Origin of the sequence: Polynucleobacter brandtiae, assembly GCF_002797575.1 — a bacterium.
Lineage (GTDB): Bacteria > Pseudomonadota > Gammaproteobacteria > Burkholderiales > Burkholderiaceae > Polynucleobacter > Polynucleobacter brandtiae.
This window is the reverse complement of the sequence record NZ_PGTX01000002.1, coordinates 280,154-336,857: the sequence shown is the minus strand read 5'-3', so window position 1 is coordinate 336,857 and position 56,704 is coordinate 280,154. Positions and strand designations below refer to the sequence as shown.

The 56,704-nt window shown below is 45.5% G+C and carries 62 protein-coding genes, 4 tRNA genes, 2 rRNA genes and 1 pseudogene (2 of these 69 cut by a window edge); 61 read left to right on the top strand and 8 right to left on the bottom strand.

Going from position 1 to position 56,704, the window contains the following annotated elements:
* From B0G85_RS05835 to dsbD, 50 genes and pseudogenes are all read left to right on the top strand, one after another.
* Positions 1-334, top strand: a 23S ribosomal RNA gene (locus B0G85_RS05835); it begins 2,540 nt to the left of the window's first position.
* Between the two features lie 106 nt (positions 335-440).
* Positions 441-554, top strand: a 5S ribosomal RNA gene (gene rrf, locus B0G85_RS05830).
* A 105-nt stretch (positions 555-659) separates the two neighbouring features.
* Positions 660-744, top strand: a tRNA-Tyr gene (locus B0G85_RS05825).
* An 84-nt stretch (positions 745-828) separates the two neighbouring features.
* Positions 829-902, top strand: a tRNA-Gly gene (locus B0G85_RS05820).
* Positions 903-945: 43 nt separating this feature from the next.
* A tRNA-Thr gene (locus B0G85_RS05815) sits at positions 946-1,020 on the top strand.
* A 61-nt stretch (positions 1,021-1,081) separates the two neighbouring features.
* A complete protein-coding gene (tuf, locus tag B0G85_RS05810; protein WP_100379485.1) occupies positions 1,082-2,272 on the top strand; it encodes an elongation factor Tu in 1,191 nt (396 codons plus the stop codon).
* Positions 2,273-2,284: 12 nt separating this feature from the next.
* Positions 2,285-2,360 (top strand) — tRNA-Trp (locus B0G85_RS05805).
* A 20-nt stretch (positions 2,361-2,380) separates the two neighbouring features.
* Positions 2,381-2,758: a preprotein translocase subunit SecE gene (gene secE, locus B0G85_RS05800; protein WP_100379494.1), complete on the top strand. Its 378-nt coding sequence runs from the start codon at positions 2,381-2,383 to the stop codon at positions 2,756-2,758.
* A 7-nt stretch (positions 2,759-2,765) separates the two neighbouring features.
* Complete coding sequence (gene nusG, locus B0G85_RS05795; RefSeq protein ID WP_100379493.1) at positions 2,766-3,338, top strand: transcription termination/antitermination protein NusG; 573 nt, start codon at positions 2,766-2,768, stop codon at positions 3,336-3,338.
* A gap of 153 nt (positions 3,339-3,491) precedes the next feature.
* Positions 3,492-3,923 carry a 50S ribosomal protein L11 gene (gene rplK / locus B0G85_RS05790; RefSeq protein WP_100379492.1) on the top strand — a complete coding sequence of 144 codons (432 nt, stop codon included), beginning with the start codon at positions 3,492-3,494 and terminating at the stop codon, positions 3,921-3,923.
* A gap of 2 nt (positions 3,924-3,925) precedes the next feature.
* Positions 3,926-4,627 (top strand): 50S ribosomal protein L1, encoded by a 702-nt coding sequence (gene rplA / locus B0G85_RS05785; RefSeq protein WP_100379491.1) that lies wholly within the window; start codon positions 3,926-3,928, stop codon positions 4,625-4,627.
* A 243-nt stretch (positions 4,628-4,870) separates the two neighbouring features.
* Positions 4,871-5,392 (top strand): annotated as a pseudogene (gene rplJ, locus B0G85_RS05780) (50S ribosomal protein L10); the annotation flags it as partial.
* A gap of 158 nt (positions 5,393-5,550) precedes the next feature.
* On the top strand, positions 5,551-5,922 hold the full coding sequence (rplL, locus tag B0G85_RS05775; RefSeq protein ID WP_100379489.1) for a 50S ribosomal protein L7/L12: 372 nt from the start codon (positions 5,551-5,553) through the stop codon (positions 5,920-5,922).
* A gap of 227 nt (positions 5,923-6,149) precedes the next feature.
* Positions 6,150-10,250: a DNA-directed RNA polymerase subunit beta gene (gene rpoB / locus B0G85_RS05770; protein WP_100379488.1), complete on the top strand. Its 4,101-nt coding sequence runs from the start codon at positions 6,150-6,152 to the stop codon at positions 10,248-10,250.
* Position 10,251: 1 nt separating this feature from the next.
* Positions 10,252-14,514 carry a DNA-directed RNA polymerase subunit beta' gene (gene rpoC / locus B0G85_RS05765; protein ID WP_100379487.1) on the top strand — a complete coding sequence of 1,421 codons (4,263 nt, stop codon included), beginning with the start codon at positions 10,252-10,254 and terminating at the stop codon, positions 14,512-14,514.
* Between the two features lie 176 nt (positions 14,515-14,690).
* Complete coding sequence (rpsL, locus tag B0G85_RS05760) at positions 14,691-15,071, top strand: 30S ribosomal protein S12 (RefSeq protein ID WP_062307031.1); 381 nt, start codon at positions 14,691-14,693, stop codon at positions 15,069-15,071.
* Positions 15,072-15,238: 167 nt separating this feature from the next.
* A complete protein-coding gene (gene rpsG / locus B0G85_RS05755) occupies positions 15,239-15,709 on the top strand; it encodes a 30S ribosomal protein S7 (protein ID WP_015420229.1) in 471 nt (156 codons plus the stop codon).
* Positions 15,710-15,736: 27 nt separating this feature from the next.
* Positions 15,737-17,839, top strand: a complete 2,103-nt coding sequence (gene fusA / locus B0G85_RS05750) for an elongation factor G (RefSeq protein ID WP_100379486.1) — start codon at positions 15,737-15,739, stop codon at positions 17,837-17,839.
* A 50-nt stretch (positions 17,840-17,889) separates the two neighbouring features.
* A complete protein-coding gene (gene tuf / locus B0G85_RS05745; protein WP_100379485.1) occupies positions 17,890-19,080 on the top strand; it encodes an elongation factor Tu in 1,191 nt (396 codons plus the stop codon).
* 121 nt (positions 19,081-19,201) lie between these two features.
* Complete coding sequence (gene rpsJ / locus B0G85_RS05740; RefSeq protein WP_011901899.1) at positions 19,202-19,513, top strand: 30S ribosomal protein S10; 312 nt, start codon at positions 19,202-19,204, stop codon at positions 19,511-19,513.
* Positions 19,514-19,711: 198 nt separating this feature from the next.
* Positions 19,712-20,368: a 50S ribosomal protein L3 gene (rplC, locus tag B0G85_RS05735; RefSeq protein WP_100379582.1), complete on the top strand. Its 657-nt coding sequence runs from the start codon at positions 19,712-19,714 to the stop codon at positions 20,366-20,368.
* Positions 20,369-20,379: 11 nt separating this feature from the next.
* The gene (rplD, locus tag B0G85_RS05730) at positions 20,380-21,000 is read left to right on the top strand and encodes a 50S ribosomal protein L4 (RefSeq protein WP_100379484.1); all 621 of its coding nucleotides are present in this window, start codon (positions 20,380-20,382) and stop codon (positions 20,998-21,000) included.
* Complete coding sequence (rplW, locus tag B0G85_RS05725; protein ID WP_100379483.1) at positions 20,997-21,311, top strand: 50S ribosomal protein L23; 315 nt, start codon at positions 20,997-20,999, stop codon at positions 21,309-21,311. The genes rplD and rplW overlap by 4 nt, the downstream gene beginning before the upstream one ends.
* A 2-nt stretch (positions 21,312-21,313) precedes the next feature.
* Positions 21,314-22,144, top strand: a complete 831-nt coding sequence (rplB, locus tag B0G85_RS05720; protein WP_100379482.1) for a 50S ribosomal protein L2 — start codon at positions 21,314-21,316, stop codon at positions 22,142-22,144.
* A 19-nt stretch (positions 22,145-22,163) separates the two neighbouring features.
* A complete protein-coding gene (gene rpsS, locus B0G85_RS05715) occupies positions 22,164-22,442 on the top strand; it encodes a 30S ribosomal protein S19 (RefSeq protein WP_011901904.1) in 279 nt (92 codons plus the stop codon).
* A gap of 7 nt (positions 22,443-22,449) precedes the next feature.
* A complete protein-coding gene (gene rplV, locus B0G85_RS05710) occupies positions 22,450-22,782 on the top strand; it encodes a 50S ribosomal protein L22 (RefSeq protein WP_198508743.1) in 333 nt (110 codons plus the stop codon).
* Between the two features lie 8 nt (positions 22,783-22,790).
* The gene (gene rpsC, locus B0G85_RS05705) at positions 22,791-23,624 is read left to right on the top strand and encodes a 30S ribosomal protein S3 (RefSeq protein ID WP_100379480.1); all 834 of its coding nucleotides are present in this window, start codon (positions 22,791-22,793) and stop codon (positions 23,622-23,624) included.
* 2 nt (positions 23,625-23,626) lie between these two features.
* Entirely contained in the window at positions 23,627-24,040 is a 414-nt protein-coding gene (gene rplP / locus B0G85_RS05700; protein WP_100379479.1) for a 50S ribosomal protein L16, read from the top strand.
* A gap of 14 nt (positions 24,041-24,054) precedes the next feature.
* Positions 24,055-24,249: a 50S ribosomal protein L29 gene (gene rpmC, locus B0G85_RS05695; protein WP_100379478.1), complete on the top strand. Its 195-nt coding sequence runs from the start codon at positions 24,055-24,057 to the stop codon at positions 24,247-24,249.
* Positions 24,250-24,261: 12 nt separating this feature from the next.
* Entirely contained in the window at positions 24,262-24,531 is a 270-nt protein-coding gene (gene rpsQ, locus B0G85_RS05690) for a 30S ribosomal protein S17 (protein WP_100379477.1), read from the top strand.
* A gap of 187 nt (positions 24,532-24,718) precedes the next feature.
* Complete coding sequence (gene rplN, locus B0G85_RS05685) at positions 24,719-25,087, top strand: 50S ribosomal protein L14 (RefSeq protein WP_011901910.1); 369 nt, start codon at positions 24,719-24,721, stop codon at positions 25,085-25,087.
* 9 nt (positions 25,088-25,096) lie between these two features.
* Positions 25,097-25,405: a 50S ribosomal protein L24 gene (gene rplX, locus B0G85_RS05680; protein WP_100379476.1), complete on the top strand. Its 309-nt coding sequence runs from the start codon at positions 25,097-25,099 to the stop codon at positions 25,403-25,405.
* Between the two features lie 16 nt (positions 25,406-25,421).
* Positions 25,422-25,964: a 50S ribosomal protein L5 gene (gene rplE, locus B0G85_RS05675; RefSeq protein WP_100379475.1), complete on the top strand. Its 543-nt coding sequence runs from the start codon at positions 25,422-25,424 to the stop codon at positions 25,962-25,964.
* A 9-nt stretch (positions 25,965-25,973) separates the two neighbouring features.
* Positions 25,974-26,279 carry a 30S ribosomal protein S14 gene (rpsN, locus tag B0G85_RS05670; protein WP_100379474.1) on the top strand — a complete coding sequence of 102 codons (306 nt, stop codon included), beginning with the start codon at positions 25,974-25,976 and terminating at the stop codon, positions 26,277-26,279.
* A 24-nt stretch (positions 26,280-26,303) separates the two neighbouring features.
* Positions 26,304-26,699: a 30S ribosomal protein S8 gene (gene rpsH, locus B0G85_RS05665; RefSeq protein WP_100379473.1), complete on the top strand. Its 396-nt coding sequence runs from the start codon at positions 26,304-26,306 to the stop codon at positions 26,697-26,699.
* Between the two features lie 10 nt (positions 26,700-26,709).
* On the top strand, positions 26,710-27,243 hold the full coding sequence (gene rplF / locus B0G85_RS05660; protein ID WP_100379472.1) for a 50S ribosomal protein L6: 534 nt from the start codon (positions 26,710-26,712) through the stop codon (positions 27,241-27,243).
* Between the two features lie 11 nt (positions 27,244-27,254).
* On the top strand, positions 27,255-27,608 hold the full coding sequence (gene rplR / locus B0G85_RS05655) for a 50S ribosomal protein L18 (protein ID WP_100379471.1): 354 nt from the start codon (positions 27,255-27,257) through the stop codon (positions 27,606-27,608).
* Positions 27,609-27,626: 18 nt separating this feature from the next.
* Complete coding sequence (gene rpsE / locus B0G85_RS05650) at positions 27,627-28,145, top strand: 30S ribosomal protein S5 (protein ID WP_100379470.1); 519 nt, start codon at positions 27,627-27,629, stop codon at positions 28,143-28,145.
* 24 nt (positions 28,146-28,169) lie between these two features.
* A complete protein-coding gene (rpmD, locus tag B0G85_RS05645; protein ID WP_100379469.1) occupies positions 28,170-28,358 on the top strand; it encodes a 50S ribosomal protein L30 in 189 nt (62 codons plus the stop codon).
* A gap of 24 nt (positions 28,359-28,382) precedes the next feature.
* Complete coding sequence (rplO, locus tag B0G85_RS05640) at positions 28,383-28,823, top strand: 50S ribosomal protein L15 (protein ID WP_100379468.1); 441 nt, start codon at positions 28,383-28,385, stop codon at positions 28,821-28,823.
* 20 nt (positions 28,824-28,843) lie between these two features.
* Positions 28,844-30,181 carry a preprotein translocase subunit SecY gene (gene secY, locus B0G85_RS05635; RefSeq protein WP_100379467.1) on the top strand — a complete coding sequence of 446 codons (1,338 nt, stop codon included), beginning with the start codon at positions 28,844-28,846 and terminating at the stop codon, positions 30,179-30,181.
* A 4-nt stretch (positions 30,182-30,185) separates the two neighbouring features.
* Positions 30,186-30,404, top strand: a complete 219-nt coding sequence (infA, locus tag B0G85_RS05630; protein ID WP_088526684.1) for a translation initiation factor IF-1 — start codon at positions 30,186-30,188, stop codon at positions 30,402-30,404.
* Between the two features lie 33 nt (positions 30,405-30,437).
* On the top strand, positions 30,438-30,554 hold the full coding sequence (gene rpmJ, locus B0G85_RS05625) for a 50S ribosomal protein L36 (protein WP_012357167.1): 117 nt from the start codon (positions 30,438-30,440) through the stop codon (positions 30,552-30,554).
* 23 nt (positions 30,555-30,577) lie between these two features.
* On the top strand, positions 30,578-30,943 hold the full coding sequence (gene rpsM / locus B0G85_RS05620) for a 30S ribosomal protein S13 (protein ID WP_100379466.1): 366 nt from the start codon (positions 30,578-30,580) through the stop codon (positions 30,941-30,943).
* An 18-nt stretch (positions 30,944-30,961) separates the two neighbouring features.
* Positions 30,962-31,369: a 30S ribosomal protein S11 gene (gene rpsK, locus B0G85_RS05615; RefSeq protein WP_011901923.1), complete on the top strand. Its 408-nt coding sequence runs from the start codon at positions 30,962-30,964 to the stop codon at positions 31,367-31,369.
* Between the two features lie 117 nt (positions 31,370-31,486).
* Complete coding sequence (gene rpsD, locus B0G85_RS05610) at positions 31,487-32,110, top strand: 30S ribosomal protein S4 (RefSeq protein ID WP_100379465.1); 624 nt, start codon at positions 31,487-31,489, stop codon at positions 32,108-32,110.
* A gap of 22 nt (positions 32,111-32,132) precedes the next feature.
* On the top strand, positions 32,133-33,113 hold the full coding sequence (locus B0G85_RS05605; RefSeq protein WP_100379464.1) for a DNA-directed RNA polymerase subunit alpha: 981 nt from the start codon (positions 32,133-32,135) through the stop codon (positions 33,111-33,113).
* A gap of 16 nt (positions 33,114-33,129) precedes the next feature.
* Positions 33,130-33,522 (top strand): 50S ribosomal protein L17, encoded by a 393-nt coding sequence (rplQ, locus tag B0G85_RS05600; protein ID WP_100379463.1) that lies wholly within the window; start codon positions 33,130-33,132, stop codon positions 33,520-33,522.
* A gap of 68 nt (positions 33,523-33,590) precedes the next feature.
* Positions 33,591-33,923, top strand: coding sequence for a divalent-cation tolerance protein CutA (gene cutA, locus B0G85_RS05595; protein WP_100379462.1), 333 nt, complete (start codon positions 33,591-33,593; stop codon positions 33,921-33,923).
* Positions 33,924-33,928: 5 nt separating this feature from the next.
* The gene (dsbD, locus tag B0G85_RS05590) at positions 33,929-35,602 is read left to right on the top strand and encodes a protein-disulfide reductase DsbD (RefSeq protein WP_100379461.1); all 1,674 of its coding nucleotides are present in this window, start codon (positions 33,929-33,931) and stop codon (positions 35,600-35,602) included.
* A 66-nt stretch (positions 35,603-35,668) separates the two neighbouring features.
* Here the strand turns inward: dsbD and hemB are convergent, their stop codons facing one another.
* Entirely contained in the window at positions 35,669-36,688 is a 1,020-nt protein-coding gene (gene hemB / locus B0G85_RS05585) for a porphobilinogen synthase (RefSeq protein WP_198508732.1), read from the bottom strand.
* A complete protein-coding gene (yihA, locus tag B0G85_RS05580; RefSeq protein ID WP_100379459.1) occupies positions 36,672-37,337 on the bottom strand; it encodes a ribosome biogenesis GTP-binding protein YihA/YsxC in 666 nt (221 codons plus the stop codon). Before yihA ends, hemB begins: the two co-directional genes overlap by 17 nt.
* 189 nt (positions 37,338-37,526) lie before the next feature.
* Between yihA and B0G85_RS05575 the strand changes: the two genes are divergently transcribed.
* Positions 37,527-38,198, top strand: coding sequence for a c-type cytochrome (locus tag B0G85_RS05575; protein ID WP_500796511.1), 672 nt, complete (start codon positions 37,527-37,529; stop codon positions 38,196-38,198).
* Between the two features lie 70 nt (positions 38,199-38,268).
* Here B0G85_RS05575 and lysA read toward each other — a convergent pair whose 3' ends face one another.
* Both lysA and lptM read right to left on the bottom strand, forming a co-directional pair.
* Positions 38,269-39,567, bottom strand: a complete 1,299-nt coding sequence (gene lysA / locus B0G85_RS05570) for a diaminopimelate decarboxylase (RefSeq protein ID WP_100379457.1) — start codon at positions 39,565-39,567, stop codon at positions 38,269-38,271.
* The gene (gene lptM, locus B0G85_RS10450) at positions 39,567-39,755 is read right to left on the bottom strand and encodes an LPS translocon maturation chaperone LptM (protein WP_157799290.1); all 189 of its coding nucleotides are present in this window, start codon (positions 39,753-39,755) and stop codon (positions 39,567-39,569) included. The genes lysA and lptM overlap by 1 nt, the downstream gene beginning before the upstream one ends.
* A gap of 47 nt (positions 39,756-39,802) precedes the next feature.
* On the opposite strand from lptM, the gene cyaY reads away from it, so the two are divergent.
* Positions 39,803-40,186, top strand: a complete 384-nt coding sequence (cyaY, locus tag B0G85_RS05565; RefSeq protein ID WP_100379581.1) for an iron donor protein CyaY — start codon at positions 39,803-39,805, stop codon at positions 40,184-40,186.
* Positions 40,187-40,200: 14 nt separating this feature from the next.
* Here the strand turns inward: cyaY and aroB are convergent, their stop codons facing one another.
* From aroB to B0G85_RS05545, 4 genes are read right to left on the bottom strand one after another with little or no spacing between them, the layout of a single operon-like run.
* Entirely contained in the window at positions 40,201-41,289 is a 1,089-nt protein-coding gene (gene aroB / locus B0G85_RS05560) for a 3-dehydroquinate synthase (RefSeq protein ID WP_100379456.1), read from the bottom strand.
* 8 nt (positions 41,290-41,297) lie between these two features.
* Positions 41,298-41,822, bottom strand: a complete 525-nt coding sequence (locus B0G85_RS05555) for a shikimate kinase (RefSeq protein WP_286297220.1) — start codon at positions 41,820-41,822, stop codon at positions 41,298-41,300.
* A 12-nt stretch (positions 41,823-41,834) separates the two neighbouring features.
* Complete coding sequence (locus B0G85_RS05550) at positions 41,835-42,962, bottom strand: secretin GspD/PilQ domain-containing protein (protein WP_100379455.1); 1,128 nt, start codon at positions 42,960-42,962, stop codon at positions 41,835-41,837.
* Positions 42,959-43,639 carry a hypothetical protein gene (locus tag B0G85_RS05545; protein ID WP_100379454.1) on the bottom strand — a complete coding sequence of 227 codons (681 nt, stop codon included), beginning with the start codon at positions 43,637-43,639 and terminating at the stop codon, positions 42,959-42,961. Before B0G85_RS05545 ends, B0G85_RS05550 begins: the two co-directional genes overlap by 4 nt.
* Positions 43,640-43,776: 137 nt before the next feature.
* On the opposite strand from B0G85_RS05545, the gene B0G85_RS05540 reads away from it, so the two are divergent.
* From B0G85_RS05540 to B0G85_RS05500, 9 genes are all read left to right on the top strand, one after another.
* Entirely contained in the window at positions 43,777-46,104 is a 2,328-nt protein-coding gene (locus tag B0G85_RS05540; RefSeq protein ID WP_100379453.1) for a penicillin-binding protein 1A, read from the top strand.
* 12 nt (positions 46,105-46,116) lie between these two features.
* Positions 46,117-46,821, top strand: a complete 705-nt coding sequence (locus B0G85_RS05535; RefSeq protein WP_100379452.1) for a transposase — start codon at positions 46,117-46,119, stop codon at positions 46,819-46,821.
* 195 nt (positions 46,822-47,016) lie between these two features.
* A complete protein-coding gene (locus B0G85_RS05530; protein WP_100379451.1) occupies positions 47,017-51,762 on the top strand; it encodes a glutamate synthase-related protein in 4,746 nt (1,581 codons plus the stop codon).
* Between the two features lie 52 nt (positions 51,763-51,814).
* Positions 51,815-53,278 (top strand): glutamate synthase subunit beta, encoded by a 1,464-nt coding sequence (locus B0G85_RS05525; RefSeq protein ID WP_100379450.1) that lies wholly within the window; start codon positions 51,815-51,817, stop codon positions 53,276-53,278.
* Positions 53,279-53,288: 10 nt separating this feature from the next.
* Positions 53,289-54,143 (top strand): ABC transporter ATP-binding protein, encoded by an 855-nt coding sequence (locus B0G85_RS05520; protein WP_100379449.1) that lies wholly within the window; start codon positions 53,289-53,291, stop codon positions 54,141-54,143.
* Positions 54,140-54,937: a lipid asymmetry maintenance ABC transporter permease subunit MlaE gene (gene mlaE, locus B0G85_RS05515; protein ID WP_100379448.1), complete on the top strand. Its 798-nt coding sequence runs from the start codon at positions 54,140-54,142 to the stop codon at positions 54,935-54,937. Before B0G85_RS05520 ends, mlaE begins: the two co-directional genes overlap by 4 nt.
* Before the next feature lie 21 nt (positions 54,938-54,958).
* Positions 54,959-55,465, top strand: coding sequence for an outer membrane lipid asymmetry maintenance protein MlaD (gene mlaD, locus B0G85_RS05510; protein WP_100379447.1), 507 nt, complete (start codon positions 54,959-54,961; stop codon positions 55,463-55,465).
* The gene (locus B0G85_RS05505; RefSeq protein ID WP_232725958.1) at positions 55,462-56,211 is read left to right on the top strand and encodes an MlaA family lipoprotein; all 750 of its coding nucleotides are present in this window, start codon (positions 55,462-55,464) and stop codon (positions 56,209-56,211) included. The genes mlaD and B0G85_RS05505 overlap by 4 nt, the downstream gene beginning before the upstream one ends.
* A 73-nt stretch (positions 56,212-56,284) precedes the next feature.
* Positions 56,285-56,704, top strand: partial view of an MlaC/ttg2D family ABC transporter substrate-binding protein gene (locus tag B0G85_RS05500; RefSeq protein WP_100379446.1) — the 5' portion only. 228 nt of this gene lie beyond the right edge of the window; 420 of the gene's 648 nt are visible here — the first part of the coding sequence; its start codon is at positions 56,285-56,287; its stop codon lies off the right edge, out of view.

The following is a 56,704-nucleotide window of genomic DNA, read 5'->3' as shown; positions in this document are numbered from 1 at the left end:
GTACGTGAGCTGGGTTTAAAACGTCGTGAGACAGTTTGGTCCCTATCTGCCATGGGCGTTGGAGATTTGACGGGGGCTGCTCCTAGTACGAGAGGACCGGAGTGGACGTACCGCTGGTGTACCTGTTGTTTCGCCAGAAGCATCGCAGGGTAGCTATGTACGGAAGAGATAACCGCTGAAAGCATCTAAGCGGGAAACTTGCCTGAAGATGAGATCTCCCGTAGGTTTAACCTACATAAAGGGTCGTTGAAGACCACAACGTTGATAGGTCAGGTGTGGAAGCGCAGTAATGCGTTAAGCTAACTGATACTAATTGCCCGTTAGGCTTGATCCTATAACCAGCACTATTGTGTTGGATGTTTGCCAGATTCATTCTGCAACCCAAATTACATGCTTACTCAAATAGAACTGTTGATTTATCAACAGTTCGACCCTCTACGCCCGGTGACCATAGCAAGTTGGAACCACTCCTTCCCATCCCGAACAGGACAGTGAAACGACTTTACGCCGATGATAGTGCGGATTACCCGTGTGAAAGTAGGTAACTGCCGGGCACCAATGCGACGCCCAGACCCTCTTAGGTCTGGGCGTTTTTACTTGTGCAAAGCGTTTAGAGAGATTGACAGATGCTCCATTCGGAGTCAGAATATTAGGTTGACGGAGGGGTGTCCGAGCGGCTAAAGGAGGCAGACTGTAAATCTGTTGGCTATGCCTACGTAGGTTCGAATCCTACCCCCTCCACCACAGACTGTATTAACGGTCTGTTTGTATTGAGAGGTATTTGATTGATAATTGCTTCTGTAGTTGACGTGATTTGGTGAGATTACTGCGGGATTAGTTTAATGGTAAAACAGCAGATTTCCAATCTTCGGTCAAGAGTTCGATTCTCTTATCCCGCTCCAATCACTCCAACCACCGTTGTTTATTAGATATTTGTAAGTAACAGCTCATGTGGCTCAGTGGTAGAGCACTCCCTTGGTAAGGGAGAGGTCGGCAGTTCGATCCTGCCCATGAGCACCATGATTGAAATTAACTAGCATGTAACTTTTTGATTTACGAGTAAATTAAAGGCAGACAAAAAATGGCAAAAGAAAAGTTTCAGCGGACAAAACCGCACGTAAACGTTGGTACCATCGGTCACGTTGACCACGGTAAAACTACCTTAACAGCAGCGATTGCTACTGTGCTGTCAAAAGCATTCGGTGGCGAAGCAAAAGCATACGATCAGATCGATGCAGCTCCTGAAGAAAAGGCACGCGGTATTACGATTAATACTGCACACGTTGAGTATGAGACAGCGAATCGTCACTACGCTCACGTTGATTGCCCAGGACACGCTGACTATGTCAAGAACATGATTACCGGTGCTGCCCAGATGGACGGCGCTATTTTGGTTTGCTCTGCAGCCGATGGCCCAATGCCACAAACGCGTGAGCATATCCTCTTGGCCCGCCAAGTAGGCGTTCCATACATCATCGTGTTCTTAAACAAATGCGATATGGTTGATGATGCTGAGTTATTAGAATTAGTCGAAATGGAAGTGCGTGAGCTTCTTTCTAAATACGACTTCCCTGGTGATGACACTCCAATCATTCAAGGTTCTGCTAAGTTAGCACTTGAGGGCGATGAAGGCCCAATGGGTAAAGAAGCCATTATGAAATTGGCTGATGCATTGGACTCTTATATCCCAACTCCAGAGCGTGCTGTTGATGGTGCGTTCTTGATGCCTGTAGAAGATGTGTTCTCTATCTCCGGTCGCGGTACTGTAGTTACTGGCCGTATCGAGCGCGGTATTGTTAAGGTTGGTGAAGAGATCGAAGTCATCGGTATTAAGCCAACAATCAAAACAACCTGTACTGGTGTAGAGATGTTCCGTAAACTGCTCGATCAAGGTCAAGCAGGCGATAACGTCGGTATCTTGTTGCGCGGTACAAAGCGTGAAGAAGTAGAGCGCGGTCAAGTCTTGGCTAAGCCAGGCTCAATCACACCACATACTCACTTTACAGCTGAGGTTTATATCTTGGGTAAAGATGAAGGTGGACGTCATACGCCATTCTTTAACAACTACCGTCCTCAGTTTTACTTCCGTACTACGGACGTAACAGGTTCAATTGAGTTGCCAACAGACAAAGAAATGGTGATGCCTGGTGATAACGTAACCATTACTGTCAAACTCATCGCGCCAATCGCGATGGAAGAAGGCTTACGTTTTGCGATTCGTGAAGGTGGCCGTACAGTTGGCGCCGGAGTGGTTGCTAAGATTTTGGCTTGATTTATAGGATGAAGGGGTGTAGCTCAATTGGCAGAGCGTTGGTCTCCAAAACCAAAGGTTGGGGGTTCGATGCCCTCCGCCCCTGCCACGATTTGAACTGGAAGTGATATGTCTCAACAAACAGTAGGTAATTCTGAAGAAAAAAGTAGCTGGGTCTCCGGACTTGCTGCTTTAATTGTCGTTGCTGCGTTGGTGCTTTACTACACGCTAGCTGATCAATCTTTATTAATTCGTCTTCTGGTTTTATTTGGTGGCATAGCATTTGCAGTTTTAATTGTGGCTATTTCTCCAGATGGGCGACGTTTTATCGCCTACGCAAAAGATTCTTGGTACGAAGTAAAAAAGGTTGTTTGGCCTACTCGTAAAGAGGCAACCCAAATGACCCTAGTCGTATTTGGCTTTGTCTTGGTAATGTCCATATTTTTGTGGGTTGCAGACAAATTAATTGAATGGCTAGTTTTTTCAGTCTTTCTTGGCTGGAAGTGAGTAAATAATGATTGATGCTGAATTAGTCTCGAATCCACAAGCTACTAGCAATATGCGCTGGTATGTAATCCATGCTTATTCTGGAATGGAAAAAAGTGTGAAGCGCGGGCTCGAGGAACGCATTGCACGTTCTGGAATGCTTGATAAATTTGGCCGCATTTTAGTGCCATCAGAAGAAGTTGTCGAAATTAAAGCGGGTCAAAAGTCAGTTAGTGAGCGCCGTTTCTTTCCAGGATATGTATTGATTGAAATGGAAATGACTGATGAAAGTTGGCATTTAGTCAAAAACACTCCAAAAGTAACTGGATTTGTTGGTGGCGTTCGAAATCGTCCAAGCCCCATTTCCACTGCTGAAGTAACAAAAATTATGGATCAAATGCAGGCTGGTGTTGACAAGCCTAAGCCTAAGACTTTATTTGAAGTAGGCGAGATGGTTCGAGTTAAAGAGGGTCCGTTCTTAGACTTCAACGGAAATATTGAAGAAGTAAATTACGAAAAGTCTAGATTGCGCGTTTCTGTTACAATTTTTGGCCGTGGTACCCCAGTTGAGCTGGAGTTCGGGCAAGTGGAAAAAATGTAATAAAACAAAGGTTAAGGCTTTGTGTAGGTTAAAAAGCGGAATAAGTGGTTAGCAATAACCGAGGAGCGGAGCTAGAAAGCCAAAAAACTAGCGAAGCGTTTACTCAACGGCGGTCTCATTGATAACAATAAGGCGCGCTTTAAGGAGCAATTAATGGCAAAAAAGATTATTGGTTTTATTAAACTGCAGATACCTGCAGGCAAAGCAAACCCATCACCACCAGTCGGACCAGCTTTAGGTCAGCGTGGACTCAATATTATGGAATTTTGTAAGGCCTTCAACGCTCAAACACAGAGCATGGAGCCCGGTCTACCTATTCCAGTTGTGATTACTGCTTTCGCAGACAAGAGCTTCACATTCATCATGAAGACGCCTCCAGCGACAATCATGATTAAGAAGGCTGCGAAAATTGAAAAAGGTTCACCACGCCCCCATACCGATAAGGTAGGAACAATTACTCGTGCTCAAGCAGAAGAAATTGCTAAAGCAAAAATGCCCGATTTAACAGCTGCTGATATGGATGCTGCTGTAAGAACAATCGCTGGTAGCGCCCGATCAATGGGCATCACAGTGGAAGGCCTGTAATCATGACTAAGTTATCTAAGCGTTTAAAAGCAATCGAAGCTAAAGTAGATCGTAATAAATTCTATGCATTAGAAGATGCACTGAATTTAGTTAAAGAGTGTGCAACTGCAAAATTTGATGAGTCTATCGATGTAGCAGTACAGCTTGGTATCGATGCAAAAAAATCTGATCAAGTAGTGCGCGGAGCGGTTGTGCTTCCTGCTGGTACTGGTAGACATGTACGCGTAGCAGTTTTTGCCCAAGGTGAAAAAGCTGAACAAGCTAAAGCAGCTGGTGCAGAGATTGTTGGCATGGAAGAGTTAGCCGAGCAAATCAAAGGTGGAAAAATTGATTTTGATATTTTGATCGCCTCTCCAGACACCATGAAAATTGTTGGTACATTGGGTCAAGTATTAGGCCCCCGTGGCTTAATGCCGAATCCAAAAGTAGGAACAGTAACTCCGGACGTTGCTACTGCAGTAAAAAATGCAAAAGCAGGTCAAGTGCAATTCCGTGTCGATAAAGCCGGTATTGTGCACGCTAGTATTGGACGTCGTTCATTCGAGCCAGCTGCATTAAAGTCCAATTTACTTGCATTGCTTGAGGCTTTGAATAAAGCAAAACCTCCAGCATCAAAAGGTATTTATTTAAGAAAGGTTGCCGTAAGCAGCACCATGGGTGCGGGCGTACGAGTTGACCAGGCATCGATACAGGCAGCGCAGTAGTACTGTAATGCGCTTTTTGTAGCAAAAGAACTTTGGGTCGGCTTTTTATCGTAATAAAAAGCCGAACATCAAAGACCGTTGGTGGATGAGTTTGCTAGCCTAGAAACAAATTCTTAATCGTTACGAGAGTGATGGCCAGCGCAGATGGCGACCCTGAAAAGATTTCACAATTTTTTGTGACAAATGATCAGACGCTGGTGTGTAACCCCAACTGTTAACAGTTGGTTTTTAAGGAGTTAAACCGTGCCTTTGAATGTACAAGACAAAAAAGCGATTGTTGCTGATGTCGGCGCTCAATTGGCGGGAGCTCAAACAGTCGTGCTTGCTGAATACCGTGGTATTCCAGTTGAGCAGTTGACAAAGCTTCGTGCAAGCGCACGTGACCATGGTGTCTATCTTCGCGTTTTGAAGAACACATTGGCGCGCCGTGCTGCACAAGGCACACAGTTTGAGCCTCTTGCTGATTCGATGATTGGGCCCTTGATTTATAGCATCTCTGCTGATCCGATTGCTTCGGCGAAAGTATTGCAGAACTTTGCTAAAACTCAGGACAAGCTCGTCATTACAGCTGGCTTATACAACGGTAAATTGCTAGATGTAGCAGCCGTTAAGGCTTTAGCGGCAATTCCTAGTCGCGATGAGTTGTTATCTCAGTTATTGGGTGTGATGTTGGCACCAGTTTCTGCAATGGCTCGCGTATTAGGTGCAGTAGCAGCACAAAAGGCAACAGGAGCTCCCGCTCCAGTTGCCGAAGAAGCGCCAGCCACAGTAGTAGCAGCTCCAGCAGAAGTTACTGCTGAAGCCGCAGCGACAGAAGCTAGTGCAGAACCTGCAGCTGCTCCAGAAGCTGGAACAGAACCAAACGTTGAAACCCCTGCCGCTGAGTAAGCGACAGTTAACTATTAAAGTATTAGGAGCTAAAAATGGCGATTACTAAAGAAGAAATCATTGATGCAGTAGGCAGCATGTCCGTAATGGATTTGAACGACTTAGTTAAGGCGTTCGAAGAGAAGTTTGGCGTATCAGCAGCAGCTATGGCTGTTGCTGGCCCAGCTGGTGCTGGCGCTGCTGCAGCTGAAGAGCAAACAGAATTTACCGTGAACTTGCTTGAAGCCGGCGCAAACAAAGTGTCAGTAATTAAGGCTGTTCGCGAAATTACTGGTCTTGGTCTAAAAGAAGCAAAAGACTTGGTTGATGGTGCACCAAAGCCAATCAAAGAAGCTGTTGATAAAAAGACCGCTGAAGAAGCCAAGAAGAAGCTAGACGATGCAGGCGCGAAGTCAGAAATTAAGTAATAAAACAATCGCTAACGTTTCTGAAAAAGAAGCGTTAGCTCAGTTGGGTTTGACCATTAGTGGTCAAACCCGATTTCATGTGTGATTGAAATCGGGTTTGCCTTCTGATACGACTGCAGAATGCAAGTTTGGTCGGGCACTGAATCTATACGATTGAGTGTTGTCCGCCAGAGGTTGGTAGTGGCCAACCGCCAAATCTTTGTACAGTCGCTGAATTCGGAGATGAAATGAACTACAGCTTCACCGAACGCAAGCGAGTCCGTAAAAGCTTTGCTAAGCGAGTAAATAATCACCAGGTTCCGTACCTGATCGCAACACAGCTGGAATCCTACGCTAAATTTTTACAGGCTGATAAGCCGGCAATCTCTCGTCTCACTGAGGGACTTCAAGCTGCTTTTACATCAGCATTTCCTATTACGTCAAACAATGGCTACGCACGCATGGAATATGTGTCGTACCAATTGGCACAGCCACCATTTGATGTTAAAGAATGTCAGCAACGTGGCTATACCTATCACTCGGCTTTACGTGCAAAGGTTCGCTTGATCATTTACGATCGCGAAGCACCTACTAATGTTAAGGAAGTAAAAGAGAGTGAAGTTTACATGGGTGAGATTCCACTCATGACTGATAACGGATCGTTTGTCATTAACGGCACTGAGCGCGTCATTGTGTCTCAGTTGCATCGCTCTCCAGGCGTGTTCTTTGAACACGATAAAGGCAAGACGCATAGTTCCGGAAAGCTTCTGTTCTCAGCGCGCATTATTCCTTACCGTGGTTCATGGCTTGATTTTGAGTTTGACCCTAAGGACGTGTTGTATTTCCGCGTTGACCGTCGTCGTAAGATGCCAGTTACCATTTTGCTCAAAGCAATTGGCTTGAACAACGAGCAGATACTGGCAAACTTTTTTAACTTTGATCATTTTGCATTGACAGCCAATGGCGCTGCAATGGAATTTGTTCCAGAGCGTTTGCGTGGTCAGATGGCTAACTTTGATGTGCTTGATAAGAATGGCGTTGTTGTCATTCAAAAAGACAAGCGCATTAATGCAAAGCATATTCGCGAGCTCGAAGCAGCCAAAACCAAGAACATTATTGTTCCTGATGACTATTTAGTTGGTCGTGTAGTTGCGCGAAACACCATTGATCCAGATACAGGTGAAATCTTAGCTTATGCCAATGATGAAATCACGGAAGAGTTATTGGCTACATTGCGTGATGCAGGCATCAAGCAACTAGAGACTATCTATACCAATGATCTAGATTCTGGTGCTTATATCTCTCAAACACTGCGCACAGATGAAACCGCTGATCAGATGGCAGCTCGTATTGCCATCTATCGCATGATGCGTCCTGGCGAGCCTCCAACAGAAGATGCTGTTGAAGCTTTATTCCAGCGCTTGTTCTACAACGAAGATAGTTATGATTTGTCTCGCGTTGGTCGTATGAAAGTTAACAGCCGTCTCGGTCGTTCAGAGATGGAAGGCGCAATGGTTTTATCAGATGAAGATATCCTGGAAACCATTAAGTCACTCGTTGATTTACGTAACGGCAAAGGTGAGGTTGATGACATTGACCACTTAGGTAATCGTCGCGTACGTTGCGTAGGTGAGTTGGCAGAGAATCAATTTCGTGCAGGCTTATCACGCGTAGAGCGTGCTGTGAAAGAGCGTCTCGGCCAGGCCGAAACAGAAAACCTCATGCCGCATGATTTGATTAACAGCAAGCCAATCTCTTCGGCGATTCGTGAGTTCTTCGGTTCCTCACAGTTGTCTCAGTTTATGGACCAAACCAACCCATTGTCAGAGATCACGCACAAGCGTCGTATCTCAGCACTGGGACCTGGTGGTTTGACACGCGAGCGCGCAGGTTTTGAAGTGCGTGACGTGCACCCTACTCACTACGGTCGTGTTTGTCCAATCGAAACACCAGAGGGACCAAACATTGGTCTGATCAACTCACTCGCGCTATTTGCACGCTTAAACGAGCACGGTTTTTTAGAAACGCCGTATCGTAAAGTAGCGAACAGCAAAGTAAGTGATGAAGTGATGTATCTCTCCGCAATTGAAGAGGCTAAATATGTTATCGCGCAGGCGAATGCAACTATCGACAAGAGCGGCAAATTAGCTGACGAACTGGTTTCAGCTCGTCAAGCCGGTGAAACCATGATGGTCAGTCCAGAGCGCGTTGATTTTATTGACGTTGCTCCTAGTCAGATCGTTTCTGCTGCTGCTTCACTAGTTCCATTCTTAGAGCATGATGATGCGAACCGCGCTTTGATGGGTGCGAACATGCAACGCCAAGCAGTTCCTTGCTTACGTCCTGATAAGCCATTAGTGGGAACAGGTTTAGAGCGTATTGTGGCAGTGGATTCCGGCACAGTTGTATTGGCTAACCGTGGCGGTATTGTGGATTACGTTGATGCAAACCGTATCGTTATTCGTGTAAATGATGATGAAACTGCTGCTGGTGAAGTTGGTGTGGAGATTTATAACCTCATTAAGTACACCCGCTCAAATCAAAATACCAACATCAATCAGCGTCCGATCGTTCAGGTTGGCGATCGTGTAGCTCGTGGTGACGTGGTGGCTGACGGTGCATCGACAGACCTGGGTGAGTTAGCCTTGGGTCAAAACATGACCGTGGCATTTATGCCATGGAACGGTTACAACTTTGAAGATTCAATTTTGATCTCTGAGAAGGTGGTTGCTGATGATCGTTACACCTCGATTCATATTGAGGAATTGTCCGTTGTTGCTCGCGATACAAAGCTAGGCTCAGAAGAGATTACACGTGACATTTCAAATTTAGCAGAGTCACAACTCTCCCGTTTAGATGAAAGCGGTATCGTTTATATTGGTGCTGAAGTTCAGGCCGGCGACGTACTAGTCGGCAAGGTAACTCCGAAGGGCGAGACAACGCTGACGCCTGAAGAGAAGTTACTTCGTGCGATTTTCGGTGAGAAAGCATCTGATGTAAAAGATACATCCTTGCGCGTTCCTTCCGGAATGATCGGTACAGTTATTGACGTTCAAGTCTTCACCCGCGAAGGAATTGAGCGCGATGCACGTGCACAAGCCATTATTCAAGAAGAACTACAGCGCTATCGTTTGGACTTAAATGATCAGCTGCGTATAGTTGAAGGTGATGCCTTCATGCGTTTAGAAAAACTGTTGATTGGTAAAGTTGCCAACGGCGGACCTAAAAAGTTAGCTAAAGGCAGCAAAATCGATAAGGAATACCTTGCCGACTTGGATAAATACCATTGGTTCGATGTTCGTCCTGCAGAGGAAGATGTTGCCGCACAAGTTGAAGCGGTGAAATCTTCTATTGAAGCCAAGCGTAAGCAGTTTGACGATGCTTTTGAAGAAAAGCGTACTAAGTTAACTCAGGGTGATGATTTACAGCCTGGCGTAACCAAGATGGTCAAGGTCTACTTAGCAGTTAAACGTCGATTGCAGCCTGGTGACAAGATGGCCGGTCGTCATGGTAATAAAGGGGTGGTTTCTAAAATCGCTCCTGCTGAAGACATGCCATTTATGGCCGACGGACGACCTGTTGATATCGTCTTGAACCCATTGGGCGTACCTTCCCGTATGAACGTTGGACAGATCTTGGAAACCCACTTAGGTTGGGCTGCCCAAGGCATTGGAAAACGGATCGACGAGATGGTTCGTGAGCAGGCTAAACAAGTTGAACTCCGTAAGTTTTTAAAGCAGCTTTATAACGAAACAGGCCGCATTGAGGACTTAGACAACTTTACCGATGAGCAAGTAATGGTTTTGGCGGAGAACTTGCGCCAAGGATTGCCATTTGCAACGCCAGTATTTGATGGCGCTACTGAGGCGGAAATTAGCAGAATGCTTGAGTTGGCCTATCCAGAAGAAGTTGCAACTTCTTTGAAGATGACGCCATCCCGTCAGCAAATGATTCTGTGCGATGGCCGTACTGGCGATCAGTTTGAGCGTCCAGTAACTGTTGGCGTGATGCATGTCTTGAAGCTTCACCATTTAGTGGATGACAAGATGCATGCTCGCTCGACCGGACCTTACTCTTTAGTAACGCAACAGCCACTTGGCGGTAAAGCACAGTTTGGTGGTCAGCGCTTTGGTGAGATGGAAGTCTGGGCCCTCGAAGCATACGGCGCTTCATATGTCTTGCAGGAAATGCTGACAGTGAAGTCCGATGACGTCGCAGGCCGTACCAAGGTTTATGAAAACATCGTCAAGGGCGAGCACACTATTGATGCTGGCATGCCCGAATCCTTCAACGTGTTGGTAAAAGAAATCCGCTCGTTGGGTATTGACATTGACATGGAGCGCAACTGATATGAAAGCATTGCTCGATTTATTTAAGCAAACGCAGGGCGACGAACAATTTGACGTAATTAAAATTGGTCTTGCTTCTCCTGAGAAAATTCGCTCTTGGTCTTTTGGTGAAGTTCGCAAACCAGAAACCATTAACTATCGGACTTTTAAACCCGAGCGTGATGGTCTGTTTTGTGCCAAAATTTTTGGACCAACCAAAGATTACGAGTGCTTATGCGGTAAGTACAAGCGCTTAAAGTTCCGTGGCGTTATTTGTGAAAAGTGCGGCGTAGAGGTAACTCTAGCTAAGGTGCGCCGTGAGCGTATGGGCCATATTGAGTTGGCAGCGCCAGTTGCTCATATTTGGTTCTTAAAGTCATTGCCATCCCGCTTGGGCATGGTTCTCGATATGACCTTACGTGATATTGAGCGCGTACTCTATTTTGAAGCCTATGTAGTTGTAGATGCTGGTATGACTCCTGAGGGTGTAATGAAGCGTGGACAGATCATGTCTGAAGACGAGTTCATTGCCAAGACTGAAGAGTACGGTGATGGCGCATTTACCGCCATTATGGGTGCAGAAGGTATTCGTGATCTATTGCGCGGTATTGATATAGATCGAGAAGTAGAAGTCATTCGCGCAGATCTAAAAGCGACTGGTAGTGATGCCAAGATTAAAAAATATGCCAAGCGCTTAAAAGTGTTAGAGGCATTCCAGACTTCAGGAATTAAGCCTGACTGGATGATCATGGAAGTGTTGCCAGTATTGCCACCAGAATTGCGTCCGTTAGTGCCATTGGATGGCGGCCGATTTGCTACTTCCGATTTAAACGATCTTTATCGTCGCGTTATCAACCGCAATAATCGCTTAAAGCGCTTATTAGAGTTGCGCGCACCAGAAATTATTGTTCGTAACGAAAAACGCATGTTGCAAGAAGCGGTTGACTCATTGCTTGACAATGGTCGTCGCGGTAAGGCGATGACTGGCGCAAATAAGCGCCCTCTCAAATCTTTAGCTGAAATGATTAAAGGTAAGAGTGGCCGTTTCCGTCAAAACTTGTTAGGTAAGCGCGTTGACTACTCAGGTCGTTCAGTCATCGTGGTTGGTCCTACGCTCAAGTTACATCAGTGCGGTTTGCCAAAATTAATGGCTTTGGAATTATTCAAACCATTTATTTTTAACAAGCTTGAGACTTTAGGAATTGCAACTACTATTAAGGCTGCAAAGAAAGAAGTTGAAAGTCAGACGCCAATCGTTTGGGATATTCTCGAAGAAGTCATTCGTGAGCATCCAATCATGTTGAACCGTGCGCCTACATTGCACCGACTTGGTATTCAGGCTTTTGAGCCAATGCTGATTGAAGGCAAGGCGATCCAATTGCACCCATTAGTTTGCGCGGCATTTAACGCCGACTTTGACGGTGACCAAATGGCGGTTCACGTTCCTTTGTCATTGGAAGCGCAGATGGAAGCGCGTACATTAATGTTGGCCTCGAACAACGTACTGTTCCCAGCTAACGGCGAGCCATCGATTGTTCCTTCCCAGGACGTCGTGTTGGGCCTGTACTACGCTACTCGTGACAAGATCAACGGTAAGGGCGAAGGCATGGTTTTCGCCAATATTACTGAAGTTGTGCGTGCTTATGAAGCGGGTGAAGTAGAGTTAGCTTCGCGTGTTGCGGTGCGCATTACTGAGCATGAGATTGTAAACAAGAAGGCAGAGGGCGAAGCCCGCTTTGCTGAAAAGACCAAGATTTATCAAACGTCAGTGGGCCGTGCCATTTTGTCAGAGATCTTACCTAAAGGTATGACTTTTGAGGAAATTAATAAGCCGCTGAAGAAAAAAGAAATTTCTCGCTTAATCAACACTTCGTTCCGTAAGTGCGGTCTACGTGAGACGGTTATTTTTGCTGATCGACTTTTGCAATCTGGTTTCCGTTTAGCAACTAATGCGGGTATTTCGGTTGCAATTGACGATATGTTGATTCCAACTTCAAAAGAGCGCATCATCAGCGAGGCATCCACCAAGGTTAAAGAGTATGACAAGCAGTTTATGTCAGGCCTTGTAACCAACCAAGAGCGTTATAACAACGTGGTAGACATTTGGGGTGCAGCTGGTGACCAAGTTGGTAAGGCGATGATGGATGAGTTGTCACACGTTGACGTACTCGACCGTAACGGTAAAACTGTTCGTCAAGAATCTTTCAACTCCATCTACATGATGGCGGATTCTGGGGCACGTGGATCTGCAGCGCAGATTCGTCAGTTGGCTGGTATGCGTGGTTTGATGGCCAAGCCTGATGGCTCGATTATTGAAACGCCAATTACTGCGAACTTCCGTGAAGGCTTGAACGTATTGCAGTATTTCATTTCCACTCACGGTGCACGTAAAGGCTTGGCCGATACAGCGCTCAAGACAGCAAACTCTGGTTACTTGACCCGTCGTTTATGTGACGTCACACAAGACCTCGTGGTAATTGAGGATGACTGTGGCGCAACAAGCGGTGTGAAGATGAAGGCCTTGGTTGAGGGCGGTGAAATCATCGAGGCATTACGCGATCGTATTTTGGGTCGTGTCTGTATTGGTGATGTTGTTCACCCTGATACTCAGGCGGTTATCGTTGCGCACGACACATTATTGGATGAAGACCATGTTGATGAAATCGTTGCCCTTGGCATCGATGAAGTGACAGTGCGTACAGTCTTGTCTTGCTTAACTCGCTTTGGTTTGTGCGCTAAGTGCTACGGTCGTGACCTTGGTCGTGGCGGAATGGTGAACGTCGGTGAAGCAGTTGGCGTGATCGCTGCCCAGTCCATTGGCGAGCCAGGTACTCAGTTAACAATGCGTACCTTCCACATTGGTGGTGCAGCTTCACGCGCCTTGGTGGCAAGTAATATTGAAGCTAAGTCTAATGGCGCATTGAAGTTCTCTGGCACGATGCGCGTTGTTAAAAATGCAAAAGGTGAGCAGATCGTTATTTCACGTTCTGGCGAAGTCCTCATTGTTGATGACAATGGCCGTGAGCGTGAGCGTCATAAGGTGCCTTACGGCGCAACTCTGGCCGTCAAAGAAGATGCACTAGTAAAAGCTGGCGCAAGCTTAGCAACTTGGGATCCATTAACTCGTCCAATCATTTCTGAGTATGCCGGCATTGCTCGATTCGATAACGTCGAAGAGGGTGTTACTGTCGCCAAGCAGGTTGACGAGGTAACTGGCCTGTCCACTCTGGTGGTGATTGACGGTAAGCGTCGAAGTGCTGCAAGCAAAGGCGTTCGTCCCATGATCAACTTAGTTGATGACAAGGGCGGAGAAGTAATGATTGCGGGTACTGATCATCCAGTGAATATCGGGCTGCAGGTGGGCGCGTTGATTACTGTTAAGGACGGTCAAAAAGTTGAGGTTGGCGAGGTATTAGCGCGTATTCCAATTGAATCACAGAAGACTCGCGATATCACCGGCGGCCTCCCACGCGTTGCTGAATTATTCGAAGCTCGCTCACCAAAAGATGCTGCTGTATTGGCTAAAGTCACTGGAACCGTTTCCTTCGGTAAAGAAACCAAAGGTAAGCAGCGTTTAGTGATTACCGATATGGATGGCGAATCTAATGAATTCTTGATTCCTAAAGAGAAGCAAGTTCTTGTTCATGACGGTCAAGTTGTGAATAAGGGCGAGATGATTGTGGAAGGTCCTGCTGACCCACATGACATTTTGACTCTCAGAGGCATCGAAGAATTGGCGATCTATATTGTCGATGAAGTTCAAGACGTTTACCGCTTGCAAGGGGTAAAGATCAACGACAAGCACATCGAAGTGATCGTGCGTCAGATGTTGCGTCGCGTGCAGATTACGGATGGCGGCGATACGGCCTACATCACGGGTGAGCAAGTTGAGCGATCCAAACTCTATGATGCAAATGATTTAGTGATCGCTGCAGGTAAGCGCCCAGCTCAGTTTGAGAATGTATTGTTGGGCATTACTAAAGCATCCTTGTCTACAGACAGCTTTATTTCAGCGGCTTCTTTCCAAGAAACCACTCGTGTATTGACCGAAGCCGCCATTATGGGCAAGACCGATACACTGCGTGGCCTCAAGGAAAACGTCATTATTGGCCGTTTGATCCCTGCTGGTACTGGCTTGGCTTATCGCCGTGCACGCAAGGTCAGGGAGCAATTCGAGCGTGATCGCGCGCAAATGATTGCTGCTGAAGAAGAGGCGATAGCCGATATGCCTGTAGAAATAGAGGCAGAGGTAATTGCTCCTGCTGCAGAGGCGGATCCAAGCTAATTTGGTATTTTTGGCCAGAAATGGCCAGTTTTTCCCCTTGTAGGTTGACGGGAAGAGCTGGCCAGGCTAGAATGCTGAGTTCTACTGATTGAGAAGAGGGTCTTTTTGACCTAGAAATTATCTAAGTCATTGATTTTCTTAAAGAAAGCAACAAAGAAGTACTAACCGAGCTATTTATGCCAACAATTAATCAATTATTACGTAAGCCAAGAAGCCGGCTGACTGTTAAAAGCAAGAGCCCAGCACTGCAAAACAGTCCGCAGCGTCGTGGCGTTTGTACGCGCGTGTACACAACTACTCCAAAAAAGCCAAACTCTGCGTTACGTAAAGTAGCTAAAGTGCGCTTAACCAATGGTTTTGAAGTTATTTCATACATTGGTGGTGAAGGCCATAACCTCCAGGAACACTCAGTTGTATTGATCCGTGGCGGTCGTGTAAAGGATTTACCAGGTGTTCGTTACCACATCGTTCGTGGATCACTCGACTTGCAAGGCGTTAAAGACCGTAAGCAGTCACGCTCCAAGTATGGTGCTAAGCGCGCTAAGAAGGCAGCTTAATTAGCCGCTGAGTATTGCAAAGAATTTTGTAGTAAGTCTTCGTTTGTCAGACTTAAAAGACAAGTAAGTGGCTGTTCCGTTTAGATAGCAGTTGTATTTCTAAATAGTAGAACGGCCGGAGCGGATGATCCATGTGGGTCATCCCTAACTGAACTGAAGGAGTTGTTATGCCACGTCGTCGTGAAGTCCCTAAACGGGAAATCTTGCCTGATCCAAAATTTGGCAATGTAGAAGTAGCAAAATTCATGAACGTCCTGATGTTGGACGGCAAAAAATCGGTTGCAGAGCGTATCGTGTACGGTGCCTTTGACCATATCGAGAAAAAAGCAAATAAAGAGCCGCTCGAAGTTTTCTCAACAGCCATGGGTAACGTAAAGCCAATGGTTGAGGTAAAGAGTCGTCGTGTTGGTGGCGCAAACTACCAGGTTCCAGTTGAAGTTCGCCCATCACGCCGTTCTGCTTTAGCAATGCGTTGGGTGCGCGAAGCTGCAAAGAAGCGTGGAGAGAAATCCATGGCTCAGCGTTTAGCAAATGAACTATTAGAAGCCGCTGAAGGTCGTGGCGGCGCAATGAAGAAGCGTGAAGAAGTTCACCGTATGGCTGAAGCTAACAAAGCTTTCTCACATTTCCGCTTCTAATCGCACAGCAAAGAAAAGGCACTAACAGTGGCACGTAAAACCCCCATCGAAAGATACCGTAACATCGGTATTTCTGCGCACATTGACGCAGGCAAGACAACAACTACAGAGCGCGTTTTGTTCTACACCGGTGTTAATCACAAAATTGGTGAAGTGCATGATGGCGCAGCGACCATGGACTGGATGGAGCAAGAGCAAGAGCGTGGTATCACGATTACTTCTGCTGCTACTACTACGTTCTGGAAAGGTATGGCTGGTAATTTTCCAGAGCACCGTATCAACATTATTGATACCCCGGGCCACGTAGACTTCACGATTGAAGTTGAACGTTCTATGCGCGTACTTGATGGTGCATGCATGGTGTACTGTGCTGTTGGTGGTGTTCAGCCACAGTCTGAAACTGTATGGCGCCAAGCTAACAAGTACAAGGTGCCTCGTTTGGCATTCGTCAACAAGATGGACCGTACTGGTGCAAACTTCTTCAAGGTCTATGACCAGATGAAGTTACGCCTTAAAGCAAATCCAATTTTGATTCAAATTCCGATCGGCGCTGAAGAAAACTTCAAAGGCGTGATTGATTTGGTGAAGATGAAAGCCATTATTTGGGATGACGAGTCACAGGGTATTAAATTCAACTATGAAGAGATTCCAGCTGAATTAAAAGCATCTGCAGATGAATGGCGTGAAAAATTAGTTGAAGCAGCTGCCGAAAGCTCTGAAGAGTTAATGGAGAAGTATCTAGGCGGCGAAGAGCTGACCGAAGAAGAAATCAAGACTGCATTGCGTCAACGCACCATTGCCAATGAAATCGTTCCTATGTTGTGCGGAACTGCTTTCAAAAACAAAGGTGTTCAGGCGATGTTGGACGCAGTGGTTGAGTTACTGCCATCACCGTTAGACGTACCCCCAGTTCCATGTGAGCTGGAAGACGGTACACCGACAACCCGCAAAGCTGACGATAAAGAGAAATTCTCTGCATTGGCATTTAAGATCATGACTGACCCATTTGTTGGGCAGCTTATTTTCTTCCGTGTTTACTCAGGCATGATGAAGTCAGGCGACACCATCTACAACCCAATCAAGGGCAAAAAAGAGCGTGTGGGACGTTTATTGCAGATGCATGCAAATCAACGTGAAGAAATTAAAGAAGTATACGCAGGCGACATCGCAGCTGCAGTTGGCCTCAAAGATGCAACTACAGGTGAAACATTGTGCGATCCAGACGGTATCGTTATTTTGGAGCGCATGGTATTCCCAGAGCCAGTAATTTCCCAAGCTGTAGAACCAAAGACGAAGCCTGACCAAGAAAAAATGGGTCTGGCTTTAAATCGCTTGGCACAAGAAGATCCATCATTCCGCGTAAAAACAGATGAAGAATCAGGTCAAACTATTATTTCTGGAATGGGCGAGCTCCACTTAGAAATCTTAGTTGATCGTATGCGTCGTGAGTTTGGTGTTGAAGCAACTGTTGGTAAGCCACAAGTTGCGTACCGCGAAACCATTCGTAAAGTTTGCGAAGAAGTTGAAGGTAAATTTGTTAAGCAATCTGGTGGCCGCGGTCAGTATGGCCACGTAGTATTGAAGTTGGAGCCACAGGTACCAGGTAAAGGTTTTGAATTTGTTGATGCTATTAAGGGCGGTGTTGTTCCTCGTGAGTACATCCCTGCAGTAGAAAAAGGCATTATCGAAACTTTGAACTCCGGTATTTTGGCTGGTTACCCAGTCGTAGATATCAAAGCAACATTGTTCTTTGGTTCATACCATGACGTTGACTCAAACGAAAACGCATTTAAGATGGCGGGTTCGATGGCGTTTAAAGATGGTATGCGTAAAGCATCTCCAGTATTGCTCGAACCAATGATGGCTGTTGAAGTAGAAACACCAGAAGATTTCATGGGTAACGTGATGGGTGATCTCTCATCACGTCGCGGTATTTTGCAAGGTATGGATGACATTCCAGGCGGCGGCAAGATTGTTCGTGCAGAAGTACCGTTAGCAGAGATGTTTGGTTATTCAACTGGCTTGCGCTCGTTGACCCAAGGTCGTGCCACTTACACTATGGAATTTAAGCATTATTCCGAAGCACCTAAGAACGTAGCGGAAGCAGTGATGGCTGCTAAAGCGAAGTAATTTATCCACATTATTTTGAATATTGACTAGCTAAAGAAAGCAGACAAAAAATGGCAAAAGAAAAGTTTCAGCGGACAAAACCGCACGTAAACGTTGGTACCATCGGTCACGTTGACCACGGTAAAACTACCTTAACAGCAGCGATTGCTACTGTGCTGTCAAAAGCATTCGGTGGCGAAGCAAAAGCATACGATCAGATCGATGCAGCTCCTGAAGAAAAGGCACGCGGTATTACGATTAATACTGCACACGTTGAGTATGAGACAGCGAATCGTCACTACGCTCACGTTGATTGCCCAGGACACGCTGACTATGTCAAGAACATGATTACCGGTGCTGCCCAGATGGACGGCGCTATTTTGGTTTGCTCTGCAGCCGATGGCCCAATGCCACAAACGCGTGAGCATATCCTCTTGGCCCGCCAAGTAGGCGTTCCATACATCATCGTGTTCTTAAACAAATGCGATATGGTTGATGATGCTGAGTTATTAGAATTAGTCGAAATGGAAGTGCGTGAGCTTCTTTCTAAATACGACTTCCCTGGTGATGACACTCCAATCATTCAAGGTTCTGCTAAGTTAGCACTTGAGGGCGATGAAGGCCCAATGGGTAAAGAAGCCATTATGAAATTGGCTGATGCATTGGACTCTTATATCCCAACTCCAGAGCGTGCTGTTGATGGTGCGTTCTTGATGCCTGTAGAAGATGTGTTCTCTATCTCCGGTCGCGGTACTGTAGTTACTGGCCGTATCGAGCGCGGTATTGTTAAGGTTGGTGAAGAGATCGAAGTCATCGGTATTAAGCCAACAATCAAAACAACCTGTACTGGTGTAGAGATGTTCCGTAAACTGCTCGATCAAGGTCAAGCAGGCGATAACGTCGGTATCTTGTTGCGCGGTACAAAGCGTGAAGAAGTAGAGCGCGGTCAAGTCTTGGCTAAGCCAGGCTCAATCACACCACATACTCACTTTACAGCTGAGGTTTATATCTTGGGTAAAGATGAAGGTGGACGTCATACGCCATTCTTTAACAACTACCGTCCTCAGTTTTACTTCCGTACTACGGACGTAACAGGTTCAATTGAGTTGCCAACAGACAAAGAAATGGTGATGCCTGGTGATAACGTAACCATTACTGTCAAACTCATCGCGCCAATCGCGATGGAAGAAGGCTTACGTTTTGCGATTCGTGAAGGTGGCCGTACAGTTGGCGCCGGAGTGGTTGCTAAGATTTTGGCTTGATTTAAGGTTTATTTAGTAACTATATTTAGCGGTTTGCTAACCGGTGACATCAGTGCTGTTGATGTCACCGAGCTCTTTAGAAACATAACGCGGCAGCACCGCAACGCTCTTTGGAATTAATATGCAAAACCAAAAAATTCGTATTCGTCTTAAAGCATTTGATTACCGTTTAATTGACCAATCAGCAGCTGAGATTGTCGATACAGCTAAGCGCACAGGCGCAGTGGTTAAGGGCCCAGTTCCTTTGCCAACTCGCATTGAGCGTTTTGATATTTTGCGTTCACCGCACGTAAATAAAACATCACGTGATCAGTTAGAGATTCGTACACACTTACGCCTAATGGATATTGTTGATCCTACAGAAAAAACAGTAGATGCATTGATGAAATTAGACTTACCAGCTGGTGTGGACGTAGAAATTAAGTTGCAATAATTAAGTATTTCCTGTCTTTACACTTGCATCGACAGGACTTTCGGGATAAAATCTAAAGCTTCGCATATTTAGTTGGGCGAATTTAAAGTTTCTATTAGCATCAAAAATGTCGTAACTTATTGATTTAGAAGTACTTTTACTTGTAAATCACTTAAATTAAATTTTGCCGACCAATCGAAGTCGGCGTGGAGCATGAATATGAGCTTAGGCTTAATCGGTCGCAAGATCGGCATGACCCGTCTATTTACAGACGAAGGGGAAGCAATTCCCGTTACTGTAATTGACGTGAGCGATAACAGAGTCGCTCAAATCAAGACCCAGGCAACTGATGGCTATAACGCTATCCAGTTAGCACATGGCACACGTAGAGCTACTCGCGTAACCAAATCAATGGCCGGACACTTCGCTAAAGCTGGTGTGATGGCTGGTAACGCACTGAACGAATTTCATTTAGATGCTGCGAAAATAGCTGAAATGACAACAGGTCAAGTTATACCTGCTGACACTGCATTTGCTGCGGGTCAAAAAGTGGACGTTCAGGGTGTGACAATTGGTAAGGGTTATGCCGGAACCATCAAGCGTCACCACTTCGCATCAGGTCGCGCCTCACACGGTAACTCACGTTCACATAACGTGCCAGGTTCTATCGGTATGGCGCAAGATCCAGGTCGCGTATTTCCAGGTAAGCGCATGACAGGCCACCTTGGTGATGAAACACGTACAGTACAAAATTTAGTCATCGCACGCATTGATACAGAACGCAATCTGATCATGGTTAAAGGCGCTATTCCAGGTGCCCCAGGCGGTAAAGTAATCGTTACTCCAGCGGTTAAAACACCGTTGATGAAGAAATAAGGAGAACGAATATGGAACTTAAGCTTCTCCAAGATAACGGTACTTTAGGTGCAGGCATTCAAGGCTCACCAGAAGTATTCGAACGTGAATATAACGAGGCATTGATACACCAAGTTGTTGTGGCGTATCAAGCAAATGCACGAAGCGGTAATCGTGCACAAAAAGACCGTGAACAAGTTAAGCACACCACCAAAAAACCTTGGCGTCAAAAAGGTACTGGACGTGCTCGTGCTGGTATGAGTTCTTCCCCGCTGTGGCGTGGAGGTGGTCGTATATTCCCGAACTCACCTGAAGAAAACTTCAGCCAAAAAGTTAACAAGAAAATGTATCGCGCTGGTATGAGATCTATTCTTTCTCAGTTAGCACGCGAAGGCCGCTTAAATATTGTTGACGAATTCAAGCTTGATGCTCCAAAAACTAAAGTCTTAGCTGACAAAGTTAAGGCCATGGGACTGGATTCAGTGTTGATCATTCTTGATCAAGTTAGCGAGAATTTATTCTTAGCATCACGCAACTTGCATAAAGTTGCAGTGTGCGAGCCACAGCATGCCGATCCATTAGCTTTAGTAGGCTACAAAAAGATATTGGTAAGCAAAGCTGCGATTGCAAAAATCGAGGAGATGCTCAAATGACCCAAATTCGTAAAAATGATCATAATTTGATGAAGGTGCTGCTTGGACCGGTTATCTCTGAAAAAGCGACAATGGTTGCAGAGAAAAACGAACAAGTAGTTTTCCAGGTTATGCGCGATGCAAACAAAAGCGATGTAAAACAAGCAGTTGAATTGCTCTTTAAGGTGCAAGTTGACTCAGTTCAAATCGTGAATCAAAAAGGTAAGCCAAAGCGCTATGGCCGTTTTGAAGGTCGTCGCGATCACACAAAGAAGGCTTATGTCAGTTTGAAGCCAGGTCAAGAAATTAACTTTGAAGCGGAGGCGAATTAATCATGCCTTTGATGAAGACAAAACCGACCTCACCAGGTCGTCGTTCAATGGTCAAGGTGGTAAATCCCGATCTGCATAAAGGCAAACCTTTTGCAGCATTGTTGGAGCCACAATTTCAAAAAGCGGGTCGTAATAATAACGGCCACATTACTACTCGTCATAAAGGTGGTGGACATAAGCATCACTATCGCGTTGTAGACTTTAAGCGAAACGACAAAGATGGTATTCCATCAAAAGTTGAGCGTCTAGAATACGATCCAAACCGCAGTGCAAATATTGCGTTGGTTTTGTTTGCTGATGGTGAGCGTCGTTATATTTTGGCAGCTAAGGGTATGGTTGTTGGTCAGCCGCTGATGAGTGGTTCAGAAGCGCCAATCAAGTCTGGTAACAATTTACCGATTCGCAATATACCTGTTGGTAGCACAATCCACTGCGTGGAAATGTTGCCTGGTAAAGGTGCGCAGATTGCTCGTTCTGCTGGCGGGTCCGCAGTACTGTTAGCGCGTGAAGGTGTATATGCTCAGGTGCGTTTACGTTCCGGTGAGGTACGTCGTATTTTGATCGAGTGCCGCGCCACTATTGGTGAAGTTGGAAACGAAGAGCATAGCTTGCGCGTTATTGGTAAAGCTGGTGCAAACCGCTGGCGTGGTATTCGCCCAACCGTTCGCGGTGTGGCAATGAACCCAGTAGATCACCCACACGGTGGTGGTGAAGGTAAGACAGGCGAAGGCCGTGTACCAGTATCTCCATGGGGCACTCCAACCAAAGGTTATCGTACACGTCGCAATAAGCGCACAACTTCGATGATCGTTCAACGTCGTCAAAAACGTTAAGCGACAAGGATAAATAGATATGACACGTTCAGCTAAAAAAGGTCCTTTTTGCGACGCCAGCTTGGTAAAAAAAGTTGAAGTTGCACAGGCAAACAAAGACAAGAAGCCGATTAAAACTTGGTCACGCCGTTCAACGATATTGCCAGACTTCATTGGTTTGACAATTGCAGTTCACAACGGTCGACAGCACGTTCCGGTTTATGTATCAGAAAACATGGTGGGTCATAAGTTAGGCGAATTTGCCTTGACCCGTACTTTCAAAGGTCACGCTGCTGACAAGAAAGTAACGAAGAAGTAAGGGGATGATGATGGAAGTTAAAGCAATGCACCGCGGTGCCCGCATTTCTGCGCAAAAAACACGTTTGGTCGCTGATCAGATTCGTGGATTGCCAATTTCGCGCGCTATGAACATTTTGAATTTCAGCCCTAAAAAAGCTGCTTTTATTGTAAAGAAAGTAGTTGAGTCAGCAATGGCCAACGCTGAACATAATAATGGCGCTGATATTGATGAACTCAAGGTATCAACCATTCTTGTTGATAAAGGTACGTCTTTAAAGCGCTTTACTGCGCGCGCTAAGGGTCGTGGCAATCAAATTGAAAAACAAACATGTCACATCACCGTGACCTTGAGTAACTAAGGAAAGATATGGGCCAAAAGATAAACCCCACCGGATTCCGACTCTCGGTAACGAAGAACTGGACATCAAAGTGGTATGCAAATAACACTGATTTTGCGAAGATGCTCAAAGAAGACGTAGATGTCCGCATCTACCTGAAGAAAAAATTAAAGAATGCATCAGTGAGCAAGGTAATCATCGAGCGTCCTGCAAAGAATGCTCGCATTACGATTTATAGCTCACGTCCCGGTGTTGTTATCGGTAAAAAAGGCGAAGATATTGAAGTGCTCCGTCGCGAATTGCAAAAGCGCATGGGCGTTCCTGTTCACGTCAATATTGAAGAGATTCGTAAGCCTGAAGTAGATGCCCAGTTAATTGCCGATTCAATTACGCAACAGCTTGAGAAGCGCATTATGTTCCGTCGTGCAATGAAGCGTGCTATGCAAAATGCAATGCGCCTTGGTGCACTCGGAATTAAAATTATGTCTTCTGGCCGTTTAAATGGTGCTGAAATTGCTCGTCGTGAGTGGTATCGTGAAGGCCGTGTTCCACTTCACACCTTGAAGGCTGACATTGATTACGCTACATCTGAAGCGGAAACAACGTACGGCATTATCGGTGTAAAGGTGTGGGTCTACAAAGGCGACACACTTGGTCGTGGTGCAGATGCTCCAGTAGTTACAGCAGAGCCAGCAGCCGATGATAGAAAACCACGTCGTGCACCATCTAAAACAACTACACGCAAACCAGCAGGCGAAGATAAGCCATTAGTAGTTGCTAAGCCAGCTGTGAAGCGTGTACGTAAAGCCGTTGAAGCTACTGTAGAAGTTGCAGCTGCTGATGCGCAGAAGTCAGGAGAGTAAGCATGTTACAGCCAAAGCGTCGTAAGTATCGCAAGGAACAAAAGGGTCGCAATACCGGAGTGGCAACACGCGGTAGTTCTGTAGCTTTTGGTGACTTCGGTTTGAAAGCTGTTGGTCGCGGTCGTTTGACAGCACGTCAAATTGAATCTGCTCGCCGCGCTATGACACGTCACATCAAACGTGGTGGCCGGATCTGGATTCGTATTTTCCCAGATAAGCCAATTTCACAAAAGCCAGCTGAAGTACGTATGGGTAACGGTAAAGGTAATCCAGAGTACTACGTAGCTGAAATTCAACCAGGTAAGATTTTGTACGAGATGGATGGCGTAGATGAGACTTTGGCACGCGAAGCTTTTAAGCTTGCTGCAGCTAAGTTGCCTTTACAAACAACATTCGTAATTCGCCACTTAGGTTGATTGGAATAGAGATTATGAAAAAGACAGAATTAGCATCAAAAGATCTGCTTGCCTTGAATGCAGAATTAACTGAGCTTCTGAAGACAACCTTCAAGCTCCGTATGCAAAAGGGTACACAGCAACTCACCAATACCAGCCAATTGGGTAAGAATAAGCGCGAAATTGCTCGTGTAAAAACTTTTATTACTCAAAAAACTGCACAGAAATAAGGATAAAGGGATATGACAGAATTATCTAAACCCTTGCGCCGGACCCTAGTGGGCCGTGTCGTTAGCGATAAAATGCAAAAAACCGTGACTGTGCTAGTCGAGCGTCAAGTAAAGCACGCTCTGTATGGCAAGTATGTTGGAAAGTCAAAAAAATACCATGCGCATGACGAAGCTGGTACATATAAGATGGGTGACACGGTTGAAATTGCAGAATCAAGACCAATTTCACGTACTAAATCTTGGGTTGTAACCCGTTTAGTAGAGGCTTCAAAAGGTATTTAAAGAAATATAAAGGGAATTTGGTAAATTTATTTACCTTTCCCCTGCATTTCGTAGTAGAATAGGCGGCTTCGCTAGTTTTATTAGGTGAAGCAGTGTTTTTTCATTAATTCCGGGCTTTCGCTTTCGCTTTAGCCCATAGACGGAACCAAGACTGTTTGCCTTTGGCTAACAAGTTGGGGATTAAAAAATGATTCAGACCGAAAGTAGATTACAGGTTGCCGATAATACTGGCGCCAGTGAAGTCTTGTGCATCAAGGTGTTAGGCGGCTCTAAGCGTCGTTACGCCAGTATTGGTGATGTTATCAAGGTAAGCGTGAAATCCGCTGCTCCACGTGGCCGTGTAAAAAAAGGTGACATATACAACGCTGTAGTAGTGAGAACTGCTAAGGGTGTTCGCCGTCCAGACGGTTCATTGATTAAATTCGATGCAAACGCTGCGGTACTTCTCAACGCAAAGCTAGAGCCAATTGGCACACGTATCTTTGGACCAGTAACGCGCGAATTGCGTACTGAAAAGTTCATGAAGATCGTTTCTCTCGCCCCCGAAGTCATTTAAGAGGCTGATATGAAAAAGATTCGTAAAGGTGATTCCGTCATTTTATTAACTGGCCGCGACAAGGGCAAGCAAGGAACTGTAACGACAGTTCTTGAGCATAAGTTAGTAATTGAAGGTGTAAATATTTATAAGAAGAGCGTAAAACCTAATCCAGCTGCCGGTATCACTGGTGGAATGATTGACAAGGTAATGCCAGTTCACATTTCTAATGTTGCTTTGGTTGACGGAAACGGCAAGCCATCACGTGTTGGTATCAAACTCGTTGACGGTAAAAAGCAGCGTTTCCTGAAAACTACCGGCGCAACATTGAGCGCATAAGGGATACGGAAAAATTATGAGCACACGTTTTCAAGAGCATTACAAAGAAAAAGTCATGGCTGACTTAATGACCAAGTTTGGTTATAAGTCAGTAATGCAAGTTCCACGTATCACCAAGATTACCCTGAATATGGGTTTGGGTGATGCGGTAAATGACAAAAAAATTATCGAAAATGCTGTTGGTGATTTGACAAAAGTAGCAGGTCAGAAGCCAGTCGTAACGAAGGCAAAAAAAGCTATCGCTGGTTTCAAGATTCGTCAAGGCTACCCAATTGGTGCCATGGTGACACTACGTGGTCAGCGCATGTATGAGTTTTTAGATCGCTTTGTTACTGTTGCATTACCACGTGTTCGTGACTTCCGGGGAATCTCTGGTAAGGCATTTGATGGCCGTGGTAACTACAATATTGGCGTTAAAGAGCAAATTATTTTCCCTGAAATCGAGTACGACAAAATTGATGCCCTTCGTGGTCTCAATATTAGTATTACGACGACCGCTAAAACTGACGAAGAAGCAAAAGCTTTGTTAGCAGCGTTCAAATTCCCATTCCGCAATTAAGAGGCTAACGTGGCAAAACTATCCCTGATTGAGCGCGAGAATAAGCGCGCTAAAACTGTAGAGAAGTACGCTGTTAAGCGCGCTGAACTAAAAGCAATCATCGCTGACCAGTCTCGCAGTGATGAAGAGCGGTATGAAGCACGTTTGAAAATGCAAGCGCTTCCACGGAATGCAAGCCCGATTCGTCAAAGAAATCGTTGTTCATTAACAGGTCGTCCACGCGGTGTATTCAGTAAGTTTGGATTAGCCCGTAGCAAGATTCGCGAAATCGCCTTCCGTGGCGAAATCCCCGGATTAACCAAGGCCAGCTGGTAAGCGGCGAAAGAATTAGGAGAACTCATGAGTATTAGCGATCCAATCGCCGACATGTTGACCCGGATACGCAATGCGCAAGCAGTGCAGAAGCCCGTAGTCTTGATGCCGTCGTCAAAAGTAAAAGTAGCTATTGCAAAAGTCTTGCAGGATGAAGGTTATATTGATAGTTTTGAAATCAAAGGTGAAGCAGCTAAGCCAGTGCTCCACATTGATCTTAAGTACTATGCAGGCCGCCCTGTAATTGAGCGTATTGACCGTGTATCAACACCAAGTCTACGTATCTACAAAGGACGCCACGACATTCCTGAAGTAATGAATGGTTTGGGCATTGCAATTATTTCAACCCCACAAGGCGTAATGACAGACCGCAAAGCCCGTGCAAACGGCGTTGGTGGCGAAGTTATTTGCTACGTCGCGTAAGGAGAGAAATATGTCTCGCGTTGGTAAATCACCTATTACAGTCCCTAAGGGCGCTGAAATCAGTATTAATGGTGCAATGATCACTGTCAAAGGGCCACTAGGAACTTTGACACATAATTTGCACGCATCAGTTGGTTTGAAGCAAGAAAATGACGTTTTAACGGTTACCTTAAACAACGATTCACCAGAAGCCGGTGCTCAGTCAGGCACTGCTCGTGCTCTAGTCAATAACATGGTTATTGGTGTTACAGCAGGTTTTGAGCGCAAGCTTAGTTTGGTTGGGGTAGGTTATCGTGCTGCAGCTCAAGGCGAATCCTTGAAGTTGCAGTTAGGTTTCTCTCATGACATTATTTATAACCTTCCAAAAGGTATAAAAGCTGAGACGCCAACTCAAACCGAAATTATTATTAAAGGTACCAACAAGCAACAAGTTGGCCAGGTTGCAGCTGAAGTTCGCGCATACCGTTCACCAGAGCCATACAAAGGCAAAGGTGTTCGCTACGTTGATGAGGTTGTACATCTGAAAGAAACTAAGAAGAAGTAAGCGAGATAAAAATGAATAAAGACGAATCCAGACAAAGACGTGCACGGCAGACTCGCATTCGCATTGCTGAGGCTCTAGCAAATCGCTTAACCGTTATCCGTAGTAACACCCACATTTCTGCACAGGTTTATAGCCCATGCGGCACTAAGGTTGTAGCTGCTGCTTCGACTATGGAAAAAGACTTAAGAGTTGCAATTAAAAATGGTGGAAACGCCGATGCAGCCAAGCAAATTGGTAAGCTTGTTGCTGAGCGTGCTGTTAAAGCAGGCATTGTTGATGTAGCTTTTGATCGCTCCGGTCATCGTTATCACGGTCGTATTAAGGCCTTAGCTGAAGCTGCGCGTGAAGCCGGCCTGAAGTTCTAACAGGGTTTAGGAAAAAACATGGCAAAAATGCAAAATAAGATGCAAAACGAAGAGCGTGATGATGGTCTTCGCGAGAAGATGATCGCGGTTAATCGCGTAACTAAGGTAGTTAAGGGGGGTCGTATTTTAGGCTTCGCTGCACTTACCGTAGTTGGTGATGGCGACGGTCGTATTGGCATGGGCAAAGGTAAATCAAAAGAAGTACCTGTAGCCGTTCAAAAAGCAATGGATGAAGCGCGTCGTAAGATGATTAAGGTTTCCTTGCGTAAAGGCACTTTGCAACATACTGTCATTGGCAAACATGGCGCGTCACGCGTAATGATTTCTCCTGCAAAAGACGGTACTGGTGTAATTGCTGGTGGTCCAATGCGCGCTATTTTCGACGTGATGGGTGTAACGAATGTAGTTGCAAAATCACTTGGTTCAACAAACCCTTACAACATGGTTCGTGCAACGATTGATGGCCTAAGCAAGATGAGTACTCCTTCTGAAATTGCTGCTAAGCGCGGTAAATCAGTTGAAGAGATTCTCGGTTAAGACCACAAGATTAGGAATCTATAAATGACAACAACTCAATCCAAAGTTAAGCTGCAATTAGTGCGCAGTTTGATCGGTACTCGCGAAAGTCACCGTGCAACGGTTCGTGGACTTGGTCTACGTCGCATTAATTCTGTTTCTGAATTAGAAGACACTCCAGCTGTTCGCGGAATGATTAATAAAGTTTCTTATTTAGTTAAAGTTATTAACTAAATATTAGGTATATAGGCTAAGAATATGCAACTCAATACACTCAAACCCGCAGAGGGATCTAAGAAAAACCGCCGCCGCGTAGGTCGTGGCATCGGTTCCGGTCTTGGAAAAACTGCTGGCCGTGGTCACAAAGGTCAGAAGTCGCGTTCAGGTGGATTCCATAAAGTGGGCTTCGAAGGCGGTCAAATGCCAATGTATCGTCGTTTGCCAAAGCGTGGTTTTGTATCCTTGACGCGTCGTCATATTGGTCAGATCACTCTAGCCGATTTAGCAAAAATTAATTTGCCAGAAGTTGACCTATTGGTATTGAGAGCCCACGGTTTTGCTGGTGAGCAAATTCATGCTGTAAAGGTGATTAAGACTGGTGAGTTGAGTATTGCTGTAACCCTCAAAGGGATTACAGCAACAGCTGGCGCTAAAGCTGCTATTGAAGCGGCTGGTGGCAAACTCGTTGAGTTAGTTTAATTCGCTTTTTAAGTTAATCAATGGCACTCTTACCTACAAAAACAGCAAGCACAACACATTCAGGTAATAAGTTTGGCGAATTACGTCAACGCTTAGTTTTCCTGCTGTTGGCTTTGCTTGTCTTTCGTTTGGGTGCCCACATCCCCGTGCCTGGCATTGATCCAGATCAGTTAGCTCAACTGTTCTCTGGTCAAAAAGATGGTATTTTGGGAATGTTTAATTTATTTTCAGGCGGCGCTCTATCTCGCTTTACAGTTTTCGCTTTAGGAATCATGCCTTACATTTCTGCATCGATCATCATGCAATTAATGACGATTGTTGTTCCAACATTGGAGTCCTTGAAAAAAGAAGGACAAGCTGGGCAACGAAAGATCACACAGTACACGCGTTATGGTACGGTTGTCTTGGCAACTTTTCAGGCTTTAGGTATTTCTGTAGCATTGCAAGCTCAGCCAGGATTGGTGATTAATCCGGGTTTAATATTTGAATTAAATACGGTTGTAACTTTGGTTACCGGAACGATGTTCTTAATGTGGCTTGGTGAGCAAATTACTGAGCGCGGTCTGGGTAACGGCATTTCTATTATTATTTTTGGCGGTATTGTTTCTGGTCTACCAACTGCTATAGGAAGCTTGCTTGAGTTAGTTCGCACTGGGTCAATGAATATTCTTTCTGCTTTGCTTATCGTAGTGATTTGTATAGCAGTTACTTATTTTGTAGTGTTTGTGGAGCGTGGGCAACGCCGCATCTTAGTAAATTATGCTAAACGCCAAGTAGGCAACAAAGTTTATGGCGGTCAGTCATCTTATTTTCCCCTGAAGCTAAATATGGCTGGTGTTATTCCTCCTATTTTTGCTTCATCTATTATTTTGTTTCCTGCAACTATTGCTGGGTGGTTTACATCAGGCGAACCAAGCAATATGTTTAGCAAGATTATCAAAGATTTAGCATCGACATTAGCGCCAGGTCAACCGGTCTATACAATTTTGTATGCGGCAGCAATTATTTTCTTTTGCTTCTTCTATACGGCTCTGGTCTTCAATAGTCGCGAAACGGCTGATAACCTAAAGAAAAGCGGCGCTTTTGTTCCAGGTATTCGTCCGGGTGATCAAACTGGTCGTTACATTGACAAAATTCTTGTTCGCTTGACACTTGCTGGTGCAATTTACATGGTTTTGGTGTGTTTGTTACCTGAATTCTTAGTATTGAAGTACAACGTACCATTTTATTTTGGCGGCACTTCTTTGTTGATTATTGTTGTTGTTGCAATGGATTTCATGGCTCAAGTTCAGTCATTTGTTATGCAGCAACAGTATGGGTCATTAATGAAAAAAGCTAATTTTAAGATGGGCGCTTAACTGAATGTCTAAAGACGATGTAATTCAGATGGCGGGTGAGATTATTGAAAATTTGCCGAACGCTATGTTTCGCGTAAAGCTAGAAAACGGACATGTGGTACTGGGGCACATTTCCGGGAAGATGAGAATGCATTACATTCGCATATTGCCAGGAGATAAGGTGACAGTGGAGTTAACTCCCTATGACCTGACGCGCGCAAGAATCATATTCCGGGCGAAGTAAGATTAAGTTGTATCTATTTTTAAGAGGTGAGTTATGAAAGTTTTAGCATCCGTTAAGTGTATTTGCAGAAATTGCAAGATCATTAAGCGCAAACGCGTTGTTCGTGTTATCTGTTCATCAGATGCGCGTCATAAGCAGCGTCAAGGCTAATTGGTTAATTAAGAGGAAATCTCATGGCACGTATCGCTGGGGTAAATATCCCAAATCATCAACACACTGTCATTGGTTTGACAGCAATCTTTGGCATTGGTACAACTCGTGCTCAAAAGATATGTAAAACCACTGGTGTTGCTATTGATAAAAAAGTTAAAGATCTTACTGATGGTGACTTGGAAAAGTTACGTGATGAAGTTGGCAAATTCATTACTGAAGGCGACCTTCGTCGTGAAGTAACGATGAACATCAAGCGTTTAATGGACTTAGGCTGCTATCGCGGCGTTCGCCATCGCAAAGGCTTGCCTGTTCGTGGCCAACGTACAAAGACAAATGCCCGTACCCGTAAGGGCCCGCGTAAGTCTGGCGTACAACTGAAGAAATAATCAAGAAAGTTTATTGACATGGCAAAACAACAATCCGCATCCGCAGCTTCACAGCGCGCACGCAAAAAGGTAAAAAAGAATGTAGCTGACGGTATTGCTCACGTTCATGCTTCCTTTAACAACACCATTATTACGATCACTGATCGTCAGGGTAATGCGCTTTCATGGGCCACATCTGGCGGACAAGGTTTTAAGGGTTCACGTAAATCAACGCCATTTGCTGCTCAGGTAGCTGCAGAGGTTGCTGGTAAAGCAGCTGTTGAGTGTGGTATCAAGAATTTAGAAGTGCAGATTAAGGGTCCTGGTCCTGGTCGTGAATCAGCGGTTCGTGCATTGAATTCTCTTGGTATCAAAATTACTGAGATTCAAGACGTTACCCCTGTTCCACATAATGGGTGCCGTCCTCCAAAGCGTCGTCGTATTTAATATCGACGGTGTGTAGCACAATTTTTTAGTAGTTTTTTATTAAAGCCCACTGTTCGTCTAATTTAAAAGATGAACTCACCGCAAGTCGTAAGACTGCGGCAATGAAAGGAAAGCATCGTGGCACGTTACTTAGGGCCTAAGGCCAAGTTAGCACGTCGGGAAGGTACCGACTTATTTTTAAAGAGCGCACGTCGCGCCCTGTCAGACAAGTGCAAGTTAGATACGAAGCCTGGTCAACATGGTCGTACATCTGGCTCAAGAACTTCTGACTACGGCAACCAATTGCGTGAAAAGCAAAAAGTTAAGCGTATTTATGGAATTTTAGAGCGTCAATTCCGTCGTTATTTTGCAGAGGCAGAACGTCGCAAAGGTAACACTGGTTCTACGTTGTTGCAGTTACTAGAGTCACGCCTTGACAATGTGGTTTATCGCATGGGTTTTGGTTCTACAAGAGCTGAGTCTCGTCAATTGGTATCGCACTGTGCTGTGATGCTCAACGGCATGCCCGTGAACATTCCATCTATTCAGGTAAAGCCTGGTGATGTAGTTTCTATTCGTGAAAAAGCAAAGAAACAAGCGCGTATTGCTGAATCATTAGGTTTAGTTGGTCAGATGGCTGCGGTTACCTGGGTATCAGTTGATGCGGCTAAGCTTGAAGGAACATTTAAGCAGGTGCCAGACCGTGAAGATATTAGCGGTGAAATTAATGAAAGTTTGATCGTTGAATTGTATTCACGTTAATTAAGCACTCTCAAGGAAAAATATGCAAACAAATTTGCTCAAGCCAAAAATTATTTCTGTTGAAGCGCTTACTGCCAACCAAGCTAAGGTTGTAATGGAGCCGTTCGAGCGTGGCTATGGCCACACACTCGGAAATGCATTGCGTCGTGTTTTATTGTCTTCTATGGGTGGTTATGCACCAACTGAAGTTGCTATTGCTGGTGTTGTTCATGAGTACTCTACATTAGATGGCGTACAAGAAGATGTAGTGAACTTACTCTTGAACCTCAAAGGGATCGTATTTAAATTACAGTCACGTGATGAAGTAACCATTAATTTACGCAAAGAAGGCCCAGGCGTTGTTACGGCAAAAGATATTGATTTGCCACACGATGTAGAAATCATTAATCCTGACCACGTTATCGCTCACTTATCTGCTGGTGGTAAGTTAGACATGCAAATTAAGGTTGAAAAGGGTCGCGGCTATGTTCCTGGCAACATGCGCCAATATCACGATGAAGCCACTAAGATTATTGGTCGCATTGTGTTGGATGCTTCTTTTAGTCCGGTTAGTCGTGTGAGTTACGCTGTTGAGTCTGCTCGCGTTGAACAACGTACCGACCTTGATCGTCTAGTAATGACTATTGAGACTAATGGTGTGTTGACTCCTGAAGAAGCAATTCGTCAGGCAGCTACTATTTTGGTTGATCAGTTAGTGGTTTTTGCTGCACTTGAAAGCAGTGAAATTTCTGGTGATCTTGCACCAAGTCGCTCTTCAATGGTTGATCCAATGTTGATGCGTCCAGTTGATGATCTTGAGCTCACAGTGCGTTCTGCTAACTGCCTGAAGGCTGAAAATATTTACTATATTGGCGATCTCATTCAACGCACTGAGAACGAATTATTGAAAACGCCTAATTTAGGTCGTAAGTCATTGAATGAAATTAAAGATGTATTGGCGGCTCGTGGCTTAAGTCTTGGCATGAAACTCGAAAGCTGGCCTCCAGCTAACCTCGAGAAATAATTAGAAAGGAAGCATCATGCGTCACGGAAACGGCTTACGCAAACTAAATAGAACATCATCACATCGCTTAGCGATGTTGCGCAACATGTCTAACTCTCTTTTGGAGCACGAAGTGATTAAAACCACTTTGCCAAAAGCAAAAGAGTTGCGCATGGTTGTTGAGCCCTTAATTACTTTAGGTAAAAAGGACAATTTAGCAAATCGTCGCTTGGCTTTCAATCGCACGCGCGACCGCGATATTGTGACTAAACTCTTTACAGAGCTTGGACCACGTTATGCAACACGACCAGGCGGCTACCTTCGTATTTTGAAGTTTGGTTTCCGTCATGGTGACAATGCACCTATGGCTTTGGTTGAGTTGCTCGATCGTCCTGAGGTGGAAGAAACAGCAGTAGTTGAAGAGGCTTAAGCGCTTTTTAATGATTTAAAGCCAGACTTCGGTCTGGCTTTTTTCATTTATTGGATTGCAACAACATCATGAATCAAGAGTTCGAATCTAAACTATTAGTGGTCGTTAGTAGCTTCCCTAACCGGGAGGATGCACTGACAATGGCGCGCCAATTAATAGAGCAAAATCTAGCTGCGTGCGTTCAAATCCAAGATGGGATTTGTTCTCTTTATAGATGGGAAGGCAAGATTTGCGAAGAAAGTGAAGTTATGCTTTCAGCTAAAACCGATTTAAGTCGTTGGAATGACATAAGAGCCTTCATTAAAGCGAGGCATCCTTTTAAATTGCCTGAAATTATTGCGTTTAAACCAGAGGAATATGAGATGCATTATGGCAACTGGGTACAAGCAGAGGTAAAGTAAAGCTTATGCAATTCATTAAACATCTCATCCTCTTTTTTGCTGCTTCAGCTATCTTTCTAGGCCAAGCAGTCGCTGCCCCTGACTTTTTACCCCCTGAAAAAGCCTTTCTAGTTGAGGCTAGTTGGCTAGAAAATACTCGTCAAATAGAAATAAGGTTTGTGCCTGAAAAAGGCTATTACTTATATAAAGAATCTTTAAAGTTTCAGGCTGGTAATCAAGAAAATAGGCTTGTTAGCCTTAAGCCACCATTGCCCCTTGGCATTGAAAAATTTGATGAGACCTTTCAAAAAAAGCTGCAGGTCTATAAGCAACCCTTTACGGTATTGCTAGATATAAAACCACAAAATGGTAAGGCAATGAATATTGATGTTGAATTACAGGGTTGCGCCGAAGCTGGAATATGTTATCCGCCGATGAACCTGCGCTTCTTGCTGGCAAGACCGGGCGTAAAAGCTGGTCCACTGCCTGAAATAGGGGAAGGAATGGTTGGTGCTGATCCAAAGCCGAAGTTAGGGCTAATGGATTTATGGCGAGAGCGAGATGATGTCAATACTATTGGTCGATTTTTAGAAAACACCCCATTAGCTTATTTATTTTTGGCATTTTTTATTTTAGGCCTTGCATTAGCATTTACACCCTGCGTACTGCCAATGCTACCAATTCTATCTAGCATCATCTTTGGATCTCGGGGTGGAAAACCGGTTTCAAAGCGCCGAGCTAGTACATTAGCCCTCGCGTATGTTTTAGGTATGGCGTTGGTATACGCTACAGCCGGTGTACTGATGGCGGCTTTAGGGGGAAGTGTTCAAAGAGCCTTACAGAGCCCGCTAGCCCTGGCTACATTTGCTTTATTGCTCCTGGCCCTGTCGGGTAGCCTGTTTGGTCTGTATGAGCTTAGATTGCCGCAGGTATGGCATCAACAGATAGATAAACTGGCAGGGCGGCAAAAAGGCGGAAGCATTATGGGTGCGTTTGCATTAGGCGGCATTTCAACTTTAGTAGCAAGCCCTTGTATCACCGCCCCCTTAGCTGGAGTATTAACTTTTATTGCCCAAACAGGGTCCATGAGCTTGGGCGCGGGATTGTTATTTGTCATGGCTTTGGGCATGGGCTTACCTTTACTCTTTATCGCTGTGGAAGCACGTAACCTGATCCCGTCAACGGGCATTTGGATGATCTGGTTGCAAAGAACGCTTGGTGTCCTGTTGGTAGCAACGGCAGCCTGGATTGCATCACCGTTGTGGCAGGATGGCAGCGCACAGGACTCCAAGTTAAGCGCTAACGGACAGCGTCAACAGGTAATAGGCAATGCTCACTTTTCTGTAATTGAAACTAGTGCACAGTTAGATCAGCTTTTAGTGCAAGCAAAGGATCTACAAAAGCCTGTGCTACTCGATTTTTATGCAGACTGGTGCATCTCCTGTAAAGAAATGGAAGTCAATACATTTGCGAACCCGGATGTGAACCAAGCGCTCGAGAAATTTATTTTGATTCAGGCGGATGTGACAAGAAATAGCGCTGATAATCAGGCACTCTTAAAGCGTTTTGGATTGTTTGGGCCACCCGGAATATTGTTATTCAATCTAAATTCAGCTGAATTAAAAGATCAGCGCGTGATTGGTTACATGCCACCACAACGATTTGAGGAGCGCCTAAAAAAAGCCCTTGAAAATCAGTAATGAATCATTGGCGTTAAGCAAAAGCAAAAGCAAAAGCAAAAGCAAAAGCAAAATGCTTGCGATGCCTTACTTTCTTTCTTTTAAAAGACGGGCGGCGTCAAGGGCAAAATAAGTCAGGATTCCATTTGCACCAGCACGCTTGAATGCAAGCAATGATTCCATCATGACTGCGTCGTGATCAAGCCATCCATTTTGCGCGGCTGCTTTGAGCATGGCGTATTCACCACTCACTTGATAGACATAAGTGGGGTAATTAAATGCCTCTTTTGCTCTACGTACAATGTCCAGATAGGGCATTCCAGGTTTGACCATTATCATGTCTGCCCCTTCACTAATATCTAAAGCAATCTCCCGCAAAGCCTCATCCCCGTTGGCGAAATCCATTTGATACGTCTTTTTATCCGCCTTACCTAAATGGGCTGCAGAGCCTACTGCATCTCGAAATGGACCATAAAAAGCAGATGCATATTTAGCCGAGTAAGCCATGATTCGAGTGTGTATAAGTTGATGACTCTCAAGGGCTTCACGAATTTTTCCAATGCGACCATCCATCATGTCCGAAGGAGCTACGATATCAACACCTGCCTGTGCCTGAGTGATTGCTTGCTGAACTAAGACAGCAGTTGTTTCATCATTCAGGATATGACTTTGCTCATTTAAGATGCCATCTTGGCCATGACTGGTGTAAGGATCAAGTGCCACATCGGTCATGATGCCTAAGTGAGGAAAGCGCTTTTTGAGTTCACGAACTGCAGTAGGTATTAACCCATTCGGATTAAAGGCCTCTTTTCCATCCGACGTTTTTAAGGTGGTATCGATAACGGGGAAGAGTGCCATCACTGGAATGCCCAATGAAACACATTCTTGTGCAATCGGAAAAAGCAAATCTAAGGACACGCGATGAACACCTGGCATCGAGGCAACAGCTTGTGATTTTTGAGTGCCTTCCAATAAGAAGACGGGATAGATTAGATGATCTACGGTAAGTACATTTTCTTGCATCATGCGCCGCGACCAATCTTCACGTCGCATCCGACGTGGACGGTGGGCAGGAAAATTCAGGAGAGTATTAGCTTGGGATGTCATCTTTTGTGATCTCTGCATCAAATAACCATTTAAGAACAATATTGTCGGCCTCTTCAAGCCCAATTCGCTTAGTACTAGAAAATAATTGTGCCGTCAGTCGTTCAGACTCGCCTGTACCCTCTGGAAGATTGGGGTCGTATTGCTGTAATTGCTTACGAACTGCTTCAAGGGTATGTTTACATTCGCTTTTATTAAGCTTGTCACACTTGCTCAGCAAAATATGAATCGGCTTACCAGTTGGGACAAACCACTGAATCATTTGCTCGTCGAGCTCGGTAATCCCGCGCCTAGAATCGACAATGAGCACCATACCCACCAGTTGATCACGCTCTTGCAAATAATCACTGAGAAGGGCGTTCCAGTGATACTTGGTGTCATGGTTCACCGCTGCATAGCCATAGCCTGGTAAATCTACTAAATAGGCCAATAGATCGTCTTTGGCAAAAAGGCCAAAATAGTTGATGTGCTGGGTGCGACCCGGTGTTTTACTGGCAAAAGCGAGTCTTTTTTGATTGCAAAGCACATTGATAGCGCTGGATTTACCGGCATTTGAGCGCCCTGCAAAAGCCACCTCCCTCAACGGGGTGGCAGGAAGGCAATGGGTGGCATTGACTGTGGTCGCAAAACGGGCTTGGAAGAGTTTAGACATATTCAGAAGCTATTGTAAAATCACGCAAGACTATGAAATATATTTCATGGTGTTGGGTAAAGGGTTGTAAAAGTAGGGCCCAAACACTGTTGAAGAATTTTTGCCAAGGTAAACATAATGCGTCAATCCTCTGAAATCTCCAAATTAACTGGCTTTAGTGCGTGCTTAGCAGCTGGCTTTTTTATAACTATGACCGGTTTGTCTGGCTTAGTGAATGCAGCAGATCCTGCCCCAGCAGCTGCTATGGCACCAATGGCTGAGGCTCCAGCAGCTAAGCCCGTGGTCCCAGGTAAGCCAAAAGCAGACCCTGCGGCAGGGGAAGCCCTGTATTCAAACGGCGATGCTAGCCGTGGTGTAGTGGCCTGTGTAGGCTGTCATGGAGCAAATGGGAAGAGCGCTTCAGGCGCATGGCCTAAGCTAGCCGCTCAGCATGCGGCGTATATTACAAAGCAACTCAAGAGCTATAAAGATGGTACCCGTGCAAACGCAGTAATGGCTGGTATGTCTGCTGCCTTGACAGAGCAGGATATGGTCAATATTTCTGCTTATTTAGTCAAACAAGAGCCTTCTTTAGGAGTTGCTCAAAATAAAGAGACGATTGAATTGGGTCAAAGCATCTATCGTGGTGGCATTGCTTCTAAAGGCGTTGCTGCGTGTGCTGGTTGCCATAGTCCAAATGGTGCCGGTATACCGTCACAATATCCACGCCAAGGCGGGCAATGGGCTGAATACAGTACAACGCAGTTGATGGCTTTTAGAGAGGGCACTCGTAAAAATAGCAGTCAGATGACCTCTATCGCTACGAAGCTATCTGACCAAGAAATGAAGGCAGTTTCCGATTACATGGCCGGTTTGCGCTAATCGAAGTTGTTAACCGCAAAACAAAATCCCGCTAACTTAGCGGGATTTTATTATTGCAAGACTGACCGATTTAGTTCGGCAGGACTTTCTCAGTTGCGAAGAGATCAGCCGTTTTTTCACGTGCACGAATGACATAAGCATTTTTACCATCCACCATCACTTCCGCTGGCTTGGGTCGGGTGTTGTAATTAGAGGCCATAACAAAACCATAAGCGCCAGCCGATAAGATTGCTAGTAGATCACCTTCCTCAACTGCGAGGCTACGATCTCTGCCAAGCCAATCCCCGGATTCACAAACAGGCCCAACAACGTCATAAGTAGCACTTGCTATCTTTTTTGTTTCTACGGGAACAATGCTGTGATAAGCCTCATATAGCGCAGGCCGCATTAACTCAGTCATTGCAGCATCCACAATGCAAAAGTTTTTCTCTGCCCCTGGCTTGAGGTATTCGACTTGAGTAAGCAGGATACCGGCGTTACCTACTAGTGATCTTCCTGGCTCTAGCACTACATCTAAATGGGCAAAGCCACGCTCTGCAACACGGTTCAGAAGAATGTTAGTGAAGTCAGTAATATCAGGCGGATTATCATCGCCATAAGAAATTCCTAGGCCACCACCCAAATCTAAATGGTGAATATCAATACCTTCGTTTTTTAATTGGGCAACTAACTCCAATACCTTATCTAGAGCATCTAAATAAGGGGCAGTACTGGTAATTTGCGAGCCAATATGACAGTCAATTCCAACTACATCAATTTGTGACAGTAGTGCAGCTTCTCTATAGGCTGTCAGCACTTCATGATAGGCAATCCCAAATTTATTTCCCTTTAATCCAGTTGAAATATAGGGATGCGTTTGGGCATCAACATCTGGATTGACTCTTAATGAAATAGGGGCGCGACAATGAAGCTTAGTCGCTACGCGGTTGATTTGATGTAGCTCTGCAATCGACTCAACATTGATGCATTTAACGCCCGCTTGTAATGCTTGAGCAATTTCACTGGCTGATTTACCAACACCGGCGAATACTAGACTTTTGGGATCTGCGCCGATGGCAAGTGCACGCGCCAACTCACCGCCACTGACTAAATCAAAGCCAGCGCCCAGTTTTTTAAGGCAATCAATAACAGCTAAGTTGCTATTTGCCTTCATTGCGTAATGCACCCGGGCACGTCTTTTTCCGGCGTGATCAATACAGGCCTTGTCATAAGCTTGGTAGGCTTCTGTTAAAGCTTTTTTGCTGTAGATGTACAAGGGAGTCCCATACTCTTTTGCCAAATCTGCCAGCGGAATATCTTCAGCGAACCAGATGCCGTCACGCTCTGTAAATCCCGTTAACTCTGGAAGGGGAATGGTCTTATTTGTCATTACTTGGCCGGTGTTGAATTAGTCACGGTAGGGCTTTGGGGTGGGTAGAGTTTACCTTTAGGCTCTGACTCAGGGGGTGGAGTCGGAGCTGCTGGCACATTAGGTAAATACAGTGGCCCTCTTACCCCACACCCTGCAAGGGATATTAAAAGGCTAATGCCGAGAGTACTTATAAGAGTCGCTATCATGAATGTCTCTAAAACGAATGATTGAATATAGCATGCAGGACTCCAATATGAATCCAAATAACCCCAGCGCTGAAATCATTGATGACAAGCAGTTTTATCAACTGGGTAGCAATCTGTTGCAATCAATCGAGGTGGCATTAGAGGCAGCAGATGATGCACTGGATCTAGACCTGGACGTAGAGCGTCAAGGTGGCAATGTCATTAATATCCGCTTCAAGGATCGTAGTGTCATTGTTGTCAATACACAGCCTCCCTTGCACGAAATCTGGGTCGCAGCTAAATCAGGCGGTTATCACTATCGTTGGGCTGGATCGCTTGCGCAGCCACTCTGGTTGGATACTAAAACGGGACGCGAACTCTTGGGTGACTTATCTGAGTTTGCCAGTGCTCAAGCAGGACAGGCAATCAAAGTAAGCTTGATTGCCAAATAAGCATCGAGGTCAAGCTAAGTAGCTCCAGCCCCAGTAGCAGTTAAGGTTTCGAGTACCTGCGCCTCTGGCGCACTCTGAATAATTGCTTTACCTATTTTCTCTAGAACCACGTAGCGAATTTGACCGCCCTCAGTTTTTTTGTCTACTTGCATGAGTTCCATGTAACGCTGTCCACCAAATTGAGGCGGCTTAATTGGTAGGTTCATAGATTCAATAATCTTGGTTAAACGGGCCACTTCAGATGGCGTGATGAAGTTCATGCGACAAGATAGGTCAGCGCCCATCACCATGCCACAGCCTACGGCTTCACCATGAAGCCATTCACCATAACCCATACCAGCCTCAATAGCGTGGCCAAAGGTATGGCCGAAATTCAGGGTGGCACGAATACCACCTTCTCGTTCATCAGCCGAAACCACTGCGGATTTGATCTCGCAAGAGCGCAGCACGGCATGTGCCATAGCTTGGGTATCACATGCTAATAAAGTTTGTGTATTGACTTCAATCCAATCTAAGAAGTCAGCATCCGCAATTGCACCATGCTTAATGACTTCGGCAAGTCCCGCGGAAAGTTCACGTGCTGGTAAGGTTTTGAGGGTATTGAGATCCGCAATCACGGCTACAGGTTGATGAAAGGCGCCAATCATGTTCTTACCAAGCGGGTGATTAATACCTGTTTTCCCGCCCACAGATGAATCCACTTGTGCCAAGAGCGTCGTTGGTACTTGAATAAAACGAATGCCTCGCATAAAGCTTGCTGCTGCAAAGCCAGTCATATCGCCGATTACGCCACCACCCAGAGCCACCAACATGGTTTGGCGATCGGCGCCAAATTGAAGTAAATCATCAAAAATGAGTTGGAGATTTTTCCAATCCTTATAGGACTCACCATCTGGCAAAACAATCGTCCTCACTGGTTTACCCAGTGTTTGTAACGTTTTGGTAAGGCGCTGTGCATATAAGGGGGCAACGGTCGTATTGCTTACTATAAAAATAGAAGTAGCTTTTGCACAAGCCTGAAAGAGTTCAGGCTGATCAATCAGATCTGTACCAATATGAATAGGATAGCTACGATTACCGAGATCAACTTCTAATGTTTTCATGGGTGGGTTCAGGCAGAAAGTTCAAGTTGCATGATGAGAGTATTCACCAGTTGATTCACACTGGGCTTACCCGTTTCAATAATGTGGTCGGCGATTTCGCGATAGAGGGGATCCCGAATGACGTATAAGTTTTCGAGAATTTTTTTGGCATCGCCATTTTTCAGTAGCGGTCTACCTTCACCGCCTCTAGTCCGATGCCAGAGCTCAACCGGACTTGCGTGAAGATAGATGACTGTGCCCCGCTCGCTCAGTAATTGACGATTTTCAGCCAATAAGATCGCACCACCACCGGTAGCCAAAATAATATTGTGTTCAGCAGTGCTATCTTTGATGGCATGGGCCTCGCGCCTACGAAAGCCCTCTTCTCCCTCCATCTCAAAGATGACCGGGATCTTTACACCACAGCGCTCTTCAATGACATGATCGGCATCTAAAAATTGGCGCCCTAATTTTTTAGCAAGCAGTTTTCCAACTGTGGATTTGCCGGCGCCCATAAGGCCAATCAGAAAAATATTGTTTGATGAAGAGTTCACCCCTCGATTTTATTAGGGTTTGTCTAAAACAGTGGGAGTTAAGAAAACTAATAATTCAGTTTTGTCTGCTAATTTGGATTTATGCCGAAATAAGTGCCCAATCAGAGGGATATCGCCCAGCAGGGGAATTTTCACCTCATCCTCTCGTTCCGTGGTTTGGAAAATCCCCCCAATGATGGCTGTACCCCCATTCTCAACCGTTACCTCAGAGCTCAAGTTCTTAGTATCGATCGCATAGCCCTGTTCGGTTTTCATACCAATCGTGTCTTTATTGATGCCCACCAGCATGGATATTTTTCCATCTGGATGAATTTTGGGTAAAACCTCCAAACGTAAATTAGCCTTACGAAACTGTAATTTACTGCCGCTTTGGCTGCTAACTTGATACGGCAATTCAGTACCTTGCTCGATAACAGCCTTGACTTGATCCCCCGTCATGATGCGGGGGTTAGACAAAATCTTGCCCTGACCATCAGATTCCAGCGCTGAGAGCTCGATTTGTAAGAGTCTTGCTGCGTTCTTAGAGATGAGGGTTGCGGCTAGAGTCGCTGGATTAAAGCCATTTAAGCCGGCTCCAGCTAAATCTACCGCGGCGCTGGCATTTTGATTGGGGTTGCTAGCATTTGCAGCTTGATACCCTAGTTTGACTCCTAGCTCTCTAGCAAAGCGCTGATCTGCCTCAACAATACGTGCCTCAATCAGAATCTGACGAGGACTATTTATATGATCCCCGCCAAATGGGAGGGCGGCGTCCTCTCGCCGAAACTTTTGGAAGCTCTGGATTTCTGCGTGAGGCCCAATCCAGTAAATACCCCCGTTTCTGACTAAGCGAAGTCCGCGGCTTGCCAGAATGGAATCCAGGGCTGTTTTCCAGGGAGTGTCACTTAAATCCACAGTAATCTTGCCTTGAATTGACTCACTCAAGATAAAGTTCGTATTGCCCACTTTAGCCAATACTTGTAAAAGTGCAGTTAGCTCTATTTGATGAAACTGTAGGCTTATAAGCCCATCCTGAGGGCCGGGTGAGGCGCTGATTTCTTGAGTGGATTGAGCAGCTAGAGGGCGTATATTGCATAAACTCAGCACAACAATAGTGATGTAAAGGATGGGTAAAAGGCGAACCTTTTTAAATGGATTCATTCTGGTTTGGACGATTGAAAAGTAATCGATTTGCCCTTGGGGTGGGTTAATATCGCCCCTTCTTTTTGGGCTTGGCTTAGACGCCAGTCACCCAAAGCAAGCCCATCCTTTGCCAGCATCACGCTGGCTTTGCCGTTGTGAAAAAAAGCCTGCTCGATACCTTTTACGCGAATTAACCCTAGGTACCTCCAGCGACGCAGATCCGCCTCATGGGGCGTGGGAAGCGTTTTGTTTTGAGCCGATGATAACGGTGCTTTTACCTCTAATAAGTGAATGCTTACTTCTAATATATCTATTTCTTCATAAAGACTCTCCAAATCATGTTCCCATTCTATTTTGGCTAAATCGAACTGTTTTTGTAAGCTTGATAATTGAATTTGTAGTGGCTCCAATTGCGCTGCAGAACTTGATTTATTGGATTCTAAAATCAGAAAGAGACCAGCTGACAGCGCCAAAAAGGCCCAGGCGTAAAGGAAAAAAGGACCGATTTTGACGTTATTTAGCGGAAGGTTTTCCAAAGAAAAGGCAGTGGATTTTGGATTTTTGGTGAACTCCTGCTGCGGTCTTGGGGCTGCTGAAGGCTTACGAATACCATGGGGATCGGGAATGGCTGGATCATCCCCTAGGTCACTCAAAATATCATCAAAGGATTGGGGAGAGATTTGGCGTGGGGGCATGCCATATTGTTTTCCTTGGGGAGGAGAAAAAGAATCAGGATATGCGTAATGGCTTGTCAGAAAATTAAACCCCAAACTTTCCTAATAGGGGTTTTGGAGTACGGTAGCAGATTAGCCAAGCACCCTATAATTTGAAAATGGCAAACCCTCCTCAAGACAAGCCACCATTGAATCGGCGATTTAGCCGACAGCCAGACCGACGCCCAACAAAACAGGTAGTTGGGCGCTCAACATCGGGAAGTAACCCATTAGTAAAAGCATTACTCATTATGGGCATGGTATTTGCAGTAGTGTGCATGCTCATGCTGGGCTACGCTTTCTTAATAGCCAAGCCTAATTTGCCTAAAATCTCAGCCTTGGTGGATTACAACCCCAAAACCCCATTGCGAATTTATACAGCCGATAAGGTACTCATAGGTGAGTTTGGGGAGGAGCGTCGTAAGGTCATTCCCCTTAATGAGATTCCGATAAAAATGCGTAATGCAGTTTTGGCTATTGAGGATGACCGTTTTTACTCGCATGGCGGAGTAGATTACGTTGGTATATTGCGAGCCACCTTAACAAACTTACGAGGCAATTTGTCTCAGGGCGCCTCTACTATCACCATGCAAGTCGCTCGTAATTTTTTCCTAAGTAATGAAAAAACGTTTAGCCGGAAAATTTACGAGGTATTGCTGGCTTGGGAGATCGAAGCCCAACTCAGTAAAGATAAGATTTTAGAAATCTACATGAATCAAATTTTCTTGGGTCAGCGAGCGTATGGTTTTTCTAGCGCAGCGCAAATTTATTTTGGTAAAGAATTAAAAGATATTTCAATTGCAGAATCTGCGATGCTGGCGGGTTTACCGAAGGCTCCCTCCGCTTATAACCCAGTGAGCAATTTCCGTCGCGCAAAAATTCGCCAAGAATATATTTTGCAGCGTATGCGCGACCTAAGCTACATAACCCCGGAGCAATATCAAATAGCCATGGCCGAAGAGTTGCACATACGCGGCCTTGGAAATGAGTTCAGTACCAGAGCTGACTTTCCATCAGAGATGGTGCGGCAATTATTGTTTACCCAATACGGTGAGGCAATCTACTCTCAGGGAATTGATGTTTACACCACTATCTTGAAGGCTGATCAAGATGCGGCTTATAAAGCAGTGCGTCGCGGTATTTTTGAATACGATCTGCGCCATGCCTACCGTGGCCCTGAGGGATTCATTGAATTACCCGAGGAAACTGTCAAGCGTCAACGCGTGATTGATGAGGCATTGCTTGCACATCCACAATTAGATGATTTGCAGTCCGGAGTTGTTCTTGATTTCAAGCCAAAAGAGATGCAAGTCATGATTGCTACTGGGGACATTATCACTCTAAAGGGAGAGGGAATGAAGTTAGCTACAGCCTCCTTGACTGATAGCGCCCAACCAAAAAAACGCTTACGTGCCGGTGCAATTATTAGACTGTTATCTGATGGCGGCGTTTGGAAGTTGGCACAACTACCTCAAGTAGAGGCAGCATTTGTGTCAATGAATGCCGAGACGGGCGCGATTCTTTCCTTAGTAGGTGGATTTGATTTTCGTCGCAATCAATTTAATCATGTAACGCAGGCGCAGCGTCAACCAGGCTCATCCTTCAAGCCATTCATTTATGCCGCTGCGATTGAAAAAGGCTTCTCACCTAGCACGATGGTCAACGATGCACCGCTGTCGATTGGAAGTATGGAGACCGGTAGTCAGGCATGGCAACCCAAAAACTATGACGGTAAGTACGATGGCATGATGCGTTTGCGTAATGCGCTAGCTAAATCTAAAAATTTAGTGTCAGTGCGAATTATTCGCGCTATTGGCCCTTCCTATGCACAGGACTACATCCAACGCTTTGGATTTGAAGCCGAGAAACACCCTCCTTACTTAACCATGGCGCTCGGTGCTGGTTCAGTAACCCCATTGCAAATGGCTTCTGCCTACAGTGTTTTTGCTAATGGAGGCTATCGAGTTGACCCTTACTTAATTAATAAGATGGTGGATTCAAAAGGGGTTGTCTTGTTCGAGGCAAAGCCAACTCAGGCAAAAGTAGATGCAACACGCGTCCTGGATGCGCGTACTGCCTTTGTTATGGATAGCTTGCTTCAAGAGGTGACCAAGACGGGTACGGCTGCTAGTGCCAGGGCGAAGTTGGGAAGAAGTGATATTGCCGGTAAAACGGGCACTACGAATGACTCTCATGACGCATGGTTCGCAGGATATAGCCCAAAGGTGGTAGCCATCGCCTGGATTGGCTTTGATAAGCCTGCTAGCTTAGGTGATCGAGAGACTGGCGGCGGTCTTGCTTTGCCTATGTGGACATCTTATATGGCGACCGCTCTACGAGACGAGCCACAACAGACGCGTGAAGTACCTGCAGGCGTTAGTCAATTGGACGGCGACTGGTTTATCCCTGAATTTTCTAATGGCAATGGGGTTCGCGAACTTCAGTAGTTCGTTAGGGTAATGGCACGACAGGCTCGTACGATCATCCCTGGCCAAGCAATGCATGTGATGGTGCTGGGAAATAATCGAGAAACAATCTTTTATAAAGATGCTGATCGTCGTATTTATTTAGACTGGTTGCGCGAAGCGGCCAAACAATTTGCTTGTTCTGTGCATGCATTTGCTTTGATGCCAAATCATGTGCATCTTTTGATAACACCTCAGCATGTTGATTCGCTTGCTAAAACGATGCAGTCTTTGGGTCGACGTTATGTTCAGTACTTTAATCAGCAGCAAGGTCGCTCTGGCACTATTTGGGAGGGGCGGTATCGATCGTCCTTGATAGACCCCGATTATTTTTTGCGATGCCAACGCTACATCGAGCTCAATCCAGTGAGATCCGGATTTGAGTCGAGTCCACAGGGATCAAGCTGGACTAGTTTTGGGTCCCATATTAGTGGGACTGCCGAAACTTGGTTGGTGGACCACGAGCATTTTTGGAGATTAGGTAATACCCCCTTTGAAAGACAAATGGCTTGGGCTACTTTTGTGAAGGAGGGTGCCCCCTACTGGGAGGATCAACAAATTACAGAAGCGCTTCTACGCTCAAAGCCCTGGATGAGGGATGTTTATGCACAAAAGCTTTTTAAGAACAATCCCGAGCAGGTTAAGATTCGTCGCCGGGGTCGCCCTAAGAAGATAACTTCAATAATTTCAATGGCTTAGAGAGGATTAGGGGGTATGAGTACACCGATTTCCTCTAGCAAGATTTTGACTCTGTCCCTTTTATAATCTAATTTTTGAGTTAAACCCATAATTAAATGGGACAGAGTTATTTTATTTCTATTGCATCAGCATGGGTATTCCCCTATATTTGATCTTCCAAAAGTAATCAAGCCATTAGAGGCGCACGGAAATATCATGACTAAGCAAATTCAATCACCACTTCGCCCCATCGCCCACGGACTTTATGATCCTCAAAATGAGCACGACGCGTGCGGCGTAGGATTTGTTGCACACATCAAAGGTAAAAAATCCCACGAGATTGTTGCTCAAGGATTGCAGATTCTGGAGAACTTAGATCACCGGGGTGCCGTGGGTGCAGATCCGTTAATGGGTGATGGTGCTGGGATACTGATTCAGACTCCAGATTTGCTGTATCGAGAAGAAATGGCGAAGCAAGGAATTGCGTTGCCACCCTTTGGTGAATATGGTGTCGGTATGATTTTCTTGCCAAAAGAGCATGCCTCACGCTTGGCTTGCGAGCAAGAATTAGAACGTACAGTACGTTTAGAGGGGCAGGTCGTGTTGGGTTGGAGAGATGTTCCAATCGACGTGAAGCTACCAATGTCACCAACAGTAAGAATGACAGAGCCATTTATTCGTCAAATTTTTATTGGGCGCGGACGCGACATCATGACTACTGATGCATTAGAGCGCAAGCTTTATGTCATTCGCAAAACTGCAAGTCATGCAATTCAGGATTTACATTTAAAGCACGGTAAAGAATATTTCGTGGCATCGATGTCAGCCCGTACTATTGTGTACAAAGGGTTGTTGTTAGCAAATCAAGTGGGTGCCTATTACCAGGACTTGAAAGATGCGCGTACGGTTTCTGCATTGGCTTTGGTGCACCAACGATTCTCAACAAATACCTTCCCAGCGTGGGAATTGGCTCACCCATATCGGATGATTGCGCATAACGGCGAGATCAATACAGTTAAAGGCAACGTGAATTGGGTTAACGCTCGCGAGGGCGCAATTAGTTCTCCAGTGCTCGGTGACGATTTGAAGAAATTGTGGCCACTCATTTATCCAGGCCAATCAGATACGGCCTGCTTTGATAACTGCTTAGAGTTGTTGGTAATGGCAGGCTATCCATTAGCCCAAGCCATGATGATGATGATTCCAGAAGCCTGGGAGCAGCATGCATTAATGGACGAAAATCGTCGTGCTTTTTATGAGTACCACGCTTCTATGATGGAGCCATGGGATGGCCCAGCAGCAATGGCATTCACGGATGGTCGTCAAATTGGTGCAACTTTAGACCGCAATGGATTGCGTCCAGCACGTTATTACGTAACGGATGATGACCTGGTCATCATGGGTTCTGAGGCTGGCGTATTACCGATTCCTGAGAGCAAGATTGTTCAAAAATGGCGCTTGCAACCAGGCAAGATGTTCATGATTGACATGGAGCAAGGACGCATCATTGATGACATCGAACTTAAAAATGCGGTGTCAAAAGCAAAGCCTTACAAGAGCTGGATTGATGCGGTACGCGTCAAGCTAGATGAAGTGGACGCAAGCAAAGCTGACTTAATTGACGAAGAAAAGACTATTCGTCCAGCGGCAAAATTATTAGATCGCCAGCAAGCTTTTGGTTACACGCAAGAGGATATTAAATATCTCATGGCGCCAATGGCAATGAATGGCGAAGAGGCAATCGGGTCGATGGGGAACGATAGTCCTTTAGCCGTTCTCTCTAGCAAGAATAAGCCCCTCTACAATTATTTTAAGCAACTATTTGCTCAGGTAACTAATCCGCCGATTGATTCGATTCGCGAAAATATGGTGATGTCTTTAGTTTCATTTATTGGGCCAAAACCCAATTTATTGGATACGAACAATATCAACCCACCAATGCGCTTAGAGGTCAGTCAGCCGATTTTAGACTTTGATGACATCACTAAGATTCGTCATATTGAACACTACACAAATGGTAAATTTAGTTCATACGAGCTAGATATTTGTTATCCGGCATCTTGGGGCAAAGAGGGTATTGAAGCGCGCCTAGCATCACTCTGTGCAGAAGCTGCTGATGCTGTGCGCTCTGGTTACAACATCCTAATTGTGAGTGATCGCCAAGTAGATGAAGCGCACGTTGCGATTCCTGCTTTGTTGGCTACCTCAGCGATTCATCAACATTTGGTTGAAAAAGGATTGCGTACTAGCGTTGGTTTAGTAGTTGAAACTGGCAGTGCACGTGAAACACACCACTTTGCGCTTTTGGCCGGCTATGGAGCAGAAGCCATTCATCCATACCTCGCCCTAGAAACACTGGCTGAAATGGCTAAAGGATTGTCAGGGGATTTATCGCCTGAAAAAGCAGTGAAGAACTTTGTTAAAGCAGTCGGTAAGGGCTTACAAAAAGTGATGTCTAAGATGGGCATCTCTACCTATATGTCTTATACCGGTTCACAAATTTTTGAAGCCATTGGTTTAAATCACGATGTCATTGATCATTACTTTAAGGGTACACCTTCTAACGTGGGTGGTATTGGTGTATTTGAGGTGGCTGAAGAAGCCCTGCGGATGCATCAATCGGCGTTTAGTGCAGACCCAGTCTTGACCAATATGTTAGAGGCTGGTGGTGAGTATGCTTTCCGTATTCGGGGTGAAGACCATATGTGGACGCCCGACACGATTGCGAAGTTACAGCACTCGACTCGTGTTGGTATTGATAAGGGCTATCAAACCTATAAAGAGTATGCAAACCTGATCAACGATCAAACCAAGCGCCAAATGACTTTACGAGGTTTATTCGAGTTCAAGCTTGATCCGGCTAAAGCAATTCCGTTGGATGAAGTGGAATCGGCAAAAGAAATCGTGAAACGTTTTGCAACCGGTGCGATGTCTTTAGGCTCGATCTCTACTGAAGCCCATGCTACTTTAGCGATTGCGATGAATCGCATTGGCGGTAAATCGAATACTGGCGAAGGTGGCGAAGATCCTAATCGTTACGTCAATGAACTGAAGGGTATTCCAATTAAAAAAGGAGAAACCTTAGCGAGTATTTTGGGTAGCGATGTTGTGGAAGCGAATATCCCTTTATTGGATGGCGATTCATTGCGCTCCAAAATTAAGCAGGTGGCTTCAGGTCGTTTCGGTGTAACAACAGAATACTTGCGTTCTGCTGATCAAATTCAGATCAAAATGGCGCAAGGTGCTAAGCCAGGCGAGGGCGGGCAATTGCCAGGTGGCAAGGTTTCTGATTACATCGGTAAACTGCGCTTTTCTGTTCCTGGTGTTGGCTTGATTTCTCCGCCACCCCACCACGATATTTACTCCATTGAAGATATTGCACAGTTAATTCATGACTTAAAGAATGTGAACCCTGCGGCTGATATTTCAGTCAAGCTGGTGTCTGAAGTCGGTGTCGGTACTATTGCAGCGGGTGTTGCTAAGGCAAAGGCTGATCACGTAGTCATTGCTGGGCATGACGGTGGTACTGGTGCTTCACCACTATCCTCCATCAAGCATGCAGGATCACCATGGGAGTTGGGTTTGGCGGAAACCCAGCAGACTTTAGTACTTAACGGTTTGCGTAGTCGTATTCGTGTTCAGGCTGATGGCCAAATGAAAACAGGGCGCGATGTCGTGATTGGCGCATTACTGGGCGCAGATGAGTTCGGTTTTGCAACTGCCCCACTGGTAGTTGAAGGTTGCATCATGATGCGTAAATGTCACCTCAATACTTGTCCAGTGGGTGTTGCCACTCAAGATCCAGAGTTGCGGAAAAAATTCTCTGGTAAGCCAGAGCACGTGGTGAACTTCTTCTTCTTTATTGCTGAAGAAGTACGCGAGATCATGGCGCAATTGGGCATTCGAAAGTTTGATGATTTGATCGGGCGAGTTGACTATTTAGATACCCGCAAAGGAATTGATAACTGGAAAACCCATGGCTTAGATTTCAGTAAGATTTTTGCTGAGCCGCAAGTTGCTATTGATGCCCCGCGTTATCAGATCCTCACTCAAGAGCATGGTTTGGGTAGTGCCCTGGATAACATTCTGATTGAGAAGAGTGAGCCTGCAATTCAACGCGGCGAGAAAGTCTCTTTCATCGTTCCAGTGAAAAATGTAAACCGCACCGTTGGTGCCATGCTGTCTGGTGAAGTAGCTCAGCGTTACGGCCATGCTGGCTTGCCTGATGACACGATTCATATTCAATTGAATGGTACTGCTGGGCAAAGCTTTGCAGCATTTTTAGCCCACGGCATCACGCTAGATTTAGTGGGTGATGGCAACGACTACGTTGGTAAAGGCTTATCTGGTGGACGTGTCATCGTGCGCGCGCCACATGAATTCCGTGGCGATACGGCAAAAAACATTATTGTGGGCAATACTGTGTTGTACGGCGCAATTGGTGGCGAGGCATTCTTTAATGGCGTAGCTGGCGAGCGTTTTGCAGTTCGTAATTCAGGGGCAACCACTGTCGTTGAGGGTACTGGCGATCACGGCTGCGAGTACATGACAGGTGGAACGGTCGTAGTTCTGGGCGCAACTGGCCGTAACTTTGCAGCCGGTATGAGTGGTGGTATTGCTTACGTGTATGACGAAGATGGTTTATTCGAAAAGCGTTGTAACACCAGTATGGCCAGCTTAGAAAAAGTGCTGTCTTCTGCTGAACAAATTGCTCAGATGCCTCAGTCGCAGTGGCACGCTCCTGTTGATGTGAAGGATGGTGGTGAGCGTTTGACGGATGAGCAAATTTTGAAAAATTTGATTGAGCGTCATTTCCGTCACACTGGTTCCGAGCGCGCTAAAGTACTGTTGGCTGATTGGGGTAATGCCCGCAGTCGCTTTGTAAAGGTACTTCCTACTGAGTACAAACGTGCTTTAGGTGAGTTGTGGGAAAAAGCGCAAAACAAAACAGTTGCTGCTTAAGTAATTCCACTAATACGTCTAGATACTAAGAAAAGATAACTAAGGATTCGATATGGGTAAAGTCACTGGATTTATGGAGTTTGAGCGCGTAGCAGAAACCTACGAAGCACCAGTTCAACGTCTTCATCATTACAAAGAGTTTGTAGTGGCATTGACAGATGCAGAAGCTAAAGTACAGGGTGCTCGTTGCATGGACTGCGGCATTCCTTTTTGTAATAGCGGTTGCCCTGTGAACAACATCATTCCAGATTTCAATGATCTGGTATTCCAAAATGATTGGAAGAATGCATTGGATGTATTGCAATCAACCAATAACTTTCCAGAGTTCACTGGCCGTATCTGTCCAGCGCCATGTGAGGCTGCGTGTACATTAGGTATTAATAGTGAAGCCGTGGGCATCAAGTCAATCGAGCATGCCATTATTGATAAAGGCTGGGAAAATGGTTGGGTTGTTCCGCAGCCACCAAAAACGAAGACCGGTAAAAAGATTGCAGTAGTCGGTGGTGGGCCTGCCGGCATGGCAACGGCACAACAATTGGCCCGCGTTGGTCACGACGTCACCGTATTTGAAAAGAATGATCGCGTTGGTGGATTGTTGCGTTATGGTATTCCAGACTTCAAAATGGAAAAATGGTTGATCGACCGTCGTGTCGAGCAGATGCAAGCTGAAGGCGTAAAGTTTGAAACAGGTGTTTTCGTAGGCAAAGAGGCCATGGGAGTTGAGGTCAAAAATTACTCAAGCAAAACAGTCTCACCTGATCAGTTGATGAAAGACTTCGATGCTGTCGTCATTACCGGTGGTGCTGAGCAGCCCCGCGACCTTCCTGTTCCAGGCCGTGAATTAGCTGGTGTGCACTATGCCTTGGAGTTCTTAATTCCGCAGAATAAAGAGAACGCCGGCGACTTTAAGAACGAGATTCGGGCAACTGGCAAGCATGTTGTCGTCATCGGTGGCGGAGATACTGGTTCTGACTGCGTGGGAACTTCCAACCGTCATGGCGCAGCACAGATTACCCAGTTTGAATTATTGCCACAGCCTCCTGAAGTAGAAAATAAGCCATTAGTGTGGCCCTATTGGCCAACCAAGTTGCGCACTTCCTCTTCCCATGAAGAGGGTTGTGATCGTGATTGGTCCGTCGGAACCAAGCGTTTTGAAGGAAAAGACGGCAAGTTGGAGAAGCTGATTGGCGTTCGTTTGGAGTGGAAAGACGGAAAGATGTCAGAAGTGCCAAACTCTGAATTTGAGATTAAAGCGGATCTAGTGTTACTGGCCATGGGTTTTGTATCTCCTGCACAACAAGTCTTGAATGCCTTTGGCGTTGAAAAAGATGCCCGCGGTAACGCAAAAGCGACGGTTGATGGTCAAAATGCCTATCAAACCAATGTCCCTAAGGTATTTGCTGCTGGCGACATGCGTCGTGGTCAATCCTTAGTAGTTTGGGCTATTCGTGAAGGTCGTCAGTGCGCCCAAGCAGTAGATGAGTATTTAATGGGGTCTTCCGTTCTGCCGCGATAATGTGAGGGATATGAACCGCGATACGTCGAACTCAGTGAATACCCAGCAAGATTTTTCTGGTGAGATTGTTGTATCGATTGAGAATGTGAACTTTGCTTATGAGCTGGGTGGGAGACAAATCCTATCTGGGCTCAATATGGAGTTCCGTCGCGGACAAGTAGTTGCGGTGATGGGGGGTTCGGGGTGCGGTAAGACCACTATCTTGCGCCTGATTGGTGGGCAGTTCGCAGCTCAGTCAGGCCAAGTGTTATTCGAAGGCGCTGATATTGGCAAAATGAACTCTGCTGAACTCATGGCGGCACGCCGTCGTATGGGCATGCTTTTCCAGTTTGGCGCACTGTTTACCGACCTTAGTGTTTTAGAGAACGTTGCTTTTCCATTACGTGAACATACTGATTTGACTGAAGACTTGTTGCGTTCTTTAGTTTTAATGAAATTAAATGCTGTGGGTTTACGGGGTGCGCGGGATTTAATGCCTTCGCAAATTTCGGGTGGCATGGCGCGTCGTGTAGCTTTAGCAAGGGCCATTGCATTGGATCCGCCTCTGATTATGTATGACGAGCCCTTTGCAGGATTAGATCCGATCTCATTGGGTATTACGGCTCGCTTGATCCGTGACTTAAATAGTGCCTTAGGAGCAACCAGCCTTTTGGTTACTCACGATGTTGAGGAAACTTTTGAAATTGCGGATTACGTGTATTTCATTGCCAACGGTCGGATTGGTGCACAAGGTACACCAGAAGAATTGAGCCGCTCAACGGATCCCTTTGTCCGTCAGTTTTTAGATGCGTCACCAGATGGCCCTGTGCCATTTCATTACCCAGGGCAAACGCTTGAGGAAGATTTTGGGGTGAAAGCACAATGAATATTCTTTACAAATCCATTAATCTCCTAGGGGATCTAGGGTTTTTTGTACGCCACAATCTCGCAAGCCTTGGCCTTGCTGCACGCATGTTTGCGGCAGTGATCATGCGCTCTGGATTTTTATTAAAAAGACCTCGCTTGGTATGTGATCAGATTTTATTCGTTGGTAATCACTCTTTTGTAATCATTGCCGTATCTGGCTTATTCGTTGGCTTTGTGCTGGGCTTGCAGGGTTATTACACTTTAAACCGCTATGGCTCAGAGCAGGCATTAGGTTTATTGGTTGCACTTTCACTGACCCGTGAACTAGGCCCTGTTATTACTGCCTTGTTGTTTGCTGGTAGAGCCGGCACCTCACTGACAGCAGAGATCGGCTTGATGAAAGCCGGTGAGCAGTTAAGTGCTATGGAAATGATGGCTGTTGATCCGCTTAGTCGTGTGATCGCCCCACGGCTTTGGGCGGGTATTATTGCGATGCCTATTTTGGCAACGATTTTTACTGCAGTAGGTGTGATGGGCGGTTACTTTGTAGGAGTTCCGCTAATTGGTGTGGACTCTGGGGCGTTTTGGTCGCAGATGCAAGGGGGCGTTGATCTTTTCTCGGATATAGGTAATGGCCTAATCAAGAGTGTGGTGTTTGGTGTAGCCGTCACTTTCATTGCACTTTACCAAGGTTACGAATCAAAGCCCACGCCCGAAGGCGTCTCACAGGCGACTACCCGTACGGTGGTGATCTCCTCTTTATCGGTTTTAGCGTTAGATTTTTTACTAACGGCCATGATGTTCTCGAATTAGAAAGTACGAACTAGGACTCTTATGAGAAAAAGTGCAATTGATGTTTGGGTCGGAATTTTTGTAGCAATTGGTTTGCTAGCTGCTTTATTTTTAGCCCTAAAGGTCGGCAATATGAATGCCGTTTCCTTTGCGCCAACCTATAAAATTTCTGCGCGATTTGACAATATTGGCGGACTCAAGCCACGTGCGCCAGTCAAGAGTGCTGGAGTGGTGGTTGGGCGGATTGCCAATATTTCTTTTGATGACAAAACGTATCAGGCGACTGTGTTGATGACTATCGAAGAGGGCTACAAGTTCCCGAAAGACTCAGCCGCGAAGATTTTGACTTCCGGCTTATTGGGCGAGCAATATATTGGTTTGGATGCTGGTGGCTCGGATGACATGCTAGCCTCCGGCGACAGAATTACGCAAACTCAGTCTGCCATTGTTTTAGAAAGCCTCATCAGTCAATTCTTATATAACAAGGCTGCTGATAGCGGCCAAGATAAAGCACAAGACAAGGCACAAGACAAGGGCGCAGCAAAATGATGCCATTACTGAAGAGGCTTAGGCGCTTAGTATTGCTTGGCCTAGTATCGGTAATTGTAGGGTGCGCATCTATTCCTGCTGGCGTTGAGCGCTCTCCCGCAGATCCTTGGGAGCCATTTAACCGATCTGTTTTTGAGTTTAACGAGGGCTTGGATGCCTATGTACTGAAGCCAGTGGTAACCGGATATCGCTTTGTATTGCCCGAGTTTATTCGTGACGGGGTTTACAACTTTTTTAGCAACTACAGTGATATTTACACCGCATTGCAAAACTTACTGCAAGGTAAGCCAGCCGATGCATTTACAGACCTCATGCGGGTTGTTGTGAACACCACAATGGGTTTAGGTGGATTGATTGATTTAGCAACGCCAGGTGGTTTACCAAAACATAAAGAAGATTGGGGTCAAACCTTTGGCGTATGGGGCGTTCCAGCGGGGCCTTATGTGGTGTTGCCATTCTTTGGACCTAGTAGTGTGCGCGATACCTTTGGTACGGGTGCTGATCTGGAGTCAGATTACTTATTTAAGTATGTAAAAGATATTGGCTTGCGTAACAGCATTACCGGTCTGCGCGTAGTCAATGGACGCAATACCTATTACGAGGCTGGTGACTTGCTCGATGGTGCGGCAATTGATAAATATAGCTTTGTGCGTGATGCGTATATTCAGCGGCGTGAGTATCAGATCAATGAGGGGCGCGATGATGAAGAGCCCTTAGTGCGGCCTTATCAAAATCCCTATGAATGATAGGCATCGTCGGCAGTGATTGAATGCAAAGCATTTAAAATAAATCTGGTTATAGCGTCATGATCGAGAACATATGAAAAGTAACAAAATAATTCAACGCTACCTTGCGGTATTGCTTGCTAGCTTTTTCTTAGTACTGAGCAATGCTGGCGCTCAAGTCATTGATCAGTCGACTCCCGATGGCCTGATTAAAGCAGTGGTGTCTGATGTGATGGCTTCTGTGAAATCTGATCCCGAGATTCAGAAAGGGAATATTCCTCGCATTGTCGAATTGGTTGAGAAAAAGATTCTTCCTTATGCCGATATGCGCCGTACTACTGAAATGGCCATGGGTCCAAATTGGAAAAAAGCGACCCCTGAACAGCAGGCGCAATTAATAGCAGAATTTAAAAGCCTGTTGATGCGCACTTACTCAGGTGCATTGAGTCAGTTACGAGACCAAACGATTCAATTTAAGCCCTTACGTGCAGCTCCAGACGATAAGGAAGTTATT

Coding starts and splice junctions, on each gene's coding strand:
- tuf (WP_100379485.1), top strand. CDS start 1,082: ATGGCAAAAGAAAAGTTTCAGCGGACAAAACCGCACGTAAACGTTGGT.
- secE (WP_100379494.1), top strand. CDS start 2,381: ATGTCTCAACAAACAGTAGGTAATTCTGAAGAAAAAAGTAGCTGGGTC.
- nusG (WP_100379493.1), top strand. CDS start 2,766: ATGATTGATGCTGAATTAGTCTCGAATCCACAAGCTACTAGCAATATG.
- rplK (WP_100379492.1), top strand. CDS start 3,492: ATGGCAAAAAAGATTATTGGTTTTATTAAACTGCAGATACCTGCAGGC.
- rplA (WP_100379491.1), top strand. CDS start 3,926: ATGACTAAGTTATCTAAGCGTTTAAAAGCAATCGAAGCTAAAGTAGAT.
- rplL (WP_100379489.1), top strand. CDS start 5,551: ATGGCGATTACTAAAGAAGAAATCATTGATGCAGTAGGCAGCATGTCC.
- rpoB (WP_100379488.1), top strand. CDS start 6,150: ATGAACTACAGCTTCACCGAACGCAAGCGAGTCCGTAAAAGCTTTGCT.
- rpoC (WP_100379487.1), top strand. CDS start 10,252: ATGAAAGCATTGCTCGATTTATTTAAGCAAACGCAGGGCGACGAACAA.
- rpsL (WP_062307031.1), top strand. CDS start 14,691: ATGCCAACAATTAATCAATTATTACGTAAGCCAAGAAGCCGGCTGACT.
- rpsG (WP_015420229.1), top strand. CDS start 15,239: ATGCCACGTCGTCGTGAAGTCCCTAAACGGGAAATCTTGCCTGATCCA.
- tuf (WP_100379485.1), top strand. CDS start 17,890: ATGGCAAAAGAAAAGTTTCAGCGGACAAAACCGCACGTAAACGTTGGT.
- rpsJ (WP_011901899.1), top strand. CDS start 19,202: ATGCAAAACCAAAAAATTCGTATTCGTCTTAAAGCATTTGATTACCGT.
- rplC (WP_100379582.1), top strand. CDS start 19,712: ATGAGCTTAGGCTTAATCGGTCGCAAGATCGGCATGACCCGTCTATTT.
- rplD (WP_100379484.1), top strand. CDS start 20,380: ATGGAACTTAAGCTTCTCCAAGATAACGGTACTTTAGGTGCAGGCATT.
- rplW (WP_100379483.1), top strand. CDS start 20,997: ATGACCCAAATTCGTAAAAATGATCATAATTTGATGAAGGTGCTGCTT.
- rplB (WP_100379482.1), top strand. CDS start 21,314: ATGCCTTTGATGAAGACAAAACCGACCTCACCAGGTCGTCGTTCAATG.
- rpsS (WP_011901904.1), top strand. CDS start 22,164: ATGACACGTTCAGCTAAAAAAGGTCCTTTTTGCGACGCCAGCTTGGTA.
- rplV (WP_198508743.1), top strand. CDS start 22,450: ATGATGGAAGTTAAAGCAATGCACCGCGGTGCCCGCATTTCTGCGCAA.
- rpsC (WP_100379480.1), top strand. CDS start 22,791: ATGGGCCAAAAGATAAACCCCACCGGATTCCGACTCTCGGTAACGAAG.
- rplP (WP_100379479.1), top strand. CDS start 23,627: ATGTTACAGCCAAAGCGTCGTAAGTATCGCAAGGAACAAAAGGGTCGC.
- rpmC (WP_100379478.1), top strand. CDS start 24,055: ATGAAAAAGACAGAATTAGCATCAAAAGATCTGCTTGCCTTGAATGCA.
- rpsQ (WP_100379477.1), top strand. CDS start 24,262: ATGACAGAATTATCTAAACCCTTGCGCCGGACCCTAGTGGGCCGTGTC.
- rplN (WP_011901910.1), top strand. CDS start 24,719: ATGATTCAGACCGAAAGTAGATTACAGGTTGCCGATAATACTGGCGCC.
- rplX (WP_100379476.1), top strand. CDS start 25,097: ATGAAAAAGATTCGTAAAGGTGATTCCGTCATTTTATTAACTGGCCGC.
- rplE (WP_100379475.1), top strand. CDS start 25,422: ATGAGCACACGTTTTCAAGAGCATTACAAAGAAAAAGTCATGGCTGAC.
- rpsH (WP_100379473.1), top strand. CDS start 26,304: ATGAGTATTAGCGATCCAATCGCCGACATGTTGACCCGGATACGCAAT.
- rplF (WP_100379472.1), top strand. CDS start 26,710: ATGTCTCGCGTTGGTAAATCACCTATTACAGTCCCTAAGGGCGCTGAA.
- rplR (WP_100379471.1), top strand. CDS start 27,255: ATGAATAAAGACGAATCCAGACAAAGACGTGCACGGCAGACTCGCATT.
- rpsE (WP_100379470.1), top strand. CDS start 27,627: ATGGCAAAAATGCAAAATAAGATGCAAAACGAAGAGCGTGATGATGGT.
- rpmD (WP_100379469.1), top strand. CDS start 28,170: ATGACAACAACTCAATCCAAAGTTAAGCTGCAATTAGTGCGCAGTTTG.
- rplO (WP_100379468.1), top strand. CDS start 28,383: ATGCAACTCAATACACTCAAACCCGCAGAGGGATCTAAGAAAAACCGC.
- secY (WP_100379467.1), top strand. CDS start 28,844: ATGGCACTCTTACCTACAAAAACAGCAAGCACAACACATTCAGGTAAT.
- infA (WP_088526684.1), top strand. CDS start 30,186: ATGTCTAAAGACGATGTAATTCAGATGGCGGGTGAGATTATTGAAAAT.
- rpmJ (WP_012357167.1), top strand. CDS start 30,438: ATGAAAGTTTTAGCATCCGTTAAGTGTATTTGCAGAAATTGCAAGATC.
- rpsM (WP_100379466.1), top strand. CDS start 30,578: ATGGCACGTATCGCTGGGGTAAATATCCCAAATCATCAACACACTGTC.
- rpsK (WP_011901923.1), top strand. CDS start 30,962: ATGGCAAAACAACAATCCGCATCCGCAGCTTCACAGCGCGCACGCAAA.
- B0G85_RS05605 (WP_100379464.1), top strand. CDS start 32,133: ATGCAAACAAATTTGCTCAAGCCAAAAATTATTTCTGTTGAAGCGCTT.
- rplQ (WP_100379463.1), top strand. CDS start 33,130: ATGCGTCACGGAAACGGCTTACGCAAACTAAATAGAACATCATCACAT.
- cutA (WP_100379462.1), top strand. CDS start 33,591: ATGAATCAAGAGTTCGAATCTAAACTATTAGTGGTCGTTAGTAGCTTC.
- dsbD (WP_100379461.1), top strand. CDS start 33,929: ATGCAATTCATTAAACATCTCATCCTCTTTTTTGCTGCTTCAGCTATC.
- hemB (WP_198508732.1), bottom strand. CDS start 36,688: ATGACATCCCAAGCTAATACTCTCCTGAATTTTCCTGCCCACCGTCCA.
- yihA (WP_100379459.1), bottom strand. CDS start 37,337: ATGTCTAAACTCTTCCAAGCCCGTTTTGCGACCACAGTCAATGCCACC.
- B0G85_RS05575 (WP_500796511.1), top strand. CDS start 37,527: ATGACCGGTTTGTCTGGCTTAGTGAATGCAGCAGATCCTGCCCCAGCA.
- lysA (WP_100379457.1), bottom strand. CDS start 39,567: ATGACAAATAAGACCATTCCCCTTCCAGAGTTAACGGGATTTACAGAG.
- lptM (WP_157799290.1), bottom strand. CDS start 39,755: ATGATAGCGACTCTTATAAGTACTCTCGGCATTAGCCTTTTAATATCC.
- cyaY (WP_100379581.1), top strand. CDS start 39,803: ATGAATCCAAATAACCCCAGCGCTGAAATCATTGATGACAAGCAGTTT.
- aroB (WP_100379456.1), bottom strand. CDS start 41,289: ATGAAAACATTAGAAGTTGATCTCGGTAATCGTAGCTATCCTATTCAT.
- B0G85_RS05550 (WP_100379455.1), bottom strand. CDS start 42,962: ATGAATCCATTTAAAAAGGTTCGCCTTTTACCCATCCTTTACATCACT.
- B0G85_RS05545 (WP_100379454.1), bottom strand. CDS start 43,639: ATGCCCCCACGCCAAATCTCTCCCCAATCCTTTGATGATATTTTGAGT.
- B0G85_RS05540 (WP_100379453.1), top strand. CDS start 43,777: ATGGCAAACCCTCCTCAAGACAAGCCACCATTGAATCGGCGATTTAGC.
- B0G85_RS05535 (WP_100379452.1), top strand. CDS start 46,117: ATGGCACGACAGGCTCGTACGATCATCCCTGGCCAAGCAATGCATGTG.
- B0G85_RS05530 (WP_100379451.1), top strand. CDS start 47,017: ATGACTAAGCAAATTCAATCACCACTTCGCCCCATCGCCCACGGACTT.
- B0G85_RS05525 (WP_100379450.1), top strand. CDS start 51,815: ATGGGTAAAGTCACTGGATTTATGGAGTTTGAGCGCGTAGCAGAAACC.
- B0G85_RS05520 (WP_100379449.1), top strand. CDS start 53,289: ATGAACCGCGATACGTCGAACTCAGTGAATACCCAGCAAGATTTTTCT.
- mlaE (WP_100379448.1), top strand. CDS start 54,140: ATGAATATTCTTTACAAATCCATTAATCTCCTAGGGGATCTAGGGTTT.
- mlaD (WP_100379447.1), top strand. CDS start 54,959: ATGAGAAAAAGTGCAATTGATGTTTGGGTCGGAATTTTTGTAGCAATT.
- B0G85_RS05505 (WP_232725958.1), top strand. CDS start 55,462: ATGATGCCATTACTGAAGAGGCTTAGGCGCTTAGTATTGCTTGGCCTA.